Below are 56394 nucleotides of genomic sequence, written 5' to 3' on the forward strand. Positions count from 1 at the left end.
GATCTCATAACGACGCATAGGCTTTTTGATACTCTAACAACTGCCAGGAAAAATAATTCTACAATTGTCAACGCGCCCTAAAACAAGCCTGAAACGCTTTTCAAATAGTAAGAAGAAAACTCCTTACTTGGTGATCATCTCAAAGCCGAGATAGGAGTGCAACGCCTTGGGTAATTTAATGCCATCAGGGGTCTGGTTGTTCTCCAGCAAGGCGGCTACAATGCGGGGCAAGGCCAGGGCGCTGCCGTTCAGGGTGTGCAGTAGTTGGGGTTTTCCGCCCTCGGTACGCTGGCGCAGTTTCAACCGATTGGCCTGGTAGGTTTCAAAGTTAGAGACGGAGCTTACTTCCAGCCATCGGCCCTGGGCCGCAGAGAACACTTCCATGTCATAGGTAAGGGCCGAGGTGAAGCCCATGTCGCCGCCGCAGAGCCGGAGCACGCGGTAAGGCAGTTCCAGTTTCTGGAGCAGGCCCTGGATGTACTGGCTCATGTCCTCTAAAGCCTCATAGGATTTTTCCGGGGCCTGAATCTGCACAATCTCTACTTTGTCAAATTGGTGCAGGCGGTTGAGGCCGCGCACATCGGCCCCCCAGGAACCGGCCTCACGGCGGAAACAAGGCGTGTAGCCCACGTGCTTGATGGGAAGTTTGCCCTCGGCGATGATCTCGTCGCGGTAGAGGTTGGTGATGGGCACCTCGGCGGTGGGGATCAGGTAGAGGTTGTCGGCGGTGGCGTGGTACATCTGCCCTTCTTTGTCGGGGAGCTGGCCGGTGCCGTAGCCCGAGGCTTCGTTCACCACAATGGGCGGCTGCACCTCGGTGTACCCGGCTTTCATGGCCTCGTCCAGGAAGAAGTTGATGAGGGCGCGCTGCAAACGGGCACCCTGGCCTTTGTACACGGGAAACCCTGCGCCGGTGATTTTGATGCCCAGCTCAAAGTCAATGATGTCATACTGCTTGATGAGCTCCCAGTGCGGTTGGGCACCTTCGGGCAGTTGTGGGATAGAACCATGCTCCAGCACCACTTCGTTGTCCTCGGCGGAACGGCCGGCCGGTACGCTGCTATGCGGAATGTTGGGCACTTTGTAGAGTCCCTGCTGCAGGGCGTGCTCCAGGTGCTGCACTTCCTCGTCCAGGGTTTTGGTGCGGGATTTCAGCTCGGCGGTTTCGGCTTTCAGGGCCTCGGCCTGGTCTTTCTGACCACTTTTCATGAGGCCGCCTATTTCTTTGGCCAGCGCGTTGGCACGGCCCAGGAGCTCGTCACGCTCGGTTTGCAGTGAGCGGCGCTTCTGGTCCAGGTCCAGCAAAGCCTGTATTTCCTGGGCGGCGTTGGGAAAGTTTCTTTTCTGCAAGCCAGCAAGAACAAGATCGGTTTGCTCGCGTAAAACGGGTATCTGTAACATGGTGCGTCTGGTTATCTGTACGCAAAATTAGAATATTTTGGATAGGCTGAGGCAATGGGCGATCTTTTATAAAAATTTGTGTAACTTTATATATTAATTTTCTCGTATTGCTTGTAAATTAGAACAAGGCTGTCTAACATTGCAGTACATTTTCTGAACGACCGTCATCCGGGTTCTTCATTACGTCTTACACACCAACTTTTTCCTGTTTTTATCCGTCTGCCCGTTGCGCTCTGCAACTGCTATGCATTTAAACCGAATAGCTAATTCATTCTATTTATGTACAACATTGACGAGTTGAAAGATTCTCTTCTTTCAGAACTCAAAGAGATTGCTGAGAACCTCGGCGTCACGAACTTCAAGAAGCTTAGCAAGCAAGACCTGATCTACAAAATCCTGGATCAGCAAGCCGTTACCCCCCTTGAGAATCTCCCCAAAAAATATAAAAAATCGTCACGGAAGGCAGACGAACAAGCTGATGCGGCGGTTGCAGAAGCACCTGCCCCTGAGGCGGTAGTGGCAGAAGCCCCGGCCCCGGTAGCAGCACCCGTAGAAGAGAATGCGGTGGCGGCGTCAGTACAACAGGAAGCCCCGGCTCCGGCACCAGCCCGTCGTCCGGCCAGAACCAACACCACTACTACTCCTGCGGAACGCCCCGCCAGAGCAGAGCGCGCTGCGCCTGCCGTGCGCGAGGAGAGAACCCGCATACCGCAGGCGCTGCGTGAAGACGGACGCGAGACCAGAGAAATGGCCCGCCCCGAAGCCCAGCCCCGCGAGAATCGTCCTGAGCCCCGCGAAAGCCGGATGCAGCCCCGTGAATTCCAGCCGCGTGAACAGCGTGAGCCAAGAGAGATGCGGGAACAAGCGCCCCGTGAGCCCAGAGAGCAAGCCCAGCCCCGGGAACAGCAGAGCAGAGACCAGCAACCAAGAGATTTCCAGCCACGTGAGCCTCGGGAGCAGCAAGCTCCGCGTGAGCCCAGAGAACAGCGTGAGCCAAGAGAGAATAACAACAATAACCGCGAGCCCCGCGAGAACAACCCCAACTGGCAGAATCGGCGGGAGCCCAACCAAAACCCCAACCAGAACCGGCCCCAGCAGAACCAGAACAACGCCAACAACATGCGTGAGTTTGATGGGGTGATCGCCAATGAGGGCGTGCTGGAACTGATGCAGGACGGGTACGGTTTCCTGCGCTCAGCGCACTACCATTACCTGGCCAGCCCAGATGATATCTACGTGTCGCCGTCGCAGATCAAATTATTCGGTCTGAAAACCGGCGACAGCGTGAAAGGCACCGTGCGCGCACCCAAAGAAGGCGAGAAGTATTTCGCCTTGCTGAAGGTAGACTCCGTGAACGGCCGTACCACCGAAGAGATTCGTGACCGGATTCCGTTCCAGCATTTAACGCCTCTTTTCCCGGAAGAGCGCCTGAAACTGACCACCCGCTCCAGCCAATACTCAACCCGTATCATGGACCTGTTCGCCCCCATCGGGAAAGGACAGCGTGGTTTGATTGTGGCCCAGCCGAAGACCGGTAAAACCGTGTTGCTGAAGGAGATAGCCAATGCCATCACCGAGAACCACCCCGAGGTGTACCTCATGATCCTGTTGATCGATGAGCGCCCCGAGGAGGTAACGGACATGGCCCGCAGCGTGAAAGCCGAGGTAATTGCCTCTACCTTTGACGAGCAAGCCGAGCGCCACGTGAAGATCTCCAGCATTGTACTGGACAAAGCCAAGCGCATGGTAGAGTGCGGCCACGATGTGGTAATTCTACTGGATTCTATCACTCGTCTGGCCCGGGCTTATAACACCGTGGTTCCTTCTTCCGGTAAAATCCTATCGGGTGGGGTAGACGCCAACGCGTTGCACAAACCCAAGCGTTTCTTCGGGGCGGCCCGTAACGTGGAGAACGGCGGCTCGTTGACCATCATCGCCACGGCTCTGATTGACACCGGCTCTAAAATGGACGAGGTGATCTTCGAAGAATTCAAAGGAACCGGTAACATGGAGCTTCAGCTGGATCGGAAGCTCGCCAACAAGCGCGTGTACCCAGCCATCGACGTTCCGGCTTCCGGTACCCGCCGCGAGGACCTGCTCATGGACCGCGACGAACTCAGCCGTGTTTGGATCCTGCGTAAGTTTATGTCCGACATGAATTCCGTGGAAGCCATGGAGTTCCTGAAAGACCGCATGAAGGGCACCAAAGACAACGACGAGTTCCTGATCTCCATGAACAGCTAGTCTGATAGATATTAGATGATAGATGCTGGATGTTAGATTCAGCGTCAAACCAAGAAGGCCCCGCAGATTTCTGCGGGGCCTTCTTGGTTTTATTGGAATTCTGTATTTCGCCTGCTTTCAGGAAATAAGGCCCAAAACGCCTCTGTTACATTTCATGCTGGCGCGAGACTTCAGTCTCGTGACTTTGGATGATGCGAGTCTCCAGACTCGCCGGGAACCATGAGCTATGGGTAGTTTCTTTCTCGTGGTTTAGGTTTGCTTCGGTGACGTACAGTCCGCTAAGTCACAGTACATCTCCACTACAGCTGAAGCTATGCGTGTTTTCGCGGCAACGCCGCGAGGGTAGTCTGGAGACTACCCGTTATCTGGAGGCACGAGTTGCAAACTCGCGCCAGCCGTGAATAACAGGGGCAGCAGGAATCTGAAGGAAAGGCTAGACTGGTAACTAGTTGGTATGACACAAGGAGGCCCCGGAGATTTTTTCTGCAGGGCCTTCTTTGTTCTGGGGCTTGTTTTATGAAAATGGGCTTAAAACGGCTGTTGGCCTAGACACTCATAGGTCGTCCAGACGCTACGAGGTCGTTTGAGTAGGCGGTAAAGCGGTAGCAACCTACAGCTCCCCTCCTAATGTAGGAGGGGTGCCCGAAGGGTGGGGTGGTAAATCCTGCTACCCGCCAAAACTGCCGTACCGGACTACTTTCTTTTGCTCGGGGTCATAGACCAGGAGCCTGCCGTCTTCCTTGCCCCGCAGGTACTTGAACCCGATGGCTTTGGGGTTGGCTTTGATGCGGTTCCAGGTGGTTTCATTCACGAAGGAGGCCTGCACGGGGGCATTGGGCGCAATGGCGGGTGAAACGAAGTCTTTGTTTTCCACGAAGCCGTCCATCCGTTTGATGATGTAGGCCTCGCGCTCGGAGACCGTGGGCGAATCCGTTTGCATCTCGTACACCATGCTGGCTTCCAGATCAGCGGCCGGGAAGTTCTCCTCGTAGATTTTCTGTCCGTCGTGGGTGGTGATGGTGAATTCTACCTTTCCCTGGGCAATGGAGTTGCCGTGCAGGGCCAGCCGGAAAAAATCGGGCTGCTGTTGAGAGGAGAACAGGTGCGTACGTTGCACAATGTGCTGTACCGGTTCTTTGCTTTCTTCACGAAGGCTTTCCTTTTCTGAGGAAGCGGGGGCGTTGGATGAAACGGAAGTCGTAGCTTCTTCAGACGATGAAGATTGGCAACTGAACAAGAAGGCCAGCACCACTACCCAGGTTATTTTTGACATGTTTTCAGAGAATTGGCCTAAAAACGATGTACGTGTGGGGCGTGCCATAGTTCTGCCGTCAGGCGGTTTCCCAGAGCTGCCACAGCAGAATCAGCCCGAAGGCAAAGCTCATGCTCAGCGACGAGACCTTGTTCATGCGCATGGTGTTCTCAAAATTGGCGGCGGCCGGGTCTTGCTTTACGTTCCAGAGCCATCGGCTGAATACGGCCACCACCGGGCCGGTGCCCAGCAGAAAGAGGAGGCCGTGCAGCAGCTCTCCCCGCAGCCAATAAGTGTAAAAGAGCACGGCCGTAGCCAGAAGTAAACTGCCGGCCGCAAACAAAAAGGTGCCCCATAAGCCCAGTTTCAGACTCAGGGTTTCATCGCCGCGGCGGGCATCTTCCTCGTGCTGGTAGACTTGGGTCAGCGGATAGGAGCCACACAGAAACAAAGAACTCACCAGCGCCAGCAACAGGTTGTTCGTGCTGAGGATCTTGCTTTGGTTTAAGCCGGTGCCCACTTGCACCATGACAAACGTGAAGGCCCCCTGGAAAATCACCACCACCAACGTGCTCAGGATGGGATATTTCTTGAGCCGGATGCCCTTGTAGCTGTACGCTTTGGAAACCAGCAGATACAGCAGCACCATGGCCGCAAACGTCCAGGAAAGCAATAGAGAAAGTACCAACGCCAATACGTCAAAAAGGAGCACAAGCCAATAAAGCGACTGGGTGACTTTGGGCGGGTGCTTGAGGCCGCCAATGCTGCCTTCGTCGCGGTCATAATAGGAGTTGTAGCCGTTGCTGGCGGGGTACACCAGCAGGTGCAGAATCAGGAAAACGGCTACGGTCCGGCCCGCAGAAATCTCTGGGGCGGCGCTCACCGCAAACCAGAAAATGGGCATCAGAAACAAAGAAAACGGGATGCGGAGCAAACGCCAGGCATCAGACCAGGATGAGTTCATACCGCAAGTTTACGAGGGATAGCCTACTAAATACAAAACGCCGGTGCCGCTCCAGTGCCGGGCTCGCCCGATGTGCCAGGTATAATGCGGCGCGTTCAGCGAATCGACCATCTTTTGCAGGTGTTCCGGGGTGTACAGGCGCAGCAGGGAAACCGTGCCGTCCCAGACGGTACCCAGCGGGATGAGCGGCACCAGGTACGTGAAAAAAAGGCGGCTCCAGGTAAAGGGCCGGATGAACGGCGTGATCAAGAGAATGACCCATGGGAACACGAACCAGACCAGCAGCAGCTCGTGCCAGCGTTTACCGGCGCCCTCAAACACCCCAATGCCCTGGTTCTGCCGCACGGCATCGGCGAGGATGGCGGTGGCCGTTTCGGGCCTGAAATGGTGAAAAGCCGAGAAAACCGTCCTGAACCCTTCCACGGTATCTGGTACGGCGGTGGCATCCACGGGCTCCGGGGAAAATTGAAGCGCGCCGTGGCTTTGGTTTGCCAGGTACTGGTACGCCTCCAGGTTGGGGAATTTATCGGTGAGGGTGATGGAAATCTTCTGGCCGCTCTGCTTCTCCAGTTCCCGCCACACCTGCTGTATGCCGCCGCCCGCGCCGGAGCAGAGGTCCACCAGGTGTGTTTTCCGGGTGTGGGTCAACGCCTTTTGCAGCAGCGGCACAATGGGTTTGTAGATGCCCAGCGCCGTGATCATGACCCGTAGCACGTCCATCATGCCCTGCCGCACCACATGCGGGAACCAGGGCTGGTCTTCCAACTCAAACAGGTGCAGACGGAATTTCATGGGTAAAGAGTGGCTTGCTGCGTTAATGATACGTTTTTGAGAATTCGTGCGCAAATCAGCGCCGGGAAAGGGAGCGTTACCAGAGTAGGGGAAGGGCAAAAAAGAGCCCACCCAAATAGCTTTGAGTGGGCTTTCTCTTCAAAGGGAAATCCCCTTATTCCACTTTCAGGGTGAGGGTAGAACCGTCCGGGGCCTGAAGTTTCATGTCATCGTCATCTAACTCCGCCACGGTGAAGTTTTCGCTTACGTTGTTGTTGGCGTAGGTCAGGCTCAGGGTCTTGTTGGGCGCACTGTAGGTCCAGGTTCCGTTGGCTGAGGCCGTTTCTGAGGTCTGGGTGAAGTTACCGTTGGCGAAGAACTGAATCTGTTCCTGTTTCTCAGCCGAGGTGAGTTTGTCTTTGTCACCGGAGGCCGTGGTTTCTTTGCTGGCTTTCCAGGTTTTGCTGGTGGTGCCGGAAATCATCTGCGAGTCTCCGCCGGTTTCAGCCTTTTTATTACAGCTGAAGGTGAAGGCGCTTAACCAAACAAGGCAAACCAGGGTGAACAGACGAGTGGCCGGAGATGCAATTTTCATTTTCATAGTTGTACGTTTAGGTTCAGGTGTCTACGTATTGGCCGCAGCCAAACACGGTTTTTCATACGTGGGTTTTTACGGACAGTTCTATTAAAATAAACAAACCTATCTGGAACGGGCGCGTAAGAATTATCCTGTACCCCAGTGGGATACTTAAATTGTAATAGGACCTCTAACCAAAAAATACAACTATGGGACTTTTTGATTTTCTAAAGAAGGGAGAGGAGAAGCCGGTTCAGAAACCAGTGGCTCAACCCGCCGCCCCCAAGCCTGTTGCTGCCCAGCCCGTGGCCGCTCCGCAGGCAGCCGCCCAGGACACCTATACCGTGAAAAGCGGCGATTCACTTTCTAAGATTGCGAAGAACTTCTACGGCGATGCCTCCCAATGGCATAAAATCCATCAGGCCAATTTGGATAAAATCAAAGACCCTAACCTTATTGAAGTAGGCTGGCAATTGAAAATTCCAAAAGCGTAACTAAGAACTTAGGTTTGTTTGTAGAGAAAAGAGTCTGTGCCCGGCGCAGGCTCTTTTTCGTTTTAAGGGTGTTTTAAGCAAAACAGCCCTAAAACAGGCAAGGCAGGAGATTCTCCTGCCTTGCCTGTTTTTACCTTACAAACTCCGCTGCTGCGTGTCTCAGATGCAGTTGCCAACTCTATAAAGGGTGCCGCTCCAGGTACTTCGCTACCGCCGGGCAGGAGGCGCGTACCTCCAGGCCTTTGGACGTGGCATAGTCAATTCCGTGTTTGATGAGCTGATCGGCTAGCCCTTTGCCGCGGTATTCTTCTTCCAGGTAGGTGTGCTGAAAATCTATGGTCTCGTCGTCGGGCAGCGCATAGGCGAGTTCCCCAATGTCTTCATTTTCCAACAGGGCCGTGAACTGCTGCGCCTCTTCGTCGTGCTGAATGTCTAATTTCATGGTGTAAGGAAGTTAGAGATAAAAGATTGCCCCTGATTAACTGAGGAACAGTTCTATTGCTTACTACTCCTTCGCCAAAAGGTTGATGCCTTCCCGCAAGACTCTTGCCTCTGGTAGAAGATAATTCGCCCCCGCAGCTTTATGGGCGGAAATAAAAAAGGGGGCTATAAAGCCCCCTGAATGATCTCGTCTACAATGGGTGGGTCCAGCAGCGTGCTGGTATCGCCTAAGTTGGAGGTGTCGCCCTCGGCCACTTTGCGGAGGATACGGCGCATGATCTTGCCGGATCGGGTTTTGGGCAGGCCGCTCACAATCTGAATTTTGTCGGGCTTCGCGATTTTTCCGATCTGGTCCACCACCGTTTCAATCACCTCGGCCCGCAGGTTCTCCGGGTTAGATGGGGCTTCCTCGCCGCAGACCACGAACGCGTAAATGCCCTGGCCTTTCACGTCATGCGGATACCCCACCACGGCGCTCTCCACAATGTGCCGGTTCTGGTTGATGGCGTTCTCAATTTCGGCGGTGCCGAAGCGGTGCCCCGATACGTTGATCACGTCGTCTACGCGCCCAATGATGCGCCACAGGCCATCGGCATCGCGTTTGGCCCCATCGCCGGTGAAATACAAGCCTTTGTACGTGCTGAAGTAGCTCTGGCGGCAACGTTCGTGGTCGCCGTAGGTGGTTCTGATGATGCCCGGCCACGGAAACTTCATGCAGAGGTAGCCTTCCACTTCGTTCGCCGTGATTTCATCGCCGTTCTGGTCTACCAGCAGCGGCTGAATACCGGGCAACGCGAAGCCGGCGTGGCTGGGTTTCATGGGCGTGACCCCGGCCAGAGAGGTGAGCATGATGCCGCCCGTCTCGGTTTGCCACCAGGTATCTACCACCGGGCAGCGTTCTTTGCCCACGTGAATGTGGTACCAGTGCCAGGCCTCCTCGTTGATGGGTTCGCCCACTGAGCCCAGTACTTTCAGGGAATCAAGGCTGTAGGAGAGCACGTGGTCCAGGCCGGCGCCCATGAGCGAGCGGATGGCGGTAGGGGCGGTGTAGAAGATGTTCACCCCAAATTTGTCAATGACCTGCCAGAAACGGCCGGGGTCCGGGAAGGTAGGCACACCCTCAAACATCAGGGTAGTGGCCCCGGACAAGAGCGGACCGTATAGTAAGTAAGAGTGACCGGTGATCCAGCCAATGTCGGCGGTGCACCAGTAGATGTCGCTTTCGTCGTACTGGAAAACGTTCCGGAAGGTATAATCGGTGTAGACCATGTAGCCGCCGCAGGTGTGGACCACGCCTTTGGGGGTTCCGGTGGAGCCCGAGGTGTACAGGATGAAGAGCAGGTCCTCCGAGTCCATCTCCTCGGCGGGGCAGTTCTTGTCTACGTGTTGCAGTTCCTCGTGGTACCACACATCGCGGCCTTCCACCATGTTCACAGCCCAGCCCAGGCGCTCCACCACAATCACTTTCTCTACGCTGGGGCAATCGGCTACGGCTTCGTCTACCACCCGCTTCACCGGAATCTGCTTGGAGCCGCGGTTCAGTCCGTCTGAGGTCAACACCACTTTGGCCTGGGCATCGTTGATGCGGTCGGCCATGGCGGTATGGGAGAATCCGGCGAAAATCACGGAGTGTACCGCGCCAATGCGGGCGCAGGCCAGCACACTGAACGCCAGCTCCGGAATCATGGGCATGTAAATGCACACGCGGTCGCCTTTCTGCACGCCGTTGCGCTTGAGAATATTGGCCATCTGGCAGACTTTCTCGTGCAGCTCGCGGTAGGTGAACCGGATGTAGCGCTCTTTTGGGTCGTTGGGTTCCCAGATGAGGGCGAGTTTATTGCCCCGTTTCTCCAAATGACGGTCCAGGCAGTTCTCGGTGATGTTCAGTTTGCCGTTGACAAACCACTTTACGTTGGGCTCCTCAAAGTTCCAGTCCAGCACCTTGTCCCATTTCTGGCGCCAGGTGAAGTTCTCGGCGATGCCGGCCCAGAACTCCTCGGGCTGCTCCACGCTTTTCCGGTAGGTCTCCTGGTACTCCTCAAATGATTTTATGCGGTAATCCATTTTGTTTGTTTCGTAGGGTTTGGGGCCTAAATATAGGTATTCTGCCGAGGCAGCCAAGAAATCACGCGATTTGTGGCGAATTGCCCCTCGTTTTAAGCCCGATTTTCTGAAAAGTGGGTGAAAGTACAGGTTCATATAAAAAACAGCCAACCGCGTTTTGAAGCCAGTTTTCAGAAAAGAGCCCCCAAACGCGGTTGGCTGTTTGCCAGATTACTCAGCGCCTACGCCCAGGTAGGTCCGCAGTTTCTCAGACTCAAATTTAAGCGCCGCCGAGGCCTCGGGCTTGAGCAGCGAGACCACAATCCCCACCAGAAACGCCCCGGACATAGAAACCAAGGCCGGGTTCTTCAGCGGGAAGATTGCCTCGTCATAGCCCATGATGTCGACCATGATGGTGGGGCTCAACACAATCAAAACCAATGAAAGAACGGCGCCTGTGGCGATGCTCCAGACCGCTCCCTGCGTGGTGAACCGCTTCCAGATGATGGACATGAGCAAAGCCGGAAAGTTGGCGCTGGCCGCGATGGAGAAGGCCAGCCCTACCATGAAGGCTACGTTCTGTCCTTTGAACACCAGCCCCAGCAAGATGGATAGAATACCCAGCGCAATGGTGGCACGCTTGGCTACTTTCATTTCGCCTTTCTCGTTGGAAACTCCGTTTTTGAACACGTGCACGTACAGGTCATGCGAGATGCTGGAAGCCCCGGATAAGGTCAAGCCGGCCACTACGGCCAGAATAGTGGCGAACGCCACCGCCGCAATAAAGCCCAGAAACGCCGTGCCGCCGGTTTGCTCGGCCAAAAGCAGGGCAGCCATGTTGCCGCCTTTGTCAATGCCCTCAATGGCCGGTTTGCCCACCAGCGCCATCGCCGAGAACCCGATCAAAAACGTTAATAGATAGAAATACCCGATGAACCCCGTGGCCACGAACACCGATTTACGGGCCGCTTTGGCATCGGGTACGGTATAAAAGCGCATCAAAATGTGCGGCAGACCGGCCGTGCCTAGCATGAGGGCCAGCCCCAGCGAAAGCGCATCAAACGGATTGGTGATGTAACCGCCAGGGGCCAGCATTTCCTGCCCGTACTGGGTGCTCACCGCCTCCAGCAAATTACCCGGACTAAACCCGAACTTCGCCAGCGACAGCAGCACCAGCACGGTGGCTCCGCTCAACAGCAAGACCGCTTTGATGATCTGCACCCAGGTAGTGGCAATCATGCCGCCAAACAGCACATACAGTGTCATCACGCAGCCCACCACCACTACGGCAATCTCATAATCCAGCCCGAAAAGGGTTTTGATGAGGCCACCCGCGCCTACCATCTGGGCAATCAGGTAAAAGGCAATGGTCAGAAGCGAACCCACGGACGAGACAATCCGGATGGGGCGCTGCCGCAGCCGGAACGCCACCACGTCAGCGAAAGTGTACTTGCCCAGGTTACGGAGCGGCTCGGCAATCAGAAACATAATGAGCGGCCAGCCCACCAGAAACCCGATGGAGTAGATCAGGCCGTCATAGCCTTTGGTGGCCACCATGCCGGCAATACCCAGAAACGAGGCGGCACTCATGTAATCGCCGGCCAGGGCCAGGCCGTTCTGGAACCCCGAGATGCTGCGGCCCGCCGCGTAGAACTCAGAGCCGGTTTTGGTTTTCTTGGCGGCCCAGTAGGTGATGTAGAGCGTGACGGCCACAAACAGAAAGAACATGCCAATGGAAACCGGATTGGCCGTGCCCAGCGTGGAGGTAGCCGGACTAGCCTGAAGCAGGAGAGACAACATATTGTTGGTAAAGTCTTTAGTGGGAGAGAAGGGGAGACTAGGAGATTTTGTTTTTCAGGTTCTGAACCGATGTGTCATAGTCACTGTTGGCCCAGAAGACATAGATGCCCGTTAAAACCCAGGCAAACAGGATAATTCCCAACCCTACCGGAATGGCCAGCGTGGTGTACTCCCCAATTCTGGTGGCCAGCACCTGCTTGTTGAACGCCACCACCAGCAGAAAGCCAAAGTAGACCACCAGCATGGTGAACGTGAGAACCAGCGAAACCGTCCAGCGTTTTTTGACTAGTTTTTTAAAATCAGGACTTTCCAGGATTTCATGCGGCGTCTGGCTCTGTGGATGCATAGTTTGTTGTTTTGGTGTTAGGTAGAAAGCAGGGAAATGAAAGGAAATGGTCTGTTGAAGGATGAACTTCCGGCAACGGGCCGCTTAATTTAATGAGATATATCTAAAAAGTGCGATACTGTCTGGGAAATATTTGCCTTTTTCGCCTGTTTTGTAGTAGAAATTGATAAAATGATACACCATGCTCCTTGCCAACTATAGCGGTAAACTTCTGGAAGTGGGATTGGATGAAGCCGGGCGAGGCTGTCTGGCCGGGCCCGTAGTGGCAGGCGCCGTCGTGCTGCCGCCCGATTATTTTCACCCGCTCCTCACCGATTCAAAATTACTGACGGCCAAACAGCGGGAACAGCTCCGGGAGGAAATCTGCCGGGAGGCGCTCCATTGGGCCGTGGCAGAGGTGAGCGCGCCCGAGATTGACGCTATCAACATCCTGAACGCCTCCTTCCTGGCCATGCACCGCGCCACCGACCTGCTGAACATCTCGCCGGAATACCTGCTGGTGGATGGAAACCGGTTCACGCCTTACAAAGAGGTGCCCCACGCCTGCATGGTGAAAGGCGATAGCCGGTTTTTCCACATCGCGGCGGCTTCCATCTTAGCCAAAACTCACCGCGATGAGGTGATGTGCGCCTTGGGAGCGGCGTTCCCGCACTACAAATGGGAGCAGAACGCGGGCTACCCCACCAAAGTCCACCGGAAAGCCATCCAGGAGCACGGGACCACGCCCTATCACCGCATGACCTTTAAATTACTGGCAGACCCGGAGCAAGCTTTGGTAGCGGAAACGTTGTAACGACCTGCGTTGGTAGGTAATCTGGGCCGGGTTTCTAATTTGGCTACCCGCTCCCGTTTAAGTTGAAAACTTGAACCAGGAAATCAAATACTAAAGCGGATTTTAAAACACTGGTGAACAGGCAAGGCCTTGGTGGATAAGAAAAAAGCGAGGCGTTTTGAAGCCGATTCTCTGAAATCGGGCTCAAAACGCCTCGCCGCTTTGTAGAGGTGTTTGAAACGGTTATTGGGGTTTTAATTTCAGGAGGTCCAGGAAAAGGCTGAAGCTGTCCAGGCTGGAAGCTCCGTCATTGAAGGTGTCAAAGGTGAGGGGTTTCACGATGTACCCGTTCACGTTCAGGCTCTGCGCGGCGAACCGGTCAGAATCTTCGTTGGAGGTGGTCATGATAAACACGCTGATGTGGGAGAGAAACGGGTCTTGGCGCAGCTCCTTCAGGAACTCAATCCCGTTCATTTTGGGCATGTTGATGTCCAGCAAGATGATCGTTGGCAGTGGGTCTAACTTGGGTGTGCCCGGCTCCCCCCGGAGCATGGCCAAGGCCTCGCGTCCGTTTTTAGCTTTGTGTAGCGGCACCATCACCTTGATTTTCCGGAGCTCCCGTTCCACACTCATGGCATCAAGGTAATCGTCTTCCACTAACAAAATACTTGGTTGCAATTCACTCATAGTTACTCTTTTTGCTATTGATAAACGTCAAAGATAGGAGGTAATCAGGCCTCTTCCAAAACATGCACCGGCCAGGTGAAGGTAAAAGCCGATCCTTTGCCCAAGGTAGAGGTGACGCGGATGGTGCCTCCGCGTTGCTCGATAATCTTCTTCACGATGGCCAGCCCCACTCCCGTACTCTCTACGGCATCGCGCTCCTGTAGGGTCTGAAAAAGCACAAAAATGCGGTCGTGGTACTCTTTTTCAATGCCGGGGCCGTCATCTATCACTGAGAATTCATGCATGTCTTCCAGCAGCTGGTAGTCAATGGTCACGTTGCCCGTGGTGTTGTGGTGGTACTTGATGGCGTTGCTGATGAGGTTGGAAAAAACTTGCTGCAATTCTACTTTGGCGGCCTGCACCAGCGGCAAGCGCTTAGGAATATGGATCTGGAAACCGGCCGGCGGGTTAAGCATGTCAATGATTTCATACAGCAGCGCCTGCACGTCTACCATGTTCTCCTCCAGGTTGGAACGACCAATGCGCGCCAGGGCCAGAATTCCGTTGATGAGGTTTTCCATGCGGTGCACCCGTACGCGCATCATGAGCAGGTATTCCTGAATATGCGGCGGCAACTCTTTGCCCATGTCTTCCTCCACCCAGCGGGAGGCGTTCTCAATGCCCCGCAGCGGAGCTTTCAGGTCATGGGACACCACGTAGGCAAACTGGTCCAGTTCCTTGTTTTTGCTGTCCAACTCGGTGAAGGTGCTGTCAATGGTGGCGGCCATCCGGTTGAGGGAATCGGTGAGGCGGGAGAGTTCATCATTGGCGTCGTCCTCAATCTGGGTTTTGTACTCGCCGTGCGAGATGCGGTCTGCCAGGTTCACCATTTTCATGATGCGGCGGGAAATGAGGCGGGTGATGTAGTAGGCCCAGCCCAGACCCAGCAGCACCGAGATGATGGTGAGCGTGGTAGAGATGCGGCGGGTATTCTCAATACTTTCCTCCAGGCGGCCTTTGCGGGCCTCCCGCACCTTGTATTCAATGCTGTTGAAGTCCTTGAAGTAAATCCGCATTTGGTCGGTGAGGCGCTTCCCTTCTTCGTTCAGCACCAGGAAGCCATGTTCCAGCGTAGAAACACCCCGGTTCAGTTTACCTTCGGCGTTTTCCTTGTCTTTCTCGGTGATGAGGAGCTCCGCAAACTCATGCCGCCATTTCTTGTGGAGGTCTTCAATCTGTTTGATGCGCCGCAGCTGCTCTGGTTTATCCTGCATGTACGCCCGCAGAAGGTTGAACTGGTCGGGGAGCAGGGCCTCGGCGGAGAAATAAGGGTCCAGGAACGTCCGGTTGCCGGTGAGCAGGTACCCCCGCATCCCGGTTTCCATGTCAATGATGCTCCGTTGCAGCGAAGCCGAGGTACGGGTGATGTTCTGGGAGTCGGTGACGAAGGTGGAGTTGGCGATCACATCTTCTGACAGCTGGTAGTTCACAATGGCCACCGAGGTGAAGAGAAACGAGATGAGAACGAAGCCGGCAAAGACCTTGGTTGAAAGATTCATTGAAACAAGCGCTAGGCGAGAGGAAATCCACCTCCCTGGTACATACAAAAACAGCCGCAATTCCCTGGCAGGAAACCCGGCTGTGCAAAAGTAGAAGATTTGCGGAATGTTAGGCCATCATTGCTTTATAGGTATAGGCCTCAATCTGGGCCTGACCCAGCGGCGTGGCGCACCCCCGCAAGTGGTACACCACTACTATTTTAAACAACTGCTGGTAATCGAAAGCCGAAGCCGGGAAAAGCTGCGGATTCAAAAGCCCCTGCAATTGGTTCAGAAACAGCCGGACCACCATCTCCGGCGGAAGGTCTTGCTGCAGGTAACCCGCCGCGATGCATTCCTCCAGCAGGGGCTGCAGGTAATCACGGGAAAGCGCGCGCATGAACAGCTCCAGCCGGGCCCAGGAACGCGGGTAATAGTCGCGCAGGTCCTGCACAAACGCCGGGCAGAAAGACCGTACTTCCTCCACGCTCAGCTGTAGCAGTTGCAGGAAAGCTTCCAGCGGGTGATTGGTGGCGGCCATGGTTTGCTCCACCTCGGCCTGGCGTACTTTTAGGGAGTGGTTGATGCAGTGCTGTACCAGATCTCGTTTGGTAGCGGCTATTCCGTGCAGCGTTCCCCGGGAGATGTCCAACAGTTCCAACAGTTCTTCAGTAGAAATAGCCTCAATCCCTTTCTGCTCAAAGATGACCAACGCCTCATTTAAGATTGTTTCCCGAAAACTCATACCAACTGAATTAGCGTAATAAGCACTTCAAACTACTCAGCTCTATTGATTAAAACGCCAGAAAGGTGGAATCAGAGAATCAACTAAGTGGCACTAGCGGGCAGAATTCATGCTGTAAAAACCAGATACGAAGGTTTTTTGACAATGGTTTTGATGAATTCCTATAAAATTTAGGAAGAACTGAAGGTTTTATGCCTGTTTTCTGACAAAAGCATCAAAAACAGAATTGAAGCCCTGCCCAAAAGTTTATGCTACTATTTCCTTCTGGCAAGAAGCGCATTGCACTTAATCCGGATCGATATACTGAAGAACCGAGCGCAGCTGGTCATGCTTGGGCTATGGACGTGCCTACCAAGGAGAGGTTTAGAAACCCGCCTGAATTTTATACTTTTGCCTTTCCTTACACGCTACTTCCTAAACAAATCATATATGGAATTAAAGAAAATAGCCCTCAATGATGTGCACGAAGCACTGGGCGCTAAAATGGTGCCTTTTGCCGGTTACAACATGCCCGTACGCTACAGCTCAGACCTGGACGAGCACCACACCGTACGCAAGGCCGTGGGCATCTTTGACGTGTCACACATGGGCGAGTTTCTGGTGACGGGTCCAAACGCCCTGGACCTGATCCAGCGCGTAACCACCAATGACGCCTCCAAACTCACCCCGGGCAAAATCCAGTATTCCTGCCTGCCTAACGCCGAGGGCGGCATTGTGGACGACCTGCTGGTGTACTGCCTGGCCCCCGAAGAGTACATGCTGGTGGTGAACGCCTCTAACATTGAGAAAGACTGGAACTGGATCAGCCAGTTCAACACCAACGGCGCCGAGCTCAAGAACATCTCCGACGAAATGTCACTGTTTGCGGTACAAGGCCCCAAAGCCGCCGAAGCCCTGCAATCCCTGACGCCGGTGGACCTGAAAAACATGGTGTACTACACCTTTGACAAAGGCACCTTCGCGGGGCAGCCCGACGTGATCATCTCGGCCACCGGGTATACCGGCGCGGGCGGATTTGAGATCTACGTGCCCAACGAGAGCGCCAAAGAGGTGTTCCAGAAAATAATGGAAGCCGGAGCCGAGTTCGGGATTAAACCCATTGGATTAGGCGCGCGCGACACCCTGCGCCTGGAGATGGGCTACTGCCTCTATGGCAACGACATCACCGATTCTACCTCTCCACTAGAGGCTGGTTTGGGCTGGATCACCAAATTCAACAAAGACTTCACCAACGCCCAGAACCTGAAAGCCCAGAAAGAGCAGGGCGTGAGCCGCAAACTCATCGGGTTTGAGATGATGGAGCAGGGCATTCCGCGCAGCCACTATGAGATCGTGAACGCTGAGGGCGCCACCATCGGTGAAGTAACTTCGGGCACCATGTCGCCTTCCTTGGGCAAAGGCGTGGGCCTTGGCTACGTGCAGAACGAGTACACTGCCCCCGGCAGCGAGCTCTTCATCAAAGTGCGCAACAAGCAGCTCAAAGCCCAGGTAGTAAAACTGCCGTTCTACAAACCAACCGTGTAACGGAGTTCTGAGTCTTGAGTCATGAGTCCTGAGTTAAAAAATGAAGGCTCAAGACATAGAACTTTCCATTTGGCGTTTAGGGGCTGTTTTTCAAAAACAGCCCCTAAACGCCAAACTTTTTACATTGATTACACAGACTCAGGACTAAGAACTCAAGACTCAGAACTCTTTTCTCATGCCTTCCATAGACGTTTGCTTCAGCCCGGCGCTGTTGCCTTTGTATGATTTAACCGGCAAGATTGCCGTGGCCGTTGACGTGCTGCGCGCCACCTCCGGCATGGTGACCGCCCTCGCCAACGGCGTGACCCACATCGCCCCCGTGAGTGAACTGGATGCCTGCCTCGCCTACCGCGACCAGGGCTACCTGGTGGCCGCCGAGCGCGACGGCATCAAAGCCGAGGGGTTTGACCTGGGCAATTCCCCATTCCATTACCTGGACGAAGACCACTCCGGTCGCTTTTTGGCCATCACCACCACCAACGGAACCCAGGCCATCCGGCAATCCCGCTCCGCGGATGAGGTACTGATTGGGGCGTTCCTGAACGTAGGTGCCGTGGCCGACTACGTGCGCCGCGCTGGCAAAGACGTAGTGGTGGTGTGCGCGGGTTGGAAAGGCCTGTTCAACCTGGAAGACACGCTGTTTGCCGGTGCCCTGGCCGATCGGCTGCAAGGCGACTTCGACCTGAACAACGATGCCACCCTGGCCGCTTTCCACCTCTACCAAACCGCCAAAGCCGATAAACTGGCGTTTCTCTCCAAGTCATCGCACGTTCAGCGGCTGGAGCGCTTGCACATCCTCAAAGACATTGAATTCTGCCTCCAGGAAGACACCTACACCGTAGTTCCCATCCTGAAAGGCGATTTCCTGGTACCGGCGGAGCTTGCCTAGCTTTCGAGGTGGGACTTTTTCGTAACGCCAGAATGATCTAGCCTCACCCTTGCTGCGTGTTTTCACCAGCAAGCGGGAAGGCGCTTGTGTCTGGATGGTGGCTGGCTTGTCAATGCTGCTGCTCTCCAGAACAGCTACAATCAGAGTGCCCTGCCCGGGGTTTTAGGTCTGTTTTCTAAAAAGCAGCCTTAAAACTCCGGGCAGGGCATTCATTATATAGAGGAGTTTCTGACTTAATGAGCCGCGTGCCGCTTACTGAACGGGTCCTGTAAAAGAAGATCGAAGGCCAGGTACGAGGTTTTGTGGCCGTGCGGCTTGAACTGTTCCATGATGCCTAGGTCAAGGCAAACCGGCGAGTCGGGGAAAACGTGCCGGAAGTACACCGATAAGCGGTCCTCGGTGAAATGGTAGGCAGACCAGGTTTTGTTTGAGTTTTCATCCATGGCCGTCAGGATTTCATTTCCCCCGATGAGGAAGTTGTTGTGGTGGTCGTTGAGCGGAATACTGGCCTGCGCCTTCGCCCTGATTCTGATTTCCTCGGGCGTTTCCAGGGGCTCCTCCGATGACTGAAAGAAGGTGCGCAGCTCCGGCCGGAAGGTGTAGGTCATGGCTACCTGCCTGATCTTGTGCTTGTAGTACAAACGGCTGTAGTACCGCGCCTCATACCGGTAAGCCGGGTTTTCCAGTTCATACGGCGCGTCACTTGCATATTCATTCTGCCGCCGGAGGCTACCCGCCACCGAGAGTTGCCAGTGGGGCGTGAAGCCGTATACTACTTCCTGGTTCAGGACCAGCAAGCCCTGTTTCTTGAGCAGCGCCCAGTTATCGGGGTCGCTCTCCCGGGCTACCCCGGCGTAGGTGGTAGAGGTCCAGCGGGAACCCAGGTGTTGGCTCAGCCCCAGGGCTGCCCAGCTTACCCCTTGGGTGGAACTTACGCCCGGAGGCGAAATCTGGGCCTGGCACCAGAACGATAGCAGAAGCAGAAATGCCAGCGCGGTAAATCGCCAGCGAAATAAGTTAAACGATACAGACGAAAAATAACGGAACGCTGGCGCGAATAGGGGGCAAGTGGAAGTTGTTGACATAGTTTCTTTCAGTTAGTTTTATCTTAGTAAGGATTTCTGATGTCCTCAAAGAGACAGTTCAATTCTGGAAGGAATTGGGAAAGAAACGCGCCTGAGTTAAAAATCCGGTTTTGCCTGAAAGCAAAGCCAAAACCCGTTTCAGAGCTGTTTTTCTGAAAACAGCCCCGAAACGGGTTTCTTCTGTGCCAGTCGGTTTTGCCTTACCGCAGCTTAGGGTTGTTCTGGTGCCGGTCTTTGTCGCGGGAGGTGCGTTTCTCCATGCCTTTGGCGAAGGCCTCGGTTAAGTTCACGCCCGTCTGGTTCGCCAGCGCGATGAGCACGAACAGCACATCGGCCATCTCCGCGCCCAGGTCCACGTCCTCATCGCTTTTCTTGAATGACTGATCGCCGTAGCGCCGGGCGATGATACGGGCCACTTCGCCCACTTCCTCGGTGAGAATGGCCAGGTTGGTCAGTTCGGAGAAATACCGCACGCCCACGTCTTTGATCCAGGTGTCTACGGTTTGTTGCGCTTCTTCTAAGGTCATGTTTTTAATGTGCTAATTTGGAAATGTGCTGATGTGCTAATTTGAAAATGTGCTGATGTGCTAATGAAGTATGTTTTGGGGCTGTTTTTATCAAAGTAGGCCAATAACAGCATCGGCCTCTATTATAAACTAACAACCAACAACTAATAACTGACAACTAACAACCAGCCATCAATTTACTCCCGGTTCTGCGAGTCTATGGTGATGGTGACGGGGCCGTCATTGGTGAGCGCCACTTTCATATCGGCCCCGAAGATGCCGGTGGGGATGGGCTTGTTCAATTCCTTTTCCAAGATCTGGTGAAATTGCTCATACAGCGGGATGGCCACGGCGGGCGGGGCTGCATTTATATAAGAGGGGCGGTTGCCTTTCTTGGTGAGGGCGTACAGCGTGAACTGACTGATCAGCAGAATGCCGCCGTTCACGTCCTGTACGCTCAGGTTCATCTTGTCCTCGGCATCAGAGAAAATGCGGAGCTGGGAGATCTTCTTGGCGGTCCAGGTCAGGTCCTCGGGCGTATCTGAGGCGGTGAAGCCCGCCAGCACCAGCAGGCCCTGCTCAATTTGTCCGTTTATTTCTCCTTCAATGGTGACAGATGCCTGAGACACCCGTTGAATCACGACGCGCATAGATCATACATAAGGGGAAAGGATTGGGCTGTTTTAAGGCAGTTTTCCGGAAAAAGGGCCAAAAACCCGTTGCCTCCATCGCGCAGCCGCTCATTCTCTCCGTTAGAAAGTGGCAAGTTAATAAGAAAACCGGCTGGCGGGGCTGCAGGGCGCACATTCTTCATTTTATGGGGAGTAAACGTTGAGGCGGAGGTTTTTCCATTATTTTTGTGTTCCTAACCCTTCAAGGATGCCGAAAAAGACGATTTACTGGCTGTGTGGATTGGTAGTGCTGGTGGCGCTGGGTTTCTATGGGTTTTCAAAATGGACCGAGACGCGCGAAAAGGTAAGCCTCTGGACGCTGGTACCTGACGATGCCGTTTTTGTGGTGGAAACCAACAACGCTCCCCGGTTTCTCACCCACCTGCAGCAGACAGACTTATGGGCCACGGTCTCGCAGATGCCGTACGTGCTGCGCATGGAGGACCAGCTGACCCTGTTGGACAGCCTGTCTAACGGCCGGACGCAGCTGAAGAATTTCCTGACCAACAAAAACGTGCTCCTCTCCATGCACGTGCTGGGCCGCACCGAGTACGAGATGATCTATTACGTGCCGGTCAACACCGTAGCCCAGCACCGCTACATCCGGACACTGGTGGAGAACCTGAACAAAACCGGGATGTACCGCCAGGAAGTGCGCGACTACCAGGGCTTCCAGATCACCGACATCATCCACGAGAACAACAACGACAACCTATCCTATTTCAGTTTCCACAACAACCTGGTCATCAGCCCCAGCCCGGTGCTGGTGGAGGAGATCATCCGGAAGATCAACCGCGGGCAGCTGGAGTCGCCGGCCAAAGACTACAAGAACACCAATTACCTGAGCCAGCCCGATGTCTACGCCAACGTGTTCATCAACTACCAGCACCTGCCAGATTTACTGGGCGTTTTCCTGAAAAAGGATCTGCTGGATGACGTGAACATGCTCAGCAGCCTGTGCCGCAACAGCATGCTGGAACTCAAGCTAGACAACAACCGACTGTTTCTGAACGGCTTCTCGCACCCAGAAACAGTGGAAGGCTCTTTGTACAGCCGCATCAAGGGGCACCCGGCCAAGGAATTCAAGATGCGCGAGGTGCTGCCGGTGCGGGCCGCCATTGTGTTGCACATGGGCTTGAACCAGATGAGTTCGCTTAGGCCCGGCCCCGCCAAAGCCGGCGGCGCTTTCCTGGACTCGCTGTCCGGTTCCTTTGCCGGCGAACTGGGTCTGTGCTACCTGGAGGCCTATGATACCAAGACCAGCCCTGAGAAAGTGCTCTTCGCACAATCTGCCAACCCACGGCTCACGCAGCAGATGCTCAACCGCCTGCAACCCGGCCAGACCGATGGCACCGTGGAGAAACACGGCCAGCACACCATCCGGTTGCTCACGGCCCGCGAGCTGCCGCAGCAACTCTTCGGGGACCTTTTCAAAGGCTTCGAGCAGACGTACTACACCACCCTGCAGAATTACATCCTGTTCACTGATGACGTGGCCACCATGCGCGCGCTGCTCACCGAGGTGGAGGAAGGCAAGGTCTGGAGCAAAGCCCCGGCCATGGAGCCGCTGCTCAATGAGTCGCAGCAGGAAGACAACATCGGGCTGTTCGTGAACACCAACCACGCCTGGAATTTGCTCTTAAGGTCCATGAGTCCGCAAAAGCAGGTGAACCTGCTCCGGAACAGCGCCATCATCAAGAAATTCAACTATTTCAGCGTGCAGTTCAGCACAGCGGAGAAGCAGTATTACACCAGTTATCTGCTGCGCCACCAGGAGGAATCTCGGGTGAAAACCGTCATCGCGGACGAGGGCATCCGGCAGGAGGAGACGTTTGATTTCACCAGCCGTCTGATTTCCTCGCCGTTCCTGACGCAGTACGTGGTGGATAACAGCCCGGAGATTGTGGTGCAGGACTCGGCGCTGGTACTGTACGGCGTAGGAGCAGAGCGGGGCCGCCGCAACTGGAGCGATACGCTTTCCTCGCGCATCATGGGGCCGGTGCTGCAACTGCCCTTTGGCAAGGACAAGCGGTTGAACTACTTTTTCGCCACCGCCAACAGTCTCCATTGCATTGACAAGAAAGGTGCCGAGGAGGAGAACTTCCCTTTCATTCTGGGCGATTCGTTGCGGTTGCAGCGGCTCACGGTGTTTGACTACGACAAAACCGGCGATTACCGCCTGGCCGCCGATGACAACCTGGGCAACCTTTTCATTCTGGACCTGCAGGGCAACGTGCAGTCCGGCTGGAACCCCATGCGTCTGGACAGCCGCCTGGCCGCGCCGCCGCAACACGTGAAGGTGAACGGCCGGAACGTGATCATGGTGGTGCTGGAGAACGGGTACGTGTACGCGTTCGGGACACAGGGCGAGCCGTATCCGGGTTTCCCCATCAACCTGAACGCCAACCTGCGCTCGGGGCTGTTCCCTAAACTCGGTATTTCGTTCCGGCGCTCGCTTTTCACCACCGTCACCCAAGATGGGCAGGTGATCTCGTTTGATTTGACCGGGGAAGTCACCAAGCGCGAGCAACTCCTGCGCCCCGACCGCCGCAGCACGTTCAAGCTGGTGCCCGAGGCCGGAGGCAAGTCCTTCATCATCGCCCGCTCAGACCCGGGCCGCGTGGCCTTGTTCGCCCAGGACGGGAAACTGCTGCTGGACCGTCGGTTTGTCACGTCATCGGCTAAAGAGGTGCAGTACTTCCATTTCGGGGGAGACCGCAAGCTGTATGTGATCTGGGAAACCGGTCCGCGCAAGGCGTACCTGTTTGACGTGCAGGCGCAACCTCTGGGCGAGGACCCCATCAACACCAGTTATCCGGTGGCGGTGCGCTACAACGAGGTGCAGAACCAGTACACCATCTTCTCAACCTACAACCGGCTGCTCCAGAAGACATTGGTACAAGGCCGATGATCCAGAAACCCGCCGAGGCTTGCCTTCTCTGCTGGCGGTTTTGGGCTTGTTTTCTGAAAACGAGCGGTAAACGGCGTCTTTTGTCTGGTCGGAAATCCTTCTGATTGGCGGTTATTCCGGGTCTTTAAGGAAGCTCGAAAAAAAATTGAAAAATATTTGGGCTTGACATATGTATATACATTAATTGTCTATACATTTGCATCACTTAAACAGTAAGTAAAAGCAAAAATGAAACTAAGAAACACTGTCTTGGCAGCGCTGGTAGCGCTGGTGACATTTGCCTTCGCAGGCAAAGGAGTTGACTACAAAGTAGTGAACAATCAGTCTAAGGTGACCTGGAAAGGAACCAAAGTAGCGGGTGAGCATACCGGGCTTATCAGCATTTCAAACGGTAAACTGAACAGCGATGGCAAGAACATCCTGGGCGGTTTCTTTGAGATCGATATGAACTCCATTACCTGCACAGACATCACTGATGCCAAATACAACCAGCAGCTGGTGGGTCACCTGAAGAACGATGATTTCTTCGGCACTGACAAATTCCCTAAGTCTACCCTGCAGATCACCAAAGTAACGCCTACTAAAACCAAAGGCCAGTACCTGGTGAACGGTGATTTGACCATCAAAGGCATCAAGAAGCCAGTTCAATTCCCGGCTACCATCACCATGGCAGGCAACCAGATCAAAGCCAAAGCCAACATCAAAGTAGACAGAACCAAATATGACATCAAATACGGTTCCGGTTCTTTCTTTGACAACTTAGGCGACAAAGCCATCAGCAACGAGTTTGACCTGAACGTTGACCTGGTAGCCCAGAAATAAGTCTATCCGTTTTTCATGTTGATATGCCCTGCAGAAAACTTTCTACAGGGCATTTTCATTTAGTGCGCACTTCGGGTAGCTAGTACTGCCAGCGTGAGATGAATGATTCTGATGCGCGTCCGTTTCGGGGTTGTTTTCTTGGAAACAGCCCTGAAACGGACGCGCATCTTTTTGATACTCCCAGCTGCTGTGTTGTCGCTCTTACTTTATTGGGAGTATCGGTACTGTCAGGATAAATGGGTTAACTGGAGTATGCCTGAAAGCATTCATTTTGTTTATGATAGTATTGCTATTATGTGTAAAGGTATTAGTATATTTGCGGTAAGTAATACAGACACAGACCCTCATGAGCGCCACCATAAGAATCGAGTTAAATGAGAAGCTCTTCCTGCGTGATCCGGAACAGACCGAACTAGGTAGAACCATTGTGAAAGAAAGCATCCGGCTGATTGATGAACTGGGCTTTGAGCATTTCACCTTCAAAAAACTGGCGCAGCACATCACGTCCACAGAGGCATCGGTGTACCGGTATTTCGAGAACAAACACAAGCTGCTGCTGTACCTGGTGTCCTGGTACTGGAACTGGCTCGATTACCGGATCAGTTACCACACCCATCATGTGACGGATGCCTCTGAAAAGCTCAGGACGTTCATCCGGATTCTGGTCGGGAGCCATGGTAGTGAACCGCTGGAAGCGAATGTAGACGTGCTGGCGCTGGCCAGAATAGTGGTGCTGGAGGCCTCCAAAGCCTATCTCACCAAAGAAGTAGACACAGACAACAAAGCTGGCCTGTTCCAGGATTATAAAAACCTGTGCCATAAGATTGCGCTGGTGGTGCTGGAAATAGATCCTGCCTACCCATTCCCGCATGCGCTGGTGAGTACGCTCTTTGAAGCCGCCCGCAAGCACCTGTTCTTCGCGCAGCACCTGCCTTCCCTTACAGAAGTGAGACTGGAGAATGCCGGTGCCAATACCTTAAAAGGTTTTCTGAATCATCTGGCGTTTAGTTCCCTTACAAAAGAAGCCTCCTCCGTAGGCGCTAGTCTTTAACCTATATGGCACAACAAACATCAGGTAAGCCCACGCCTTTCAGGCGGTTTGTAGAATTACTTTCCTCTGAGCGGAAGGTGATTGGCTACATCTATCTCTACGCTATTTTCTCCGGTATTGTGAACCTGTCCTTGCCGCTGGGCATTCAGAGCCTCATCGGGTTTGTCTCCGGCGGACAGTTGGTGACCTCCGTGTCGGTGCTGATTTTTTTCATAGTGGTAGGCGTGCTGGTGGTGGGCGGGCTGCAGGTGATGCAGCTTTCGCTGGTGGAGCATATTCAGCAGCGCATCTTCGCCACCAAAGCTTTTCAGTTCACCACGCACCTTACCCAACTCAAGAGTAACCAACTGGGCGCCCATAACCTGCCCGAGATGATGAACCGCTTCTTTGATGTCATCTCGCTGCAGAAAGGATTGGCCAAAATGCTCACCGATTTCTCGGCGGCCGCCATCCAGATTGTGTTTGGGTTGATTCTGCTTTCTTTCTACCACTCCTACTTTATCTTCTTCGGGTTGATGCTCATTCTGCTGCTCTTCCTAATCCTGCGGCTCACCAGCCCCAAAGGCATGCGCACCAGTCTGGAAGAATCCAAATACAAATACCGGCTGGTGCACTGGCTGGAGGAGATGGCCCGCAACATTATGGTGTTCAAATCGGCCTCCAATGAGAAACTGTCGCTGGAGAAGACCGACTATTATACCTCTGGTTACCTAAAGGCCCGGGAGGCGCACTTCAAGGTCTTGATTACGCAATACATCGGGTTTGTGGGCTTTAAAACCGTAATCACCGCCGGGCTGTTGCTCATGGGGAGTTTGCTTCTGGTAAACCAGGAAATTAACCTGGGGCAGTTTGTGGCCTCAGAGATCATCATCATCTTAATTATCAATGCGGTGGAGAAACTGCTGGTGAAACTGGATGTGGTGTATGATGTCTTAACCAGCCTGGAGAAACTGGGCGGGGTCACTGATCTGCCCATGGAGGAGAACAAACGACTCGCCAGCGAGTTGCCCGCCCGCCACCAGGCAATTTCTGTGCAGCTGAAAGAAGTGGCCTTTCGGTACGCAGGCGCTCAGAAATCTGCCTTGCAGGGTGTGAATCTGTCGGTGGCGGCGGGAGAGAAAATCTGTCTGGCGGGCTCTGAGGAAGCCGGCCGGTCTACCTTGCTCCAGATTATGGCGGGTATTCATACCGAGTACGAGGGAACTGTGGTGTTCAACGGTCTTTCGCTGCGCGATTACAATCCTGAGGTGATGCACGAGCAAATTGGTTTTTACCTCCTGCCAGGACGCTTGTTTGAGGGAACTATCCTGGAGAACATCACCATGGGCCAGTCTGAGGTGAAATTAGAGGATGTGCTGTGGGCGCTGCAGATGGTGGAACTAACTGACTACCTCCAGGCCCAGCCCGATGGTCTCCACACCCTTATCCATAGTTATTCTCCCGAGGTGCCCGAAGGTATTCTGCAGCGCCTGGCCCTGGCCCGGAGTATTGCCCGCAAACCCAAGCTGCTGCTGCTGGACAATTTCCTGTCCTCGGTGAAAAATTCGCTGCGGGAGCGCATCGCCCAGCGCTTGGTAAGTTCTGAGTTAGACTGGACCATCTTTCTCATTTCCAATGACCCGGCTATCATGCGGCTCTGTACCCGGGTGGCCCTGCTGCAAAACGGCCGAGTTATAAAGGAAGTGGTCAGTGAAACCGCGACAGTTGAGGAGTTAAACAGTATTGTGTAATGGCAAAGCAACCTAGTAACCATGCCTTCCCGCAGAGTTGGGAGCAGTTCAATTCCTTTCAGTTAGTGACTAAGCCCCGTCTGGCCAAGGTGATGGCGTACTGGTGCGTGGGGTTGTTTGGCTTGGTGTTCATCGCCTCCTGGTTTCCCTGGACCCAGAACATCCGCTCCGCGGGGTCTGTCACCACGTTGCAGCCACAGGACCGTCCGCAGATGGTGCATAGTACCATTGCCGGGCGCATAGAGCAATGGCAGGTGCAGGAAGGCCAGAAAGTGAAGAAAGGCGATACGCTGGTGGTGTTGTCTGAGGTGAAAGAGAAATACTTTGACCCGCAGCTACTCAACCGGATGCAGGAACAGTTGCAGGCAAAGGGCGGCAGCATGTCGGCTACCCAGGCCAAGGCCGAGGCGCTCACGAACCAGATTGCCGCCTTGCAGGAAGGGCTGCAGTTCAGTTTACAGAAGGCCCGGAACAAGGCCCGCCAGGCGTACCTGAAAGTGCAGAGCGACAGCGCCGACCTGGTGGCCCTCAACGCCGAATACGAAGTTGCCCAGGCGCAGTATGCTCGCCAGGAGAAACTGTATGAACAAGGGCTGAAATCCCTGACCGAGCTGGAAAGCCGTCGGCTGAAGTTCCAGGAAGTACAGGCCAAGCGGCTGAGTACGCAGAACAAACTCAACATCAGCCGCAATGAGCAGCAAAACGCCCGCATTGAGCTGTCTTCCCTGGAAGCAGAATACCAGGACAAAATCTCGAAGGCGCGCTCTGATCTCAACTCCACGCTGGCCTATATCAATGATACCAAAGGGGAAATCTCCAAGATGGAGAATGAGTATACCAACACCCAGATCCGGAACTCCTTTTACCAGGTGACCGCGCCCCAGGACGGGTATGTGGTGCGGGCGCTTAAAGCAGGGATTGGCGAAACCATCAAAGAAGGGGAGGCCATCTGTAGCATCATGCCGGCCAATCCGGAGTTGGCGGTGCAACTGTATGTGAAACCCATGGATATCCCGCTGCTGGAGGTGGGCCGCCAGGTGCGCCTGCAATTTGAAGGGTGGCCCGCGCTGGTGTTCTCAGGGTGGCCTAACGTAGGCTTCGGGACGTTTGGGGGCAAGGTGGCCGTGATTGACAACATAGACAGCCAGGGCAAATACCGCATTCTGGTGGTGCCGGACCCCAATAGTAATCCCTGGCCCGAAGCCATTAGAGTAGGTTCCGGGGCCTATGGCTGGGCCATGCTCAATGACGTGCCCATCTGGTATGAGTTCTGGCGACAGCTGAACGCCTTTCCACCAGATTACGTGATGCCCATGAACAGTGAGCCGAAAGAGGGAAAAAATGACAAAGCAGGAGAAGGAGGCGAGAAATGAGACGGAGGCACTATTTCTACGGGCTGGTGACGGGCTTGCTGCTGTTGCTTACCGGTAGGGCAACCCAGGCGGCAGACTCCACCGCGGTCTTCACCATCCAGGACCTGATGGGCCAGATTGCGGTGCACCATCCCGTGGCCCGTCAGGCGCAGCAGCTCTCTGAGCAGGCGTTACAGGAGATACGCATGGCCCGCGGAGCCTTTGACCCGGTGCTGGCGTCCAAATTCTACAACAAGGAACTGGGCGGAAAAAATTACTTCACCCTCTGGGATAATGTGCTGAAGGTGCCGCTCTGGGTTGGAGAACTCAAAGCCGGGTACGAGCGCAATGTGGGGACGAACGTAAATCCAGAGAACGTCACCTCCCGGGACGGCTTAAGCTATGTGGGCATCTCGGTTCCGCTGGGGCAGGGCCTCCTGATAGACGAACGACGGGCAACCTTGCTGCAGGCGAGACAGGCGCAGGAACTCGCGGAGGCCGATCGGGTGAAGAGCATCAACAAACTGTTGCTGGAGGCCGCCAAATCGTACTGGGACTGGGCGTATGCCTACCAACGGTGGCAGTTGCTGGAGCAAGGTTACCAATTGGCCCAGGTGCGGCTGCAGGCGGTGAAAGAGCGGGTGCGCCAAGGCGATTTAGCAGCCATTGATTCTGTGGAAGCCGCCATAGAAGCGCAGAATCGGTTGGCCATGCTCGGGCAGGCCCGCGTAGAGAGCCAGAACGCCGCGCTTATGGTTTCTAATTTCCTATGGGGTGAAAACAACACGCCCCTGGAAATACCGGCCGGGGTAGTCCCCTCCCTGGAAGGCACCTACCTTGAACCCATCTCTCCCGGTGAACTGACCGACCTTCTGGCGAACGCCCAGGAACGGCACCCAGAAGTCACCAAGCTCCAGGTGAAGTTGAGGCAGTTGGAAGTGGACCGGCGGTTCTCGCAGAATAAGTTACTGCCCAAGCTGAATGTGGAGTATAACCTGATTGGCAAGGGAGGCACGGCAGGAACGCAATGGCTGGAAGGGAGCTATGCCACTAATAACTATAAACTGGGCGGCAGTTTCAGTGTGCCTCTCTTCCTGCGGCAGGAACGGGGAAAACTGCAGGTGACCCGCCTCAAGATCAACGCGGCGCAGATGCAGTTACAGCAGACGTCGCGGGAAAACCAGAACCAGGTGCAGGCGGCCTACAATGAACGGCAACAGCTGGAAGAACAGATTGTGCTACAGGAGCAGATTATCGCCAACAACACCCTTATGCGCAACGGAGAACAGCAGCGGTTTGAGAACGGGGAGAGCTCCCTGTTCCTGATCAACACCCGGGAAATGAACCTGCTGACGCAACAGATCAAACTCCTGGAGCTCAGAAGCAAGTACGGCAAAGCCAAATACTACCTGCAGTGGGCCGCCGGGAATCTGGCCGCCAGCACCCCAGGCGGAACTTTGTAAGCTTTGCCCTCGGCTGGAAGCGTTTAGGAAAGCAGGACACGACCCTTGAGCAGGAGGGGAGGGTTTGTTTCTTCTAGGTCAAAGACATCTCAGAAGCGTACCCGGTGCTTATCGGTTAGAGAGCCAGCCTTTGCGGTAGAAATAGTACACCATGCCAGAGACAATGAGCCCCATTACTCCCAGCAAGGTCACGTAGCCGTAGGGATGGTACAGCTCAGGCATGTTCAAGGGGTTGATGCCGCCTTTGGGGTTCTCGCGCGAAAAGTTCATGCCGTACAGCCCCACAATGAAACTCAAGGGGATGAAAATGGTGGAGATGATGGTCAACACCTTCATGACCTCGTTCATGCGGTTGCTTACGTTAGACAAATACAGGTCCGTGAGGCTGCTGGTGATTTCCTTGTAATTATCAACCAGGTCAATGAGCTGGATGGCATGGTCGTAAACGTCTTTGAAGTAGATCTTCAGGTCATGCGGGATCATGCTTTCATCCATCCGGAGGATCTCGTTGATTTTATCGCGCTCCGGCCACACAATGCGCCGTATCTTCACCACCTCGCGTTTCAGGTCCAGAATCTGGCTCAGGAGCTTTTTGGACGGATTTTCGAACAGGCAATCCTCCAGTTCCTCGGCATACTCGCCCAAAGAAGCCATGGCGGGGAAGTAATGGTCCAGCACCACGTCCATCATGGCATAGGCCAGGTACATGGAGGTTTTCTTCCGGATGGAACCCTTGCCCACCCTGATGCGCTCGCGCAGCGGGTCCAGGCAATCTTCGTAATCGCTCTGGAACGTGAGCACGTAATTGGGGCCGGTGAAGATGGACAACTGGTCATCGTCTAGTTCATGCTGCGGGGTGAAGGCAATCATGCGCGAGACAATGAACAGGCGGTTGTGTTCTTCTTCCACCTTGGGGCGCTGATAGTCATTGACCACGTCTTCCATCTGTAGCGGATGGATCTGGAAATCTACCATCATGCGTTCCAGCAGCGCCTGGTTTCCGTAACCGCGCACGTCAATCCAATGCCTTACCTCCGGGGCGGCGTGAAAGGCACCCATGAGCGCGTCATAACTCTCGTATTCCTGGGTGTCGCAGTGCTTGTCATCGAAGGAATACATGAACAGCCGCGGCGGAAGCGCCTCCGGCGATATGGTCAGGGAGCCGGGTTTCTGCCCCACTTTGCGTTCTAGTATATTCTTGGTGGGTTGCCTTAAAGTAGGGAGGATGCGCATGGAATTTGGAGTGCTAAAATGAAAAGCCTAGGAGGCTCCCCTGATACGAATTTCGGAAAGATAATGATCAGCCGGTTTCGAGCCTGATTTTCTGAAATGAGGCCCAAAGCGCGCCGCCCATGAAAACCCGGCTACTGCTCCAACAGGCGGCCGCTCTTCTGAAACAGGCCTTCTATCTGCGGAGCCAGGCTGGTACGCACCTCTACGGTGAGGCGGCAATCAACGTTGAAGTCCTGCTGGCGCACGGGCAGGTCAAAGTCTTTCACCACTTTCATGACCTCGTTCATCTGCTCGTACCCGAATTCCACCGTCAGAAACGTGGTTTCGTGGCGCTCCACCACCTGGGCTTGTGCCAGGGCCTCGGCGGTGGCGGTTTTGTAGGCATGGATGAGGCCACCCACGCCCAGCTTCACGCCTCCGAAGTACCGGATCACCACCACCAGCACGTTGCTGAGGCCCAGGGACCTGATCTGCCCCAGAATGGGATCTCCGGCCGAGTGGTTGGGCTCACCGTCGTCATTGGCACGGTAGGTGGCCCGGTCGGCCCCCAAGAGGTAGGCGTAGCAGTGGTGGCGGGCGTCAAAATACTCTTTCCGGAGCGCCTGCAGAATCTCCTTGATCTCCTCCTCAGAGCGCACGGGGTACGCCTTAGAAATGAATTTGCTGCCCTTCTCTTTGTACAACCCTTCCACGGGTGCGGCTATGGTGCGGTAGGTGTCCTCCCTCATGGAACGCAAAAGTACGAAACTGTTCAGAATAGGAGCGGGCTTCGTTTTATGCCCGTTTTCAGGAAACCAAGCGCAAAACGGCTTCCGGGTTCTGGTGTATCTTTCCACGGGAAAGTCAGTTGTAACCCGGGCATCGGCTTTTATTTTGGTTTGCGTAACTTCGCGGCCGATGTTGTCTTCTGAACCTTACCTGCTTTCCTTTCTGCAGTTGCCCGATGCCGGCGGTACTCTGGTTTCCACGCAGGATTCTGCCGGACTGCCTTTCGCCGCGCGGCGGATTTTCTGGGTTTTTGCAGCGGATCATCCCACGGAACGGGGCGGCCATGCCCACCGCACCACCGAAGAAGTGCTCACCGTAGTGCAGGGAAACGTGCGGGTAGAAACGCAGACGGCGCAGGAGAAGCGGGAGTTTTATCTGGATGCGCCAGCCCAGGGACTCTACATTCCGCCGTTCTGCTGGATCACGGTGCATCCCTCGCCCAACGCCATTCTCTGCTGCATGACCTCCACGGTTTTTGAGGAGTCTGATTACATCCGGGAGTACGCCGAGTTCAAACGCCTGGTGCTTTCCTGAGATGATGCAGGTGCTGGGAGAAACGTACGTGGCGAAATGCCTGACCTCTGAGGGGGAGCGCCTGGAGCTGCCTCCGTTTTCCTTTGACGTTTTCCTGTACCTGCAGCCCCGGCACGTTGCGCTACAAGCGGGCCCCAACTGGCAGATGTTGGTTCTCCTGAACACGCAAACCAACCGGATAGACGGCGTGGCCCACTTCTTTCAGGAGGAGGAAGCCGCCTTCTCTCCCTGGCGGGCTCCCTTCGGGGGCGTGCAGGTGCATCCGTCCATTTCTGAGGAGGTGGCCAAGGCGTTTGTACACTATCTGCACCTTGCACTGCAGAAGGCCGGGGTGGCCCGGGTGAACTGGCTCCAGTGCCCCGATGCCTATGCTCCCAACGTTAACCTTTGGGTGAGAATCCTGCTGCCAGATCTGGGGTATAAGCGGCCATCTGACCAACTGAACCACCATATTCCGGTCTCAGACTTACCCTTTGCCGCCCAGGCGCATCCTTCTATCAGAAGGCGGCTGGCGAAATGCCAACAGGCAGGCTTTACCTTGCAACAGGAAACCCTGGCAGAACTCCCCGAGGCCTATGCGTTTCTGAAGCAGTGCCGCGAAGAGAAGCAGAAACCGTTGTCTTTGTCGTTGCCGCAGCTGACCCGCTACTTTGAGCTGTTCCCGGAGCGCTATTTCCTTTTCACCGTCCGGAGAGAAGGGGAGCTGGCGGCCGTGGGGGTGGCAGTGCTGGTCAGCCAAACGATCCTGAATCATCTGTACCCGGCCAGCCCGAGGCGGTTCAACGCGTTTAGTCCGGCCGTTCTCCTCAATGCCGGTTTGTACCAGTTTAGTCAGCAGCGCTTGATTCCTATGCTGGATTTGGGCGTATCGGCCCCGGCCACTGAGGCCGAGGCAGATTACGCGGGCCTGATTACCTTCAAAGAACGCCTGGGCGGAGTTCCATCCCGGAAACCTACCTTCTTGTGGAGCGATGCACCGGAGGCAGAGTAGCCGCTTGCCGGAACTCCGTTTTAAGGCACTTTCCGGAAAATCGGCTTTAAAACCTGGCGTTGAATTGTTATCCTGAGTGAGAAAGATCTTTCCGGCGGCAGGGTGCGTATCGGGAATCTCTCTCCATTTGGTTTAAAAAATACGTACTTCGCGCACGCATTCACTTACCCCATTGACAAACATGCAGGTTCCTTTCTTTACATTTCGTGACTTCCCGGCCGGACTGCAGCCGCGGGTAGAAGAGGCCTTGGTGCAGGAGTTCCGCAAGAATCAGCTCATCTTAGGGCCCTCAGTCACCCGATTTGAACAGGAGTTCGGCCGCTATTTGGGGGGCGGGGATGTGATTGGCGTGGGCAACGGGTACGATGCGCTGGTGTTGAGTTTGCGCGCCTTGGGCATTGGCCCCGGTGATGAGGTAGTGGTACCAGCCAACGGCTATATTGCCACCATCAATGCAGTGCAGCAGGTAGGCGCCCAACCGGTTTTTGCGGAGCCCGACCACCGGACGTACAACATCACGGCGGCCACTGTTTTGCCGGTGCTTACCGATCGCACCAAAGTGGTGTTGCCCATTCATCTGTACGGCCAGAGTTGCGGGATGGAGGATCTGCTGACCCTTTGCCAAACCCGCCAACTGGCGCTGGTGGAGGATTTCGCGCAGGCGCAGGGCGCCCGGTACAAAGGCCAGTGCGTGGGTACGTTCGGGAAGATCAACGCCACCAGCTTTTACCCCACGAAAAACTTAGGGGCGGCCGGCGATGGCGGGGCCGTGGTTACCCAAGACAAAACCCTTGCCGAGTGGGTGCGGCAGTACCACAATTACGGACAATCCAAACGGTATGAATATGCCCAGGCGGGCGTGAACTCCCGGCTGGATTCGCTGCAGGCGGCAGTCTTGTCAGAAAAGCTTTTTTCTCTGGATGAGCTGAACGCAGAACGGAAACGCCTGGCTGCTTTGTACCACCAGCACTTGACTGGCGTAGGCGATGTGGTTCTGCCCAAGGTAGCATCAGAGGACACCGGTCACATCTACCACCTCTATGTCATCCGGACGGCCCGGCGCGATGATCTGCAACGCTTCCTGCAAGAGAAAGGAATCCAGACGCTGGTGCATTACCCGGTGCCGCCGCATCTGCAACCCGCTTACCAGGGGCTCGGTTACCGGGCCGGTGATTTCCCGCTCACCGAAGAACTGGCGGCCACCAGCCTCAGTCTGCCGCTTTTCCCGGGGATGACCGAGGCGGAGCAGGCCTATGTGCTGGAGCAGCTTCAGGCGTTCTTCAATTAACGTACCTGCTCGCTGAGCCTCGTGTTTTGGGGCTCTTTTCCGGAAAACAGCCCTTAAACGACCTCAGAGAAAACATCGGCCCTAGAAGGCACGCAGGTAAATTGCGGTAATTTCTTCGTAGTTTGCACCATGGCGCGAAAGCAGCACTTGCGGCAATTTCTGGGGAGTTCGGTGTGGTCGGGGCTTTCCACGGTGGCCCGGGCGGGCAGTTCGCTCCTGATCAACAAGTTATTCGCCGTGTATTACGGGCCGCATGGCATTACCCTGCTCGCGCACTTCCAGAACCTGATCGCGTTACTCACCACGCTTCCCAACAGCGGCGTCAATGTGGGCCTCATCCGGCACCTGGCGCAGCAGGAGGTAGACACTCCCGCTTACAGATCGTATTTCTGGGCCGGTCTTTGGCTCAATCTCATCACCTTTCTAGGCGTGGCGGGCGCCATTTCGCTTTTCCCTACGTTTTTTTTGGAGCGTTTCGGGGAGGAATTGCTGACGCAAACCGGAGCCGGCGGTCTCTGGCTTCTGCCGATAATGTTTGTGTTTCTGCTGTTGCACCTGTTCTGGCTATCGGTGTTGCTGGCCCGGCAGGCGCTTCGGGCGTATGTGTTCATCGGGTTGTTCACCAGCTTGGTGAGTGTGGGCATCATGTGGGGAGCCGTTGGCAAGATGGATGTTTTTATGGCCTTGGTGCTGTTTCTGGCCGGGCAAAGCATCAGCGGACTGGTGGGTTTGGGCGTGGTGCTCTCCAAAAGATTGGTGCCCGTGTGGCAGATGCAGCTCAACCCCGAGGTGCTGCAAAACCTGGGCAAATTCCTGGTGATGGCGCTTTCCACTTTGGTAGGAGCTAAATTGGTGGATTTTGTGGTGCGCGAGATGGCCATTCAGCAGTTCTCCCTCCTGGAAACCGGTTTGTGGCAGTCGGTGGTGAAGATCTCGGACAGCTACACCATGGTGTATGTCTCCCTCTTGGGCATGGTCTATTACCCCAGAATCGCGGCGCTGCTGCCTCAGCCCGAGGCGCTGCGCGAGTACGTCAGAAGTGTGTTCTTCCTGCTGGTGCCCGCCGTGGGCGCTGGGCTGCTGTTCTTCTGGCGGCAGCGCGATTTCTTTATCCAGTTGCTCTTCCACCGCGATTTCCTGGCCGCCCGTGACCTGATGGAGTACCAACTCTTGGGCGATTTCCTGAAAATGACGGCCTGGGTGCTTTCCTACATCATCACCGTGCAGGCTCGGGTAAAACTGTACATCCTCACCCAATTGGTGTCAGGTGTAGTGTACGTGGGCTTGGTGGCCTGGCTTATGCCGCTGCTGGGTTTGGATGGGCTGCCCCTGGCTCACGCGCTCCGGTACGGGTTGTACCTGGTGTTTCATCTGTACTTGTTCCGGTCTTACTTTTTCGCCTCATGAGCACGCCGTTGGTTTCCATTATCTGCCTCTGCTACAACCACGCGGCCTTTCTGCGGGCGGCGCTGGACTCTGTGCTGGCGCAAACCTATCCCAATCTGGAAGTGCTGGTGGTGGATGACCTGAGTACCGATGCCAGCGTTGCCATCATCACCGACTACGTGCGCGAGCATCCGCAGATCAGGTTTATCCGGCACACCCAGAACCAGGGCAACTGCGCTTCTTTCAACCAAGCCCTGGCGTTGAGTCAGGGAGAGTTTGTGATTGATTTCGCTACCGATGACGTGCTGCACCCAGAGCGCGTGACCCGGCAAGTGGCAGCCTTTCAACAACTGCCCGCGTCTTACGGCGTGGTCTACACCGATGCCGAGCTGATAGACGAGCAAGGCGTTTCGCTGGGCTTTTTCTACAATCGGGCTGTTTCCGGAAAACTAAGCCCAAAACCCGCTACCGGCGATGTCTTCGCGGAGGTGCTGGGCCGTTATTTCATCTGTCCGCCTACCATGATGATCCGGAGGCAGGTGCTGGACGAGTTGCAGGGCTATGACCCCGCGCTGGCCTATGAGGACTTTGATTTCTGGGTAAGGTCTTCCCGCCGTTGGCAGTATCATTTCCTGGACGAGGTGCTTTGCCAGCGCCGGATGCACCCTCACTCCCTTTCCCGGAAAGTGTACCAGCAAGGCGACAAGCAACTGGCATCCACGGTCAAAGTCATCCGGAAAGCCCGGCAGTTAATCAGAACCGGCCCCGAGAAAGAAGCACTCCTGGCCAGAATCCGGTACGAGGCGCGACATGCGTATCTCACCGCCAATTACCCGGAGGCCGCCCAGCTACTGACGCTACTGGAGGAGGAACAGGGCATGACATCGGTTTACCGAATCCTGCAACTGCTTACCCGCCAGAAGGTGCCGCTGCAGTTTCTGCGCCGCTGGTACCACCGCTGGAAGTATGGGCGTACCGCTGCATGAAATTCTCCACCAGCTTGGTGAACACCTTATCATTCCCCAGCCCCGAGCCGCTTTGGATAGACCCGGTGTTCAGGACCGCGTGGGAAGACGCGAGTTCTGTGATCGTTATCTCGCCGCCGCCGCTTCCATCCCAGGCGGGGTCCTGCGCTTCGTAAATAGCAGGACCTTTGGAAGAGGCCTTGTTCAGTCCCTTCGCCAGGACAACCGTGTTGGCGGGGGAACTCCAGCTGGTTTTGTCGGTCTCGTCGCCGCAGATAGGGAAGCTGTCCAGTCCTGTCTGGCCAAAGAGGTCGCCGGCCTGGAGGGAGAGGCCATCTAGTAACCAGAGCTTCGGTTCCAGGACTTGGTACGGCGCGAAGGTGCCCATGCCGGGTTCCGAGAACTGCGCGCCCAGCAGCTGCGCCTCGGGGTGCGGAGTGTGTCGCCAGAGACCGCCTCTTTGGGCCTCGTTTTGGAAAAAGGCACCGTTTTTACGGCACTCCAGCTGGGTGAACTCCTGGTGCCAGCGCACTTGCCAGTACACCTGGTTTCCGCCTAAAGCTAGGAGTGATTTTTTCTGCTGGTGCACGAGTTCCCTCAAGGTAGCATACATACTTCGGGAGAAATACTCGGCGTGGTAAGCCAACACGATGACCTGGTGCTTTGTGAACACCTCCGGGTGCGCTTCCAGGTAATAATCGGGGTAGAGGTCTGCTTGGTAATGCTGGGAAAACCAGTGGAAGATGTTGGCCTCAATCCGGAGGTTGTGCTGGAGCGGGTGCGTGCAATGATACGTAAGCGCGGTGTTGGGTCTGAGCGACGAGACGAATGGAGCGAAGCCTTCGCCCAGTGCGTTGCGGTAGAAAGACTGTCCGCCATAGGCATTGTAGGCCAGCCAGGTGGTGACCGGGGCTAGCACAACAACCCGTGAAGTGGGAGAGGGGGCGCCCACCAGGAAATGCACTTCGGCGGGTTTCTCCAGGGCGGGGTTGGTCAACAAGGCCCGGTAATACCCTGGCAGCGCGGTTTCCGGCAGCACGTAATGCCAGCTGACGGTCCAATGACAACCTTCCTGCGCTTCGTTTAGAGCCTCTTTTTGCGAAATCGGCTCGAAAACATATTCCGTTAGATCTTCCCATTCCTGATCTGCCGTGCTGCGCTGTACCCGGAGGTGGTTCTGAGGCAATTCTGATTTGAGGTGGAACTGCACCGTGTCTCCCGGCTGGTAAAAATGTTTGCCGGTGTACCCTTCCAGAGGCTGGGGGAGCATGTCTGGCGTGACCTCGTCTATGGGCATGGCAGGTTGAGGCCTCAGCCGACGGGCGAAGTGTTTCAAGGGGCCCACCGTTTTCAGTAGGAAAGGAACAAATGTGGTCAAAAAGCGGCTGATCCGTTTACTGCGCTTCATGCCGGGAAGGGGTAGCCACAAAGATCAATTCGCCATTTCCCAGGCCCAGCCGGGTTTGTTCCTCAGGAGTGCGGGTGAGGGCGTATTCCACTTTCTCCACGCTGAAACCCTGCGCGGCTACCCGTTGCCCAAAGTCCTGTCCGTAGTTCCGGAACCGATCGGCTTGCCCGTAGGCCTGGAGGCGTTGCTGCGGCGTGATCGCGTTGGGTTGTTCTACGGTGTGGGCGTGCGGGTGCAGGCGGGCCTGGAGCAGCAGTTGCCCGGTGGGTTTGAGCACGCGGCGGAGTTCCTGCAGGGCTTTCGCGTCATTAGGCACGTGGGCCAAAACGTGGGAGCAGAGAATCAGGTCAAAGGTGGCATCGGGGTAGGGCAGGGCCTGGATGTCTGCGTGGTCCATGGCCACCGGCGAGGTCAGGTCGGCGCTGCGGTAGCGGAGGTGAAGCAGGCGTTTGAGGCGGCTTTGCAGAATGGGCTCGGGGGCCATGTGCAGGACTTCCAGCGAACGCTGGGTGATGTTTACCTGCTCGGTCAGGTACAGCCACAGCAGGCGGTGGCGTTCCACGGTGTGGCACCGGGGGCACAGGGCCTGCTGTCTCCTTTCTGTGCCGAAGGGCAAAAACGTGCGGAAAGCGGCCTCGCAGAGGGGACAGTACACCTTGTTGCCCACGTACAGCCAGCTTCTGGAAAGCCAGTAAAATTGACGTAACGAGAGCCGGGTTTGGGCCGGGAGCACTTTCTTGAGCAGAGGCACGGGCATGGTAAGGGGCGGGGTGTAGCCAAAGATAAAAAATAACGGCTTGTTTTACCATCTGCGGGTAAATACTGACACCCTGCCGGCGATTTTACGTAGTGAATAGTTCAAAAGGTGATGCAGTCTGGATAACGAATACGACCACTGCCGGGCATTCTGTGAAAAAGTAATATATTTGTTCTTCCATATCTAACGATGTATGATTAATAATGCTTTAGCCACCCGCTCAGAGGTGATGATATATGTGGAGAAATTTCTGGATACCGCGCTGCCAGAGTTCCTGAAATCGGTGGAAGACAGCTGGCAACCCGCTGATTTCTTGCCAGACACGCGGTTTGAATCCTTTTTTGACGAAGTGCGCGACCTGAAAGAACGCGCCAAAGGCCTTTCCTATGACCTGCTCGCCGTGTTGATTGGTGACACCATCACCGAGGAGGCGCTGCCTACCTACGAGAGCTGGATCATGAGCATCAAGGAAGTAAACACCAACCCCAATAGTTCTTGGATGAAATGGAACCGCGGCTGGACCTCAGAGGAGAACCGCCACGGTGATTTGCTCAACCGTTACTTATATTTATCGGGCCGCATTGACATGCGCCAGATGGAAGCCTCTACCCAGTACCTCATCGCCGACGGCATGGACATCCAGACCGATGATGATCCGTACCGCAGCTTCGTGTACACCTCGTTCCAGGAGACGGCCACCAACGTATCGCACCGCCGCGTGGGCGCGCTGGCCAAGCAAGCCGGCGAAACCACCCTGTCCCGGATCTGTAACTACATCGCCGCCGATGAGGGACGTCACGCCAAGGCGTACAAAACCTTCGTGAAGAAAATCTTTGAGGTAGACCCGTCTGAGATGATGGTGGCCTTTGAAGACATGATGCGCAAGAAGATTGTGATGCCCGCCCACTACCTGCGCGAACTGGGCATTGACCAGGGCCAGACGTTCGGGCACTTCACAGACGCGGCCCAGCGCATTGGCGTGTACACCTCCTCAGACTACGTGGAGATCATGGAAACTCTCATCCGGGAGTGGAAAATCTCCAGCATGACCGGGCTGAACGAAGCCGGCGAGCGCGCCCGTGATTACCTCATGGCCTTGCCTAACCGTCTGCGCCGCGTGGCAGACCGCCTGCGCGTGCCAGAACTGCAATACAAGTTCAAGTGGATTGACAGCTAAGCAACAGCCGTTTTAAGGCTCTTTTTACTAAACTACACAAGAACGCCCGGCAGATATTCTGCCGGGCGTTCTTGTGTATGAAGCATATTTTATACCTTAAGAGAAGGTAGGCGAGAGAGCTGTTTTTAGTTGGTGCTGACCACCTGCACGCCCTTCCAGAAAGCGATGAAGCCTTCAATGTCTTTGGCTTTCTCCTGGGGCTGCGGATAGGTCCAGGCGGCGTCTGGGTTTTCAAAGTGGCCTACCTGTAGTGAGTAATAAGAAGCCTCGCCTTTGCGGGAGCAAACCGAGTGTCTGGTGCTGGGCTTGAAGAACTCCCAGCGGAGAGAGGAGGGCGGGAAATAGTGGTTTCCGTCCACTTCAATGGTGGTATCGCTCTCTGCTAGAATGGTATTTTTCCAGATGGCACGCATAATGGTTGATAATGGTATTTTGTTTATAAAAGTATTGCACTAATTGATCTTGTTTACTCCTTTTTTGGCAGAAGGTTACCTTTCATAAGAACAATTGCGTTTACACGTTGTTAACCAGTTGGCACAGGAGCCAGAGGGGAGACACAGGATTTGGAGAGATCTTCCGGTAAGAAAGTTCCCTTGAACCGAGAAGAGGATGGTGTGCAAAAGCATACTACGCTGGGAATCGTCTTGTGTCTTCCGTCTTGTATCTTGTGACCCATCAAAAACTAGAACTATGGCAGCCGGATATAGATTTACCGATTTCGTGCCGGAGGAGCCTCAGGACAAAGGGTTTGAATCCCTGCTCCAGATTTTCCTCCAGTTGATTACCCTTACCGCCGGAGACGTGGCCGAAGCCATGTCCTGGATGAGTGAGCTGGACAAGCGCTACAAACTCACCGATGATGCGTATGGCCTGGGCGATTTTTTTGAGGACCTCAAGAAGAACGGCTACATAGACGACAAAGGCCCCGACGGGCAGTTCAAGCTACAAGCCAAAGGCGAGCAGAAGATCCGGAAAAGTGCGCTGGAAGAGATCTTCGGGAAACTGAAGAAAGGCGGCAAAGGCAACCACACCACCCCAAAAACCGGGATTGGCGATGAACCCTCCGCCGACCGGCGCGAGTTCCGTTTCGGGGATGCGCCCGAGCAGATTGAGCTCACCGAGTCCATCCGCAACGCGCAGATTCAGCACGGCATCGCCGATGATTTCTTCCTCACCGAGCAGGACCTGGAAGTAACCGAGCGCGAGCACAAAAGCCTCACCAGCACCGTGCTCATGATTGACATCTCGCACTCCATGATTCTGTACGGCGAAGACCGCATCACGCCCGCCAAGAAAGTAGCCATGGCGCTGGCCGAGTTGGTGAAGATTAAGTACCCCAAAGATAACCTGGACATCATCGTGTTCGGGAACGATGCCTGGCAGATTACGGTCAAGGATTTGCCGTACCTCATGGTGGGCCCGTACCACACCAACACCGTGGCCGGTCTGGAGCTGGCCATGGATTTGCTGCGCCGCCGCAAGACCGCCAACAAGCAGATCTTCATGATCACCGACGGCAAGCCCACCTGTCTCAAAGAAGGGCTGAAGTACTACAAGAACAGTTTCGGGCTAGACAGGAAAGTGGTGAACAAAACCCTGAATCTGGCGGCGCAGTGCCGTAGGCTGGGCATTCCCATCACTACGTTCATGATTGCCTCAGACCCGTACCTGCAGCAGTTTGTGGAGGAGTTTACCCAGGTCAACAACGGGCAGGCGTACTACAGCAGCCTCAAAGGCCTGGGTGATCTGGTGTTCCGGGACTACGGCCGCAACAAAAAGAAACGCATGTAACCGGTGAGCGTTTTGGGCTTGTTTTCGGGAAAGAAGCTTAAAAGTGAACTCGGCGGTTATTTTCCTTTTTTGGAACTACTGAGGAGGTTACCCCAGATGCCCCACCCAATGCTGATGGCAATCATCAGGTAAAAGACCGGTTTGTCAATCACGTGGGTCATGCGTAACGCAGCACCGATGACCGCCAGCAGAGTAGCCGCAAAATAAGGCAGGGAAGAAGTTTTCATGTGAGATCTGTAGAGCAGGAGAGTTTCTCGTTTAATGCAGTTTAGAGGAAAATAAGCCAAAAACGGACAGTTATGCGTGTAACCTTTTACGACCGGAGAAGTGAGAATAGATGGTCCACACGCTGCCGGTGAAAATAAGGCCCAAGGCAAGGTAGACGTGGGAGTTCCTGGTAAGGCACATCGCCACTCCGGCAAACGTGAGCAGACGGGCCAAAACCGAAAATAAAAACGAACGTGACTTAAAACGCATCATACTAACCTTGTTCAAGAGTTTCTTCTACAAGATACGTACTTTAAAAATCAATCAGCAATCAAACAACCAGCAATAGAAAAATGCTTTATTCCGATATACCTGCAGAGCAACTGCAAAAGATCAAGACCCTGGGCCAACTGAAGGCCGCCGGCTATGAGCCGCAAAGTGTGAAAGAAGAACTGCGCGTCAACCTCATCAAGAAACTGAGCAGCGGCGAGGAAGTGTTCCCCGGCATCTTCGGCTACGAAGAGACCGTGATTCCGGACCTGCAGCGCGCCATTTTGAGCCGCCACCACATCAACCTGCTGGGCTTGCGCGGTCAGGCCAAAACCCGCATCGCGCGCCTGTTGGTGCAACTGCTGGACGAGTACGTGCCCGTAGTGGCCGGCTCTGAACTGAACGATGACCCGCTGCAGCCGCTTTCGCGCTACGCCCTGGACCAGATAAGCCACCACGGCGACGACACGCCCATTGCCTGGCTGCACCGCGACGAGCGCTACACCGAGAAACTCGCCACCCCAGACGTATCGGTAGCCGATCTCATCGGCGACGCCGATCCCATCAAAGCCGCCACCCTGAAACTGCCGTACTCCGATGAGCGCGTCATCCATTTCGGCCTGATCCCGCGGGCGCACCGCGGCATCTTCGTGATCAACGAGCTACCAGATTTGCAGGCCCGCATCCAGGTGTCCCTGTTCAACATCTTGCAGGAAGGCGATATTCAGATCAGGGGCTTCAAGATCCGCTTGCCGCTGGACATTCAGTTTGTGTTCACCGCCAACCCCGAGGATTATACCAACCGCGGTTCCATTGTGACGCCGCTCAAAGACCGCATTGACTCCCAGATCATCACGCACTATCCTAAGTCCATTGAGATAGGCAAGAACATCACCAAGCAGGAGGCGCGCATCACCAATGCGCAGCAGGAGCGCGTGAAAGGCCACGAACTCATCCATGACCTGGTGGAGCAGATCGCCTTTGAGGCCCGCGAGAGCGAGTACGTAGACGCCAAAAGCGGCGTTTCGGCGCGTTTGACCATCTCGGCCTATGAGAGCGTGATCAGTGCCGCCGAGCGGCGCGTGCTGCTCAACGCCGAAGCCAGCACCCACGTGCGCATCGCTGATTTCCTGGCGGCGGTTCCGGCCGTAACGGGCAAGGTGGAACTGGTGTACGAGGGCGAGCAGGAGGGAGCGGGTGGCGTGGCCTACCGCCTGATGGGCAAAGCCATCCGGACGCAGTTCCTCAACTACTTCCCAGACCCAGACAAGTTCAAAAAGCAGAAAGACAAAGACCCGTACAAGAAAGTGAGTGGCTGGTTCTCAGACGGACACACGCTGGATCTGCTCAACGATGCCTCTGATGCCGAGTACAAGCGCGTGCTCAACCAGGTGCCGGGCCTCTCTGACGTGGTGGACAAATTCCAGCCGAACGCCAAAGGCGAAGCCGAGCATTTGTTCTGGATGGAGTTCTGCCTGCACGGTTTAGCCGAGTACAGCCTCATTTCCCGTAACCGCCTCACCGCCGGTCTGCAGTTCAAAGACCTGCTCAGCAGCATGTTCTCCGGCGGCGGATTCTCCCTGAGCGATGATGACGACGATGAGGACGAGGACAACAAGCGTTTTTAAGCCGTTTTCCTGAAAACAGATCCAAAACAAGAAAGGCAGAAAGCCGAGGCAACCCATGCTTCGGCTTTCTGCCTTTTTAGCAGGTAGGGTTATGTGCTGGCAGTGTTCTCTAGATAAAAGCGGCGGGCCTGTTTCACGTGAACTAACCGGGTGCTCACCCGTAGGAAACTAAGCCAGCCGGTACAGGGGGCATTTTGTGAAGTCAAAAAGAGAACTCATGCCGATCTGGTTACAGGCTACTTTGTGGGGTCTATTGGGCGGTGCGGCCCTGCTCATCGGCGCAGCCATTGGGTATTTCGCGAAGGTGAGCGTGCGGGTTTCTTCCAGCGTCATGGCCTTTGGCGCGGGCGTGTTGATCTCGGCGCTGGCGTTTGACCTCATGGAGGAAGCCTTTGAGACCGGAGGTTTTGCGGCGACCGCCATCGGGTTTCTGGCGGGAGCATTGGTGTACACGGGCGCAAACTGGATCCTGAAAAAGCAGGGTGCCCGCCACCGGAAACGCTCCGGCGAGCAGCAGGTCTCGGAGGCCGAGGAGGAGGGCAGCGGCCTGGCGCTGGCTATCGGGGCGCTGATTGACGGTATCCCGGAGTCCATCGCCATAGGCATCAGCATGATCTCGGGCAGCAAGGTGAGTCTGGCGGTAGTGGCGGCGGTATTTCTGTCCAATGTTCCGGAGGGGCTTTCCAGCGCCGTGGGCATGAAAAAGGCGCAACGGTCCAAAGCCTACATCTTTGGCGTCTGGGGCGGCATAGCGTTGCTCTCTGGCGTGGCGGCGCTGCTGGGCTACACGGTCTTCAGCGGGCTTCCGGCGGGCGTAATTGCTGCCACCACTGCCCTGGCCGCCGGTGCCATTCTGGCCATGATCACCGATACCATGATTCCCGAGGCCTTTGAAGTGACCCATGATTTCACCGGCCTCATCACCGTGCTAGGTTTCTTGACAGCCTTCGTGCTCAGCCATATCGGCGTTTAAGAAAAAACTCCGTTTTGGGGCCGTTTCCAGAAAACAGCCCCAAAACGGAGTTTTAAAGATTGCTGATTGTTAATTGCTGATTGTTGATTATCAAAACAATCAGCAATCAACAATCAGCAATTAAAAGATTATTCCTCGTTAACCACGATTTTCTCGATTCTATCGCCTTGGCGGATGTCATCGATCACGTCCAGGCCTTCTACCACTTTCCCGAAGCAGGTGTGGTTACGGTCCAGGTGGGCGGTGTTGTTGCGGCTGTGGCAGATGAAGAACTGAGATCCGCCGGTGTTGCGGCCCGCGTGCGCCATAGACAACACGCCACGGTCGTGGTACTGGTTGCCGCCGGTTAACTCGCAGTCAATTTTGTAACCAGGTCCGCCGGTGCCGGCCATGCCTTTGGAGCCCTCGCGGGAGTTAGGGCAACCACCCTGAATCACGAAATCAGGCAGTACGCGGTGGAAGGCAAGGCCGTCATAGAAGCCTTCTTTGGCCAGTTTGGTGAAGTTCTCAACAGTTTTAGGCGCATCGTTCTCGTAGAATTCTACTTTCATGACACCCTTGGGGGTATGGATTTCTGCGGTTTTCATTGTTTAATGTGCTAATTGATGAATGTGCTTATGTGCTATTTACCCGTACGGGTACACGTAAGTTCTGACAAAGGTACGTAATTTTAGAATGTGTGGCTTGGTGCCCGCTTTCCCGTTTCATTCCGTTTTGGACCTGTTTTCGTAAAAGCAGCCCCAAAACCAATCTTTAGCCTTCTGCTTTAAGCAAGGGCTTCAGCGTTTCGCCACCGCTTTTAAGACTCAGGACTACAGACTCAGAACTCAGAACTCCTGTTACCGGTGCGTGTCCTCGTCCTGCAGCAGACTCAGGTAGCTTTCGTAGCGCGGCAGCGCGATTTTGCCTTTCTTGACGGCTTCCTGCACGGCGCAGCCTGGCTCCTTCACGTGAATGCAGTTATCGTATTTGCACTTGTTCAGGCGTTCGCGCATCTCGGGGAAATAATGGGCAATCTCCTCGCGCTTCATCTCCACCACGCCCAGTTCTTTGATGCCGGGCGTGTCAATGAGATACGTGCCGGGCTCCACCTCAAACATCTCCGCGAAGGTGGTGGTGTGCACGCCTTTGTCTGAAAACGCCGAGATCTCGGAGGTTTTGATGTCTAGGTCGGGCACCAGGGCGTTCACTAGGGTGCTTTTGCCCACGCCGGAGTGGCCGGTGAACAACGAGACTTTCTGGGCCAGCAATTCCTGCACCTGCGGCAAGCCCTCGCCGGTATGCGCCGAGAGCGGATAACACGGGTACCCGATCTGGCTGTAAAGCTGCATCACCTGTTTCATGTAGCCCAGCGCATCTTCGTCATACAAATCCAGTTTGTTGAAGAGCAGCGTGGCCGGAATGTCATAGGCCTCGGCGGTGACCAGAAAACGGTCAATGAACCCGAAGGACGTACGCGGCGAGACCAGCGTCACCACCAGAAAAGCCTGGTCCAGGTTGGAGGCCACAATGTGCGCGTGGTGCGCCTTGTGCGTAGATTTTCGGATGATGTAGTTACGCCGCAGTTTGATGTCCGTGATCACGCCCTGGTTTTCACCGCCCTCGGGTTCCATGGTCACTTCATCGCCTACGGCAATGGGGTTGCTTACCTTTAAGCCTTTGTTTTTGAACTTCCCGCGCAGGCGGCATTTGTGCAGCAAGCCATCTGCGTGGTCGCGCACCAAATACCAAGAACCCGTCGATTTTACTACTGTGCCTGTCATACCTGGCGCGAAGGTAACCAATATTCCAACGAAGTTAAGATACGGTCCGTGGCGCCGGCCTGTTTCTGGAGGTAGGCTTGGGTAGTTGCCCTGATTTTTTGCAGCGCCGCAGGGTTGCCGTGCACGGCCAGAAACTTCTTATTCAGCTCCTGGGTGGATTTTACGCAGAACGCGGCCTGGGCATCCACCAGGTCTTTCGCCTCCTGGAACTTGGCGTATTTGGGCCCGAAAAAGATAGGTGGCCCGAAAGCGGCAGGCTCCAGCGTGTTGTGCAGCCCCTTCCCGAACGCCCCGCCCACGTAGGCGTAATCGGCGTACTGGTAGAGGCTGGAGAGCATGCCAATATTGTCGATGAGCAGAATGCGGTACGTGGCCACGGTGGCGGCATCGGCTTTAGAAAACCGGATAACCTGGCCGGGAAACTGTTCCTCAATCTCGCTTAATTCCTTGTCTTTGATCTCGTGCGGGGCCAGAATGAACTTGAGCTGCGGCACCTGTTCCTGCATAAAGGGGAGGAGCACCTGCAAATCTTCGGGCCAGCTGCTGCCAATCACCATGGTGGGCGCGTTGTCTTTGAACGCCTCAGCGAGGGGAATAGGCACCACGTTGGCGGCCGTTTGCAGCACCCGGTCCACGCGCGTATCGCCGGCGGTGCTCACTTTGGTGAAATTGATGCTCGCCAGTAACTGCGCCGATTCGGCGTTTTGGGTGTAGATATGGGTAAATCGCTCCAGAATACGGCGGTAGAAGCCGCCTTTCTTCCGGAAATAAATCTGGTTGGGCCGGAACAGCGCCGATACCGAGAATAGCGGGATGTGGCGTTTCCGGAGGGCTTTGGTGTAATGATGCCAAAACTCGTACTTCACGAAAACGGCCAGCACGGGGTTCACCAACGACAGAAACTGGTGTGCGTTATGGGCAGTGTCCAGCGGCAGGTAGAAGATAAAATCGGCACCGGTGTAGTTCTTCCGGACTTCATAGCCGGAGGGGGAGAAGAACGTGAGCACGATCTTGTAGCCGGGGAAGCGCTGTTTGAAAGCCTCTATGAGCGGACGGCCCTGCTCAAACTCGCCCAGGCTGGCGCAGTGAAACCAGGCCAAGGGAGCCGTGTTGGCCTGCAGCTTGCTGCGGATTTCCTCAAAAATCTCTTTCCGTCCGTTTACCCACTGGGCCGCTTTGGGGAGAAAAGGAGCGGCCAAGCGCACGCCCATCCCGTAAGCCCGAACTCCAACTTCGTATAGAATCTTTGACATCACGTAACGGTTTTATAATCCTGCAAACAGTGAGAAATCACTGATCCGTCTTCCTTGTCTGAGTTGCCTGTCAAGTAAAGATACAGGGTAATTGCCAAGAAGGCGTACTTTGAGCGGGAAAAATGCACCCAACTTAACTGGGCAGCTGATCAACTCCCTCCGGCAGCTACGTATGTTTTAAGCTTGTTTTCACCAAAAGGGCCTTAAAACGGAAGATTGGGACTCGCTTGCCTTCAAAGCCGAATAACGGCTTGGTGAACTTCACCGGGGCAATAAAAAAAGCTCCCGCTTTACACGGGAGCTTTTTGGTAACGAGCTATTCTCTAAAAGCTTAGTTGCCGGAAAGGTAGCTGGCTACACCCTCGTGGGTAGCTTCCATGCCTTCTTGTCCTTCTTCCCAGTTAGCCGGGCAAACTTCGCCTTTCTCCTCGAAATACTGCAGGGCGTCTACCATTCTCAGGGCTTCGTCAATGCTGCGGCCCAGGGGCATGTCGTTCACCACCTGGTGACGCACTATGCCTTGCTTGTCGATCAGGAACAGACCGCGGTACGCCACCGGCTCACCCACGAAGATCATTTCACCTTCTTCGTTGTAGTCATAGTGACCGGCCAACACATCATAGTTAGAGGAGATGGTTTTGGTGGCATCGGCTACCAGTGGGTACGTTACGCCTTCAATACCGCCTCTTTCGCGCGGAGTGTTCAACCAGGCCCAGTGCGACTGGTGCGTGTCTGTAGAGCAACCTACCACGGCTACGTTTTTACGCTTGAATTCCTCTAAACGGTCCTGAAACGCGATGATCTCAGTAGGGCATACAAAGGTAAAATCCATTGGGTAGAAGAAGAACACAACGTGTTGCTTTCCAATGTATTGGTCTAAAGAAAAATCCTCTTCAAATTCTAAATCTACTACTGCGGTAGCTTTAAAAGACGGTGCTTTTTTACCTACTAATACTGCCATTGTTAAAAAGTAATGTTAAATGTGTCTGTAAGAAAAATGCTTTGGCGTTTCCATTCGCGTGCCCACGCATTGTGGGCGCAAAGGTAACAGGTGGCGTTTTACCCTGCAATAAGGAAAGGAAATGTGTCTGTAAACTCTTCCGCGGGCGCGGTAACCTGCGGGAAACCGAGGCTGCGGGAAAAGAAATAATCCAATTCTGTTTTCTTGCTGAAAAGCTAGATCCGGAGCTTTGGCTACTCGTTGAGGATCAGGTGTTTCGGGGCTGTTTTCGCGAAAACAGCCCCGAAATGAAACCCGTTACATCAGCTGTTTCTCCGTGTTTTAATGCGGGAAGTTTTGGGTGGGCCGGCAGATAAACTGGAAGGTCTGGCGGCTGCGCTGCTCCAGCAGAATCTCCTTGCCGGTGGTTAATCTGTCCAGGCTGGCCTGGTCATAGTTTTTGATGGTGAACAGGTGCAGCGGCTGGTTGTAGAGAATGACAAACTCCTGGGTTAGTTCCTCCTTCAGGGCCTCTACTTTGGGCGCATCGGCGTCTACGCAGGTGGAGAAGGAGATGGCGGAATTCTGCATGAGGTTGATCTTGAGACGGTGCTTGCTCAAGGCCTGGAAAATGGAACTCAGGTGTTGCTCAGAGATGAACCCGAAGTCTTTGGTATGGAAGGAGAGCAGGCACTGGTTCTGTTTCAGGATAAACGAGGGCGCGATGCGGTCGTGCTGGCAGTTGCGGATCACGGTGCCCGGCTGCTCCGGGTGCAGGAACGATTTCACGTACAGCGGAATGCACTTCTGGGCCAAAGGCTGCACCGTTTTGGGGTGGATGACCGACGCTCCGTAGTACGCCATTTCAATGGCCTCCTGGTACGCAATCTCCTCGTACCTCACAGTGTCCTGGAAGAGTTTGGGATCGGCGTTGAGCAGACCCGGAACGTCTTTCCAGATGGTGAGTGACTCGGCCTCCAGGCAGTAGGCGAAAATGGCCGCGCTGAAATCAGAGCCTTCCCGGCCCAGGGTGGTGGTGGCCCCATCGGCCGTCCGGCCGATGAAGCCTTGCGTGATGATGGGTTTCTTCTCCAGAATGGCCGGGAGGTCGCGTTGGATCTGTTGTTGGGTGACGTCCCAATCCAAACGGCCTTCGCGCCAGGTGTCATCGGTGCGCAGGTATTCGCGGCAATCGAGCCAATGGTTGTCAAAGCCCTGGCTACACAGGAAATGGTGCAGAATGAGGCTGGAAAGCAGTTCGCCCACGCTGATGATCTGGTCATACTGCCGGTCAAACTGCGTTGGCTCCACGGCTGTTAACGTGTCCTGCAGATACGTGAATTGTTGCTGTAGCGCGGCGTACACCGGGTGGTCCTGGGCTGGGAAGAGTTCCTGCACCACCGCCTCATGGTAGCGTTGCATTTCCTGCAGGGTTTGGGTGTAATCCTCTTTCCGGTAGGCCTGGCCGAACATCTGTTCCAGGGCATTGGTGGTCTTGCCCATGGCAGAAACCACTACCACCGGTTTCTCAGAGGCGGGTAGCAGGGTAAGAATGCGAAGTACGTTCCTGAAAGCTTCCGCATTTTTCACGGATGCCCCTCCAAATTTATAAACTCTCATTTAAGGTCTGTTAATTTGAGATATTGTCAAAATATCCGTATGATATATCGGATAATTTGATATTTTTGTAATTATATAAGTAAGCTATCAGAAAACTATCCGTTCACCAATCCACCTTAATCCTATGACACTTAAAGAAAACCTGGCCCTGCCCGTTGGCACTACGCTTGACCGATTCATCATGCGCAAGCAAGAGGATTTCCCTTATGCCACTGGTGAATTGTCTCAATTGCTCCGCGACATAGCCCTGGCGGCAAAAATAGTAAACCGCGCCATTAACCATGCAGGTCTCACTGATATAGGCGGTGCTTACGGCAAGCAGAACGTGCAGGGAGAAGATCAGCAGAAGCTGGACGTAGTGGCCAATATCCGCTTCATACGCGCTCTGCGCAACGGAGGCGAGGTCTGCGCCATTATTTCTGAGGAGGAAGAGGACGTGATCCATACCGGAAATAAAAACGGAAAATACATTGTGGCCATTGATCCACTGGATGGTTCTTCCAACATAGACGTGAACGTGTCCATCGGGACTATCTTTTCCATCTACCGCCGCGTCTCTGAACTGGGCACCGAGGCCACCATTGATGATTTCTACCAGAAGGGCACCGAGCAGGTAGCCGCCGGTTACGTGATCTACGGTTCCAGCACCATGCTGGTGTATACCACCGGCTGCGGCGTGAACGGGTTTACGTACGAGATCTCCCTGGGGGAATTCTTCCTGTCGCATCCCAACATTACCACGCCCCAGAATGGCAACATCTACTCGGTGAACGAAGGCGGGTTCAACCACTTCCCCGAGAGCATCAAGCATTACGTGGAGCTTTGCCGCGTGCGGAACTATGCCGCGCGGTACATTGGCTCGCTGGTGGCAGATTTCCACCGCAACCTAATGAAAGGCGGCATCTACATGTACCCCAACACCCTGAAATCACCGGGCGGTAAACTGCGGTTGTTGTATGAGTGCAACGCTCTGGCTTTCATTGTGGAGCAGGCCGGCGGGAAAGCCTCTGACGGGCGCCACCGCATTCTGGAGATTCAGCCTTCTGAGCTGCACCAGCGCTGCACGTTCTACATCGGCTCCAAAGACATGGTAGACGAGGTGGAGAACCTGCTGGTGGCCCGCGAAAGACCGGTGAGGGCTTCCATGTTGCTGAGCTAATTTCAGAAAACGAAAAATAAAACAGCCCTACGCACCGCGGCCCCTGCCAAATGACAGGGGCCGCGGTGCGTAGGGCTGTTTCGGTTAAGAAGAGAGCCGCTGTTTATTCGGCAGAAGCCGATGGGGTTTCGTCTTCCTGGCTTGCGTCAGCGGTAGCCGTGTCTGAGGCGGCTTCTGCGTAAGGCACGAACTGGTTTACGATCTGGTACCATTGAACCAGCTTCTTCATGTCTGAGGCATACACCCGCTCCTGGTCATAGTCGGGCAGCACCGATTCCAGGAAAGAGGAGAGTTCCTGGGTGCTGGACTTGCCGTTCACCGGCAGGTCAGCGCCGTACTGGTTTCTGATTCTGTCAAAGATCTCGGCCAACGGAACGGTGTGTTCCTCATCATTGGTGTACATAGAGATCTCCTGCAGAATAGATACCCGGTTACGGGCTTGGGCTACGCTCCGGGCTGGTTTTTCGGTGAGGCTTTCAACAATGATTCCATTGCGGGTAGGCGCTACAATCTTGTAGAGGCCCGGCATACCAGAAATAGAAGCGATCTCTTTCAGGTCAAATGGCATAGAGGTAGGTTGGTTTAGGATGAATGATTATAGTTTGAAGCTGACGGGCACGCTGTATTCCTGGCTATACCCGGGAGCTTTGAATTTGAGCAGTTTTACCACCCGTAACGCTTCCTGGCCAGTGCCGCCGCCCACTTCCTTGAGAATTTTGGCATTGCTGATGACTCCGTCCTCGCTCAGGGTGAAATGGATGATGCAGGTTCCCATGACCCGGTTGCGCTTGGCCATGGCCGGATACTGGATGCTGCGCTGCAGATGCGCCACCAGTGAGTCCTGGCCGCCGGCATAGTGCTCCGCTACGGGTAGTTTGCCGGTTTGGGCGGCTGCGGCTGGTTTCGCGGTCTGGGCAAAAGCCCCAGACGTTACCAACGCGAAGAGAGCAGCTACGAAAATGTGTTTTACGTTCATCTTTTAAAAATTAGGCTTTAAACAGCACTCAGCCCTGACGCTCTTCATGATACCGCTGGTTCACGTCACTGATGAACTGAAGAATTTCTTCCCGTCCTTCCTTGGTGCTGGAGGAGCTCTTCATGTACATCGGCAACTCTTCCCAGGTTTCCTTCAGCGTCTTAAGGTAGAGCGCAATGTTCATATCAGTTTTCGTGCCAGACTGCTTGTCTGTTTTCGTGAAGATAAGCACAAAAGGCACCCCCATGGTTCCCAGAAGTTCCATAAATTCCAGGTCTGCTTTCTGGGGTGGGAGGCGGGAGTCAAGCAGCACGAACACGCAGGCCAGGTTGGGGCGGTTCTTCATGTAGTAAAGAATCATCTTCCGCCAGGCCTCCCGGGAGTCTTTGCTCACCTTGGCCCAGCCGTAGCCTGGTAAATCCACCAGGTACCAATCATCATTGATGAGGAAGTGGTTGATCAGCTGGGTCTTGCCCGGGAAAGAGGAAGTCTTGGCTAATTTAAGCCGGTTGGTGAGCATGTTGATGAGCGATGACTTGCCCACGTTAGAACGCCCAATAAACGCATATTCCGGCAGGTCTGTCTGCGGACATAAGTCAGCACGGGTGTTGCTGGTAATGAACTTCGCATCTTTAATGACCATAATTACTTTGTACGTTTATTAATAATTGCAAAGGTATCAAATAAACCGCTAAACCCTTCAGAATCTCACAATAGCCGGAATTAAGAGGATATTTTATGAGAAATAGTAACCATTTGACACAAATCGCAGTATCGTAGGGCTGACAAGTGCAGCGGATATGATTATCAGGTAAGATAGATTTTCTATATATTGCGGCACTTTACTAATAATAGCCTTAAAATAATTTAGAAACAGGGGTTTAATTTCTTAGATTTTTGAATATTATTGTGGTTCCCTTAGTCCTCCGCCATCAATAGAAGAGAAGCTAACCAGATGCCCACCCAAAACAATTTTTCCATTTTTGCGCCTAATAAGTAGCTACTATACCTAAACCTTTACACTATGAATCACTTAGACAAGCGGTTGTTTAGAACATCTTTCCTTTTTCTGACACTGTTTATCATGGCTTCCACGGTCATGGCCCAGAGTACCCGTAAGCTTATCCGGAGTGGAGATAAAATGTTCAACCAAGCCAATTTCCGGGCGGCATTACCGTACTATGAGCGCGCCCTGGAACGTGATCCGGATAATGCGAAGGCCATGTATCGGGCGGGTATCAGCTACATTGCCTTTGACAAGGAGAAAGCAAGCGAGTACATCTACAAAGCATACAGAATGAAGCCCAAAGTTGGGGATGATGTTCTGTATTGGTTAGGTAGAGTAGATCTTGTGAACTATGAGTTTGACAACGCCATCAAAAACGCGCAGGCGTACCAGGCTACCCTGGGCAAGCGTGACGACGAGGGAAAAGAGCAGGCTGCTCTTTTGTTGCAGCACGCCCGTAACGCCAAAAAAGAAGTAGCCAACCCCAAAGACATCTTCGTGAAAAACCTGGGGCCAACGGTAAACACCCCGTACTCTGAGCACAGCCCCGTTATTTCTTCTGATGACAACTACCTGTTGTTCACGTCCCGCAGCGCGGGGGTGACCGGCGGAAAAGAAGCAGAAGACGGTGAGTACTTTGAGGATATCTTCGAGACCCGCCGTTTAGGTATTGATCAGTGGGAAACCCCTAAGTCTTTGAGCGGACGTTTGAACGGTACCGGCCACGATGCTTCCATTCAGTTATTTGACAACGACAGCAAACTGTTGATGTACCGCCAGGACGAAGGTGGTGATATCTTCATGACCAGCCGCGACGGTGGTGACTGGGGACAGCCGCAAAAATTAGGCAAGAACATCAACACCAAAGGCTTTGAATCTGATGCCTTCATCTCTAGAGACGGTTCTACCCTTTATTTCTCTACGAGCCAGTACTCACAAAACGGTGACCTGGATATCTACTACGCGAAGCGTCAGCCAAACGGCGAGTGGGGTGAGCCTAAGAACTTCGGGAACGGTGTGAACACGCCTTACGATGAAGACAGCCCGTACTTCACGCCAGATGGTTTAACCATGTATTTCAGCTCACGCGGTCACTCTACCATGGGTGGTTATGACATCTTCACCATGAGCTTTGATACCGTGGCCCGCCGTTGGAGCAGACCAGTGAACATGGGCTACCCTGTGAACACGCCTGATGACGATACGTACTACCGCTTGAGCCCAGATGGTTCTTACGCCTACCTTTCTTCTTACCGCATGGGTGGTTACGGCGAAAAAGACATCTACACCATCAACTACATCCGGAACGCCAACGTGCGTGGCCATGTATACAGCCTGCGTGATTCAACCATCATCCCCGGCGTAGAACTGGTATTCTCCGGTAAAGCAGCCAACAACACGCCACTGGAGTATCGTGATGTGACCAAGCCAGATTCAGGAAACTACCAGGTGTCTGTGCTTTCAGCGCGTCCGTACCAAGTGACCTTGTCTAAAGACGGCAAAACCATTGCCACAGAGCAATATGAAGTGCCTATGTCTTTGAACGACACCACTACCTTTGAGAAAGACTTCTACATTGCCTTTGAAGATACCACTGGTATTGGCACCGGCGCGTACGCCTTCAAACGCATCTACTATGACACAGACAAGTACAACCTGCGTCCTGAGTCTATCTCTGAGCTGGACAACATTGTACGAGTAATGAAAGCTAATCCAAACCTGCGTATCTCCATTGACGGTCACACAGATTCACGTGCCTCAGACGAGTACAACGTGACCTTGGGTGAGAACCGCGCCATGGCTGCTTACAACTACCTGTTACAGCAAGGTATCCCTAGCAACCGCCTCATCACGGTTTCTTACGGTGAGCGTCGTCCGGCTGCCCCGAACACCTCTCCTGAGAACATGCAGTTGAACCGCCGCACTGAGTTCAACGTGATCAAAAACGCAGAACAATAAGAGAACCCGTTTTCGCGTTCCTTTTTGGAAAACGGCAAAGAAACAGCGCCCCGGTCATTTGGCCGGGGCGCTGTTATTTATAGGAGGGCACCGGGCAACATAATGGAGGAAATCTAGTTTATGCATAGTAGCTTTGCCCCCTTAACATAAACGTAGTGCATGTCAGTAGTTCCGTACAAAGACCAGGAAGAAGGTAAGAAAACGCAGGTGGCGCAGATGTTCAACAGCATTGCCAAACGCTATGATTTTCTGAACCATTTCCTCAGCGCAGGAGTAGACATTTA

The 56394-nt window shown here is 54.6% G+C and carries 52 protein-coding genes (1 of these 52 only partly in view); 23 read left to right on the top strand and 29 right to left on the bottom strand.

Annotated elements, in window-relative coordinates:
• Positions 1–123: 123 nt before the first annotated feature.
• Entirely contained in the window at positions 124–1401 is a 1278-nt protein-coding gene (gene serS / locus H7U12_RS16160) for a serine--tRNA ligase (RefSeq protein ID WP_186639900.1), read from the bottom strand.
• 279 nt (positions 1402–1680) lie between these two features.
• Between serS and rho the strand changes: the two genes are divergently transcribed.
• Positions 1681–3645, top strand: a complete 1965-nt coding sequence (gene rho, locus H7U12_RS16165; protein WP_186639902.1) for a transcription termination factor Rho — start codon at positions 1681–1683, stop codon at positions 3643–3645.
• Between the two features lie 667 nt (positions 3646–4312).
• Here the strand turns inward: rho and H7U12_RS16170 are convergent.
• From H7U12_RS16170 to H7U12_RS16185, 4 genes are all read right to left on the bottom strand, one after another.
• Positions 4313–4918 carry a hypothetical protein gene (locus tag H7U12_RS16170; RefSeq protein ID WP_186639904.1) on the bottom strand — a complete coding sequence of 202 codons (606 nt, stop codon included), beginning with the start codon at positions 4916–4918 and terminating at the stop codon, positions 4313–4315.
• Positions 4919–4976: 58 nt separating this feature from the next.
• Entirely contained in the window at positions 4977–5861 is an 885-nt protein-coding gene (locus H7U12_RS16175; protein ID WP_186639906.1) for a UbiA family prenyltransferase, read from the bottom strand.
• 9 nt (positions 5862–5870) lie between these two features.
• The gene (locus tag H7U12_RS16180) at positions 5871–6653 is read right to left on the bottom strand and encodes a class I SAM-dependent methyltransferase (RefSeq protein ID WP_186639908.1); all 783 of its coding nucleotides are present in this window, start codon (positions 6651–6653) and stop codon (positions 5871–5873) included.
• A gap of 154 nt (positions 6654–6807) precedes the next feature.
• Positions 6808–7227, bottom strand: coding sequence for a lipocalin family protein (locus tag H7U12_RS16185; RefSeq protein WP_186639910.1), 420 nt, complete (start codon positions 7225–7227; stop codon positions 6808–6810).
• A gap of 191 nt (positions 7228–7418) precedes the next feature.
• On the opposite strand from H7U12_RS16185, the gene H7U12_RS16190 reads away from it, so the two are divergent.
• Positions 7419–7703 carry a LysM peptidoglycan-binding domain-containing protein gene (locus tag H7U12_RS16190; RefSeq protein WP_186639912.1) on the top strand — a complete coding sequence of 95 codons (285 nt, stop codon included), beginning with the start codon at positions 7419–7421 and terminating at the stop codon, positions 7701–7703.
• Between the two features lie 178 nt (positions 7704–7881).
• Here the strand turns inward: H7U12_RS16190 and H7U12_RS16195 are convergent, their stop codons facing one another.
• The 4 genes from H7U12_RS16195 to H7U12_RS16210 all read right to left on the bottom strand — a co-directional run bounded on the left by H7U12_RS16195 (position 7882) and on the right by H7U12_RS16210 (position 12333).
• Positions 7882–8145, bottom strand: coding sequence for a GNAT family N-acetyltransferase (locus H7U12_RS16195; RefSeq protein WP_186639914.1), 264 nt, complete (start codon positions 8143–8145; stop codon positions 7882–7884).
• A gap of 164 nt (positions 8146–8309) precedes the next feature.
• The gene (acs, locus tag H7U12_RS16200; RefSeq protein WP_186639916.1) at positions 8310–10208 is read right to left on the bottom strand and encodes an acetate--CoA ligase; all 1899 of its coding nucleotides are present in this window, start codon (positions 10206–10208) and stop codon (positions 8310–8312) included.
• A 210-nt stretch (positions 10209–10418) separates the two neighbouring features.
• Complete coding sequence (locus tag H7U12_RS16205) at positions 10419–11987, bottom strand: sodium:solute symporter family transporter (RefSeq protein ID WP_186639918.1); 1569 nt, start codon at positions 11985–11987, stop codon at positions 10419–10421.
• 37 nt (positions 11988–12024) lie between these two features.
• Complete coding sequence (locus H7U12_RS16210) at positions 12025–12333, bottom strand: DUF485 domain-containing protein (protein ID WP_186639921.1); 309 nt, start codon at positions 12331–12333, stop codon at positions 12025–12027.
• 181 nt (positions 12334–12514) lie between these two features.
• Here H7U12_RS16210 and H7U12_RS16215 point away from each other — a divergent pair, with 181 nt between their 5' ends.
• Complete coding sequence (locus tag H7U12_RS16215) at positions 12515–13126, top strand: ribonuclease HII (RefSeq protein ID WP_186639923.1); 612 nt, start codon at positions 12515–12517, stop codon at positions 13124–13126.
• A 222-nt stretch (positions 13127–13348) separates the two neighbouring features.
• Here H7U12_RS16215 and H7U12_RS16220 read toward each other — a convergent pair whose 3' ends face one another.
• The 3 genes from H7U12_RS16220 to H7U12_RS16230 form a co-directional block, all read right to left on the bottom strand.
• On the bottom strand, positions 13349–13792 hold the full coding sequence (locus H7U12_RS16220) for a response regulator (protein ID WP_186639925.1): 444 nt from the start codon (positions 13790–13792) through the stop codon (positions 13349–13351).
• 44 nt (positions 13793–13836) lie between these two features.
• Positions 13837–15330 (bottom strand): sensor histidine kinase, encoded by a 1494-nt coding sequence (locus tag H7U12_RS16225; RefSeq protein WP_186639927.1) that lies wholly within the window; start codon positions 15328–15330, stop codon positions 13837–13839.
• A 109-nt stretch (positions 15331–15439) separates the two neighbouring features.
• Complete coding sequence (locus H7U12_RS16230; protein ID WP_186639929.1) at positions 15440–16054, bottom strand: TetR/AcrR family transcriptional regulator; 615 nt, start codon at positions 16052–16054, stop codon at positions 15440–15442.
• 429 nt (positions 16055–16483) lie between these two features.
• Between H7U12_RS16230 and gcvT the strand changes: the two genes are divergently transcribed.
• Positions 16484–17578 carry a glycine cleavage system aminomethyltransferase GcvT gene (gene gcvT / locus H7U12_RS16235; protein WP_186639931.1) on the top strand — a complete coding sequence of 365 codons (1095 nt, stop codon included), beginning with the start codon at positions 16484–16486 and terminating at the stop codon, positions 17576–17578.
• A 175-nt stretch (positions 17579–17753) separates the two neighbouring features.
• On the top strand, positions 17754–18467 hold the full coding sequence (locus H7U12_RS16240; protein WP_186639934.1) for a 2-phosphosulfolactate phosphatase: 714 nt from the start codon (positions 17754–17756) through the stop codon (positions 18465–18467).
• A 233-nt stretch (positions 18468–18700) separates the two neighbouring features.
• On the opposite strand, the gene H7U12_RS16245 is transcribed toward H7U12_RS16240, so the two are convergent.
• The 3 genes from H7U12_RS16245 to dtd form a co-directional block, all read right to left on the bottom strand.
• Complete coding sequence (locus H7U12_RS16245; RefSeq protein ID WP_186639936.1) at positions 18701–19552, bottom strand: DUF2490 domain-containing protein; 852 nt, start codon at positions 19550–19552, stop codon at positions 18701–18703.
• Positions 19553–19752: 200 nt separating this feature from the next.
• Positions 19753–20079, bottom strand: a complete 327-nt coding sequence (locus H7U12_RS16250) for a nucleotide pyrophosphohydrolase (RefSeq protein ID WP_149097854.1) — start codon at positions 20077–20079, stop codon at positions 19753–19755.
• 176 nt (positions 20080–20255) lie between these two features.
• Entirely contained in the window at positions 20256–20708 is a 453-nt protein-coding gene (gene dtd, locus H7U12_RS16255) for a D-aminoacyl-tRNA deacylase (protein ID WP_186639938.1), read from the bottom strand.
• 229 nt (positions 20709–20937) lie between these two features.
• Between dtd and H7U12_RS16260 the strand changes: the two genes are divergently transcribed.
• The 6 genes from H7U12_RS16260 (at position 20938) to H7U12_RS16285 (ending at position 30058) form a co-directional block, all read left to right on the top strand.
• Positions 20938–23640, top strand: coding sequence for a hypothetical protein (locus tag H7U12_RS16260; protein WP_186639940.1), 2703 nt, complete (start codon positions 20938–20940; stop codon positions 23638–23640).
• Between the two features lie 228 nt (positions 23641–23868).
• Positions 23869–24462, top strand: a complete 594-nt coding sequence (locus tag H7U12_RS16265) for a YceI family protein (protein WP_186639942.1) — start codon at positions 23869–23871, stop codon at positions 24460–24462.
• 346 nt (positions 24463–24808) lie between these two features.
• Entirely contained in the window at positions 24809–25513 is a 705-nt protein-coding gene (locus tag H7U12_RS16270) for a TetR/AcrR family transcriptional regulator (RefSeq protein ID WP_186639944.1), read from the top strand.
• Between the two features lie 5 nt (positions 25514–25518).
• Entirely contained in the window at positions 25519–27243 is a 1725-nt protein-coding gene (locus H7U12_RS16275) for a peptidase domain-containing ABC transporter (protein ID WP_186639946.1), read from the top strand.
• Entirely contained in the window at positions 27243–28616 is a 1374-nt protein-coding gene (locus H7U12_RS16280) for an HlyD family secretion protein (protein WP_186639948.1), read from the top strand. Before H7U12_RS16275 ends, H7U12_RS16280 begins: the two co-directional genes overlap by 1 nt.
• A complete protein-coding gene (locus H7U12_RS16285) occupies positions 28613–30058 on the top strand; it encodes a TolC family protein (protein WP_186639950.1) in 1446 nt (481 codons plus the stop codon). Before H7U12_RS16280 ends, H7U12_RS16285 begins: the two co-directional genes overlap by 4 nt.
• Positions 30059–30166: 108 nt before the next feature.
• Here H7U12_RS16285 and corA read toward each other — a convergent pair whose 3' ends face one another.
• Positions 30167–31291 (bottom strand): magnesium/cobalt transporter CorA, encoded by a 1125-nt coding sequence (gene corA / locus H7U12_RS16290; RefSeq protein ID WP_186639952.1) that lies wholly within the window; start codon positions 31289–31291, stop codon positions 30167–30169.
• Between the two features lie 131 nt (positions 31292–31422).
• Positions 31423–32019, bottom strand: a complete 597-nt coding sequence (locus H7U12_RS16295) for an IMPACT family protein (protein ID WP_186640499.1) — start codon at positions 32017–32019, stop codon at positions 31423–31425.
• A 169-nt stretch (positions 32020–32188) separates the two neighbouring features.
• Between H7U12_RS16295 and H7U12_RS16300 the strand changes: the two genes are divergently transcribed.
• The 5 genes from H7U12_RS16300 (at position 32189) to H7U12_RS16320 (ending at position 37244) form a co-directional block, all read left to right on the top strand.
• On the top strand, positions 32189–32593 hold the full coding sequence (locus H7U12_RS16300; RefSeq protein WP_186639953.1) for a sugar 3,4-ketoisomerase: 405 nt from the start codon (positions 32189–32191) through the stop codon (positions 32591–32593).
• A 1-nt stretch (position 32594) separates the two neighbouring features.
• Positions 32595–33584 carry a GNAT family N-acetyltransferase gene (locus H7U12_RS16305; RefSeq protein ID WP_186639956.1) on the top strand — a complete coding sequence of 330 codons (990 nt, stop codon included), beginning with the start codon at positions 32595–32597 and terminating at the stop codon, positions 33582–33584.
• Between the two features lie 181 nt (positions 33585–33765).
• Entirely contained in the window at positions 33766–34872 is a 1107-nt protein-coding gene (locus tag H7U12_RS16310; protein WP_186639958.1) for a DegT/DnrJ/EryC1/StrS family aminotransferase, read from the top strand.
• A 129-nt stretch (positions 34873–35001) separates the two neighbouring features.
• Entirely contained in the window at positions 35002–36279 is a 1278-nt protein-coding gene (locus tag H7U12_RS16315; RefSeq protein WP_186639960.1) for an MATE family efflux transporter, read from the top strand.
• A complete protein-coding gene (locus H7U12_RS16320) occupies positions 36276–37244 on the top strand; it encodes a glycosyltransferase family 2 protein (protein ID WP_186639962.1) in 969 nt (322 codons plus the stop codon). Before H7U12_RS16315 ends, H7U12_RS16320 begins: the two co-directional genes overlap by 4 nt.
• Here H7U12_RS16320 and H7U12_RS16325 read toward each other — a convergent pair.
• Complete coding sequence (locus H7U12_RS16325; RefSeq protein WP_186639964.1) at positions 37168–38631, bottom strand: N,N-dimethylformamidase beta subunit family domain-containing protein; 1464 nt, start codon at positions 38629–38631, stop codon at positions 37168–37170. The genes H7U12_RS16320 and H7U12_RS16325 overlap by 77 nt on opposite strands.
• Entirely contained in the window at positions 38618–39388 is a 771-nt protein-coding gene (locus H7U12_RS16330) for a class I SAM-dependent methyltransferase (protein WP_186639967.1), read from the bottom strand. Before H7U12_RS16330 ends, H7U12_RS16325 begins: the two co-directional genes overlap by 14 nt.
• 193 nt (positions 39389–39581) lie before the next feature.
• Between H7U12_RS16330 and H7U12_RS16335 the strand changes: the two genes are divergently transcribed.
• Positions 39582–40565, top strand: coding sequence for an acyl-ACP desaturase (locus H7U12_RS16335; protein ID WP_186639969.1), 984 nt, complete (start codon positions 39582–39584; stop codon positions 40563–40565).
• Positions 40566–40690: 125 nt separating this feature from the next.
• On the opposite strand, the gene H7U12_RS16340 is transcribed toward H7U12_RS16335, so the two are convergent.
• Entirely contained in the window at positions 40691–40978 is a 288-nt protein-coding gene (locus tag H7U12_RS16340; protein ID WP_194362556.1) for a DUF427 domain-containing protein, read from the bottom strand.
• A gap of 277 nt (positions 40979–41255) precedes the next feature.
• Between H7U12_RS16340 and H7U12_RS16345 the strand changes: the two genes are divergently transcribed.
• On the top strand, positions 41256–42356 hold the full coding sequence (locus H7U12_RS16345; RefSeq protein ID WP_186639971.1) for a vWA domain-containing protein: 1101 nt from the start codon (positions 41256–41258) through the stop codon (positions 42354–42356).
• A gap of 56 nt (positions 42357–42412) precedes the next feature.
• Here H7U12_RS16345 and H7U12_RS16350 read toward each other — a convergent pair whose 3' ends face one another.
• On the bottom strand, positions 42413–42583 hold the full coding sequence (locus H7U12_RS16350) for a hypothetical protein (protein WP_186639973.1): 171 nt from the start codon (positions 42581–42583) through the stop codon (positions 42413–42415).
• A 333-nt stretch (positions 42584–42916) separates the two neighbouring features.
• Here H7U12_RS16350 and H7U12_RS16355 point away from each other — a divergent pair, with 333 nt between their 5' ends.
• Positions 42917–44461, top strand: coding sequence for a sigma 54-interacting transcriptional regulator (locus H7U12_RS16355; RefSeq protein ID WP_186639975.1), 1545 nt, complete (start codon positions 42917–42919; stop codon positions 44459–44461).
• A 217-nt stretch (positions 44462–44678) separates the two neighbouring features.
• Complete coding sequence (locus tag H7U12_RS16360) at positions 44679–45434, top strand: ZIP family metal transporter (protein ID WP_186639977.1); 756 nt, start codon at positions 44679–44681, stop codon at positions 45432–45434.
• Positions 45435–45562: 128 nt separating this feature from the next.
• On the opposite strand, the gene H7U12_RS16365 is transcribed toward H7U12_RS16360, so the two are convergent.
• From H7U12_RS16365 to H7U12_RS16385, 5 genes are all read right to left on the bottom strand, one after another.
• On the bottom strand, positions 45563–46021 hold the full coding sequence (locus tag H7U12_RS16365) for a peptidylprolyl isomerase (protein ID WP_186639979.1): 459 nt from the start codon (positions 46019–46021) through the stop codon (positions 45563–45565).
• Positions 46022–46273: 252 nt separating this feature from the next.
• Entirely contained in the window at positions 46274–47197 is a 924-nt protein-coding gene (gene rsgA / locus H7U12_RS16370) for a ribosome small subunit-dependent GTPase A (protein WP_186639982.1), read from the bottom strand.
• Positions 47194–48450, bottom strand: coding sequence for a 3-deoxy-D-manno-octulosonic acid transferase (locus H7U12_RS16375; protein ID WP_186639984.1), 1257 nt, complete (start codon positions 48448–48450; stop codon positions 47194–47196). Before H7U12_RS16375 ends, rsgA begins: the two co-directional genes overlap by 4 nt.
• 331 nt (positions 48451–48781) lie before the next feature.
• Positions 48782–49411 carry a peroxiredoxin gene (locus H7U12_RS16380; protein ID WP_186639986.1) on the bottom strand — a complete coding sequence of 210 codons (630 nt, stop codon included), beginning with the start codon at positions 49409–49411 and terminating at the stop codon, positions 48782–48784.
• 321 nt (positions 49412–49732) lie between these two features.
• Positions 49733–51010, bottom strand: coding sequence for an aspartate kinase (locus H7U12_RS16385; RefSeq protein ID WP_186639988.1), 1278 nt, complete (start codon positions 51008–51010; stop codon positions 49733–49735).
• A 124-nt stretch (positions 51011–51134) separates the two neighbouring features.
• Between H7U12_RS16385 and fbp the strand changes: the two genes are divergently transcribed.
• Positions 51135–52169: a class 1 fructose-bisphosphatase gene (fbp, locus tag H7U12_RS16390; protein ID WP_186639990.1), complete on the top strand. Its 1035-nt coding sequence runs from the start codon at positions 51135–51137 to the stop codon at positions 52167–52169.
• 103 nt (positions 52170–52272) lie between these two features.
• On the opposite strand, the gene H7U12_RS16395 is transcribed toward fbp, so the two are convergent.
• From H7U12_RS16395 to yihA, 3 genes are read right to left on the bottom strand one after another with little or no spacing between them, the layout of a single operon-like run.
• The gene (locus tag H7U12_RS16395) at positions 52273–52737 is read right to left on the bottom strand and encodes a DUF5606 family protein (RefSeq protein WP_186639992.1); all 465 of its coding nucleotides are present in this window, start codon (positions 52735–52737) and stop codon (positions 52273–52275) included.
• A 27-nt stretch (positions 52738–52764) separates the two neighbouring features.
• Complete coding sequence (locus tag H7U12_RS16400) at positions 52765–53145, bottom strand: energy transducer TonB (protein ID WP_186639994.1); 381 nt, start codon at positions 53143–53145, stop codon at positions 52765–52767.
• Between the two features lie 28 nt (positions 53146–53173).
• Positions 53174–53788, bottom strand: coding sequence for a ribosome biogenesis GTP-binding protein YihA/YsxC (gene yihA / locus H7U12_RS16405; RefSeq protein WP_186639996.1), 615 nt, complete (start codon positions 53786–53788; stop codon positions 53174–53176).
• Between the two features lie 381 nt (positions 53789–54169).
• Here yihA and H7U12_RS16410 point away from each other — a divergent pair, with 381 nt between their 5' ends.
• Complete coding sequence (locus H7U12_RS16410) at positions 54170–56110, top strand: OmpA family protein (protein ID WP_186639998.1); 1941 nt, start codon at positions 54170–54172, stop codon at positions 56108–56110.
• A gap of 159 nt (positions 56111–56269) precedes the next feature.
• Positions 56270–56394: the start of a bifunctional demethylmenaquinone methyltransferase/2-methoxy-6-polyprenyl-1,4-benzoquinol methylase UbiE gene (gene ubiE / locus H7U12_RS16415; protein WP_186640000.1), read on the top strand. 598 nt of this gene lie beyond the right edge of the window; only the first 125 of its 723 coding nucleotides appear in the window; the start codon lies at positions 56270–56272; its stop codon lies off the right edge, out of view.

Source organism: Rufibacter sediminis, assembly GCF_014269285.1.
Classification (GTDB): Bacteria; Bacteroidota; Bacteroidia; order Cytophagales; family Hymenobacteraceae; genus Nibribacter; species Nibribacter sediminis.

What these genes read in the sequence shown, in the direction of transcription:
- H7U12_RS16170 (WP_186639904.1), bottom strand. Translation starts at nt 4,918, where the DNA reads ATGTCAAAAATAACCTGGGTAGTGGTGCTGGCCTTCTTGTTCAGTTGC.
- H7U12_RS16325 (WP_186639964.1), bottom strand. Translation starts at nt 38,631, where the DNA reads ATGAAGCGCAGTAAACGGATCAGCCGCTTTTTGACCACATTTGTTCCT.
- yihA (WP_186639996.1), bottom strand. Translation starts at nt 53,788, where the DNA reads ATGGTCATTAAAGATGCGAAGTTCATTACCAGCAACACCCGTGCTGAC.
- rho (WP_186639902.1), top strand. Translation starts at nt 1,681, where the DNA reads ATGTACAACATTGACGAGTTGAAAGATTCTCTTCTTTCAGAACTCAAA.
- gcvT (WP_186639931.1), top strand. Translation starts at nt 16,484, where the DNA reads ATGGAATTAAAGAAAATAGCCCTCAATGATGTGCACGAAGCACTGGGC.
- H7U12_RS16335 (WP_186639969.1), top strand. Translation starts at nt 39,582, where the DNA reads ATGATTAATAATGCTTTAGCCACCCGCTCAGAGGTGATGATATATGTG.
- H7U12_RS16400 (WP_186639994.1), bottom strand. Translation starts at nt 53,145, where the DNA reads ATGAACGTAAAACACATTTTCGTAGCTGCTCTCTTCGCGTTGGTAACG.
- H7U12_RS16300 (WP_186639953.1), top strand. Translation starts at nt 32,189, where the DNA reads ATGTTGTCTTCTGAACCTTACCTGCTTTCCTTTCTGCAGTTGCCCGAT.
- H7U12_RS16320 (WP_186639962.1), top strand. Translation starts at nt 36,276, where the DNA reads ATGAGCACGCCGTTGGTTTCCATTATCTGCCTCTGCTACAACCACGCG.
- H7U12_RS16210 (WP_186639921.1), bottom strand. Translation starts at nt 12,333, where the DNA reads ATGCATCCACAGAGCCAGACGCCGCATGAAATCCTGGAAAGTCCTGAT.
- acs (WP_186639916.1), bottom strand. Translation starts at nt 10,208, where the DNA reads ATGGATTACCGCATAAAATCATTTGAGGAGTACCAGGAGACCTACCGG.
- H7U12_RS16185 (WP_186639910.1), bottom strand. Translation starts at nt 7,227, where the DNA reads ATGAAAATTGCATCTCCGGCCACTCGTCTGTTCACCCTGGTTTGCCTT.
- corA (WP_186639952.1), bottom strand. Translation starts at nt 31,291, where the DNA reads ATGCGCATCCTCCCTACTTTAAGGCAACCCACCAAGAATATACTAGAA.
- H7U12_RS16225 (WP_186639927.1), bottom strand. Translation starts at nt 15,330, where the DNA reads ATGAATCTTTCAACCAAGGTCTTTGCCGGCTTCGTTCTCATCTCGTTT.
- H7U12_RS16190 (WP_186639912.1), top strand. Translation starts at nt 7,419, where the DNA reads ATGGGACTTTTTGATTTTCTAAAGAAGGGAGAGGAGAAGCCGGTTCAG.
- H7U12_RS16245 (WP_186639936.1), bottom strand. Translation starts at nt 19,552, where the DNA reads ATGTCAACAACTTCCACTTGCCCCCTATTCGCGCCAGCGTTCCGTTAT.
- H7U12_RS16315 (WP_186639960.1), top strand. Translation starts at nt 35,002, where the DNA reads ATGGCGCGAAAGCAGCACTTGCGGCAATTTCTGGGGAGTTCGGTGTGG.
- H7U12_RS16240 (WP_186639934.1), top strand. Translation starts at nt 17,754, where the DNA reads ATGCCTTCCATAGACGTTTGCTTCAGCCCGGCGCTGTTGCCTTTGTAT.
- H7U12_RS16385 (WP_186639988.1), bottom strand. Translation starts at nt 51,010, where the DNA reads ATGAGAGTTTATAAATTTGGAGGGGCATCCGTGAAAAATGCGGAAGCT.
- H7U12_RS16345 (WP_186639971.1), top strand. Translation starts at nt 41,256, where the DNA reads ATGGCAGCCGGATATAGATTTACCGATTTCGTGCCGGAGGAGCCTCAG.
- H7U12_RS16260 (WP_186639940.1), top strand. Translation starts at nt 20,938, where the DNA reads ATGCCGAAAAAGACGATTTACTGGCTGTGTGGATTGGTAGTGCTGGTG.
- serS (WP_186639900.1), bottom strand. Translation starts at nt 1,401, where the DNA reads ATGTTACAGATACCCGTTTTACGCGAGCAAACCGATCTTGTTCTTGCT.
- H7U12_RS16270 (WP_186639944.1), top strand. Translation starts at nt 24,809, where the DNA reads ATGAGCGCCACCATAAGAATCGAGTTAAATGAGAAGCTCTTCCTGCGT.
- H7U12_RS16360 (WP_186639977.1), top strand. Translation starts at nt 44,679, where the DNA reads ATGCCGATCTGGTTACAGGCTACTTTGTGGGGTCTATTGGGCGGTGCG.
- rsgA (WP_186639982.1), bottom strand. Translation starts at nt 47,197, where the DNA reads ATGACAGGCACAGTAGTAAAATCGACGGGTTCTTGGTATTTGGTGCGC.
- H7U12_RS16355 (WP_186639975.1), top strand. Translation starts at nt 42,917, where the DNA reads ATGCTTTATTCCGATATACCTGCAGAGCAACTGCAAAAGATCAAGACC.
- H7U12_RS16280 (WP_186639948.1), top strand. Translation starts at nt 27,243, where the DNA reads ATGGCAAAGCAACCTAGTAACCATGCCTTCCCGCAGAGTTGGGAGCAG.
- H7U12_RS16230 (WP_186639929.1), bottom strand. Translation starts at nt 16,054, where the DNA reads ATGAGTTTTCGGGAAACAATCTTAAATGAGGCGTTGGTCATCTTTGAG.
- H7U12_RS16265 (WP_186639942.1), top strand. Translation starts at nt 23,869, where the DNA reads ATGAAACTAAGAAACACTGTCTTGGCAGCGCTGGTAGCGCTGGTGACA.
- H7U12_RS16350 (WP_186639973.1), bottom strand. Translation starts at nt 42,583, where the DNA reads ATGAAAACTTCTTCCCTGCCTTATTTTGCGGCTACTCTGCTGGCGGTC.
- H7U12_RS16330 (WP_186639967.1), bottom strand. Translation starts at nt 39,388, where the DNA reads ATGCCCGTGCCTCTGCTCAAGAAAGTGCTCCCGGCCCAAACCCGGCTC.
- H7U12_RS16215 (WP_186639923.1), top strand. Translation starts at nt 12,515, where the DNA reads ATGCTCCTTGCCAACTATAGCGGTAAACTTCTGGAAGTGGGATTGGAT.
- H7U12_RS16205 (WP_186639918.1), bottom strand. Translation starts at nt 11,987, where the DNA reads ATGTTGTCTCTCCTGCTTCAGGCTAGTCCGGCTACCTCCACGCTGGGC.
- H7U12_RS16275 (WP_186639946.1), top strand. Translation starts at nt 25,519, where the DNA reads ATGGCACAACAAACATCAGGTAAGCCCACGCCTTTCAGGCGGTTTGTA.
- H7U12_RS16175 (WP_186639906.1), bottom strand. Translation starts at nt 5,861, where the DNA reads ATGAACTCATCCTGGTCTGATGCCTGGCGTTTGCTCCGCATCCCGTTT.
- H7U12_RS16380 (WP_186639986.1), bottom strand. Translation starts at nt 49,411, where the DNA reads ATGGCAGTATTAGTAGGTAAAAAAGCACCGTCTTTTAAAGCTACCGCA.
- H7U12_RS16340 (WP_194362556.1), bottom strand. Translation starts at nt 40,978, where the DNA reads ATGCGTGCCATCTGGAAAAATACCATTCTAGCAGAGAGCGATACCACC.
- H7U12_RS16410 (WP_186639998.1), top strand. Translation starts at nt 54,170, where the DNA reads ATGAATCACTTAGACAAGCGGTTGTTTAGAACATCTTTCCTTTTTCTG.
- H7U12_RS16220 (WP_186639925.1), bottom strand. Translation starts at nt 13,792, where the DNA reads ATGAGTGAATTGCAACCAAGTATTTTGTTAGTGGAAGACGATTACCTT.
- H7U12_RS16295 (WP_186640499.1), bottom strand. Translation starts at nt 32,019, where the DNA reads ATGAGGGAGGACACCTACCGCACCATAGCCGCACCCGTGGAAGGGTTG.
- H7U12_RS16365 (WP_186639979.1), bottom strand. Translation starts at nt 46,021, where the DNA reads ATGAAAACCGCAGAAATCCATACCCCCAAGGGTGTCATGAAAGTAGAA.
- H7U12_RS16395 (WP_186639992.1), bottom strand. Translation starts at nt 52,737, where the DNA reads ATGCCATTTGACCTGAAAGAGATCGCTTCTATTTCTGGTATGCCGGGC.
- H7U12_RS16285 (WP_186639950.1), top strand. Translation starts at nt 28,613, where the DNA reads ATGAGACGGAGGCACTATTTCTACGGGCTGGTGACGGGCTTGCTGCTG.
- H7U12_RS16250 (WP_149097854.1), bottom strand. Translation starts at nt 20,079, where the DNA reads ATGACCTTAGAAGAAGCGCAACAAACCGTAGACACCTGGATCAAAGAC.
- H7U12_RS16375 (WP_186639984.1), bottom strand. Translation starts at nt 48,450, where the DNA reads ATGTCAAAGATTCTATACGAAGTTGGAGTTCGGGCTTACGGGATGGGC.
- H7U12_RS16305 (WP_186639956.1), top strand. Translation starts at nt 32,595, where the DNA reads ATGATGCAGGTGCTGGGAGAAACGTACGTGGCGAAATGCCTGACCTCT.
- fbp (WP_186639990.1), top strand. Translation starts at nt 51,135, where the DNA reads ATGACACTTAAAGAAAACCTGGCCCTGCCCGTTGGCACTACGCTTGAC.
- H7U12_RS16195 (WP_186639914.1), bottom strand. Translation starts at nt 8,145, where the DNA reads ATGAAATTAGACATTCAGCACGACGAAGAGGCGCAGCAGTTCACGGCC.
- H7U12_RS16180 (WP_186639908.1), bottom strand. Translation starts at nt 6,653, where the DNA reads ATGAAATTCCGTCTGCACCTGTTTGAGTTGGAAGACCAGCCCTGGTTC.
- dtd (WP_186639938.1), bottom strand. Translation starts at nt 20,708, where the DNA reads ATGCGCGTCGTGATTCAACGGGTGTCTCAGGCATCTGTCACCATTGAA.
- H7U12_RS16310 (WP_186639958.1), top strand. Translation starts at nt 33,766, where the DNA reads ATGCAGGTTCCTTTCTTTACATTTCGTGACTTCCCGGCCGGACTGCAG.